Raw genomic sequence first — 42296 nt, 5'->3', positions numbered from 1 at the left:
CCAGGCACTAAATTACCCTTGAGTTCGCTCAAGGCTGTGAAAACCCCGAGCACTTCGTGTTCGGGGTTTTTGCTATGGAGAAAATTTTATGAAGTTTATCAATCGCTGTGTAGTAACACTTAGACCAAAGCCAGCCTTTATCGAATGGATAAAGAGCATTGATGTAGAAATTCCAGAAATCTGGGACTTTGAAGGTGGAGCATACCTTTTTGATGAGCAGGAAACTGATGAAAGTTTATTAGCTGAGCTGGAAAAAAAGGCAGAAGAAATTCTGGAAAATGAGTTTTCAGTTTGGACTGAAGACTCAAGTCAGTGGCCTGTATCAAGAGATTTTGCTTATTTGAAACAGCATTTTACGTTTCACATTGCTATCGCAGCTTTTGATTTAGGGCGAGAGCAATTACTGCGAGCCGATGTTGCTGGGTTGTTGTAATAAGCTCTGCTTTCTCTGCCTTGCTTACTCCGTAATTTAACAGTCAGATATTAGAGACATGACTCTGTAACTATCAATAGAAAGATAAGTTAGTCTAGCGTAGTTTTTTGCAGGGGGAGGATAGAAAGAAGGCGGGAGAAATGAACCAAGGCTAATAAAAAGCCTTGGTTTATATAGAAAGAGTTTACATCTCTCTTAATTCTTCAAGCATTTCAAGACGGGCTTGACGCTTTTCGTACATAGTAGGCTCATATTCTGACTTCATAGTGGCACGACCTGTATAAAAGTTCAGATTCAGCATTTTTACTGATTTTTCAAGACCATGTCTTTCTCTGGCTTGCTCTGCATAGTCAGTCTGACTTTCGGAAGAAAAGGCTACTGAGCTAAGCAGCAAGGCAGAAGCAGTTGTTAGAGCAAGAAATACTTTTTTCATTGTTCATCTCCACGGGAGTAATTAAGTTGATATGAAAGCACTTTCAATAAAGCTTATGTATCAGTGAAGACGTTGGATTTTTGATTAACAAGTAATGAGTAGATTGAATGCATTAAAAGTGATTATTTTCTATTAAAATCAATAGATCTGACTGATAAGTACCAACATTGTGAGTGCTTTTGGCATAAAAATACTAAATCGTCATAAATCAAACAGATTACTTTGGCTTCAGATTTCCAAAAAAACTTATGTTAAATTACAACACTTTTAGTTGTTATCGATCAGAGTGTCATATGGCTCAGACTCACCACGCCCTAGTTAAACTCCACATTGCGGTGATTCTATTTGGCATATCGGGTCTTTTTGGTAAGTTGATACCGATAGACCCAAGCCTGATTGTATTTGGTAGAACTCTGATTGGCAGTATCGTTCTTCTTCTGGTTATGACTGTTACTGGAAAACTAAAGTCGTTATCGATGACTCGACAGACCTTGGGTGATATGGCTTTAGGTTCTATCCTGTCGTTTCATTGGATTACGTTCTTTCACTCCATACAAGTGTCTTCAGTTGCCATTGGTCTTTTGGCCTTTTCCTCCTCTCCTGTATTCGTAACCCTCCTTGAGCCATTCTTTTACCGTGAAAAGCTTCGCAAGCTGGATCTTGCCACTGCAATGGGTGTGGTTGCAGGCATCTCCATCATATTTCCATTTAGCTCTATAGCGAGTGAGTCAGGCATTGTACAAGGCATTATCTGGGGAGTAATGAGCGCGCTTTTACTGGCGCTGTTATCACTGGCAAATCGAAGTCGAGTACAGAAGTCGGATCCAATGGAGCTCACGTGCCTTCAAAATATTGGAGCAATGGTAACGACCCTTCTTATCATCCCAACATCAGAGTGGCGTTTATTGGCAGACTTCAGTGTTGAAGTTATAGCTCTTGGGTTGATCTGTACAACCTTGCCATTAATGCTTTTTCTCATCAGTTTGCGTCATATCAAAGCACAATTGGTGAGTTTGGTGCTCTGTCTTGAGCCGGTTTACGGTATCATTCTGGCGGCAGTTGTACTGTCTGAAATACCATCGTTAAGAACGCTACTTGGTGGCGCCGTCATTCTTATCGCCATCACCGTTGGGACTTTGAGCAGTCGCTCGACAACCGCCCATTAATCTATTGGATTTGGATGGGGGCAGCTTATATTCTGCAGCAATTTGTTGGGATGTTGGACATTATGAGCAGTGTCACTGAAGAAACGTTGGATATCATCTATCAGGATGAGTGGCTCGTTGCCATCAACAAACCCTCCGGGCTTCTGGTGCACCGTTCTATGATTGATCGCCATGAGACCCGGTTTGCCATTCAACTGCTGCGTGACCAGATAGGACAAAAGGTTTACCCGCTTCACAGGCTGGATAAACCCACTTCCGGCGTATTGGTGTTTGCGTTGTCATCGGAAGTAGCCAGTTTGGCTGGGGAGCAGTTTCAGCAAGGAAGCATCAGTAAAACCTACCTTGCAGTTGTGAGAGGTTTTGCGCCGGAATCGGGTACCATCGACCATCCCTTAAAAGAGAAGCTGGACAAGATCGCGGATAAAAAAGCGCGGAAAGACAAACCCGCTCAAGAAGCTGTGACAGAATTTGAACGACTGGCAATCACTGAAATGCCTGTGGCCATTGATCGATACCCCTGCAGCCGCTACTCGCTGGTAGAGTTACACCCAAAAACCGGGCGTAAACACCAGATTCGACGTCATATGAAGCACATCGCGCACCCCATTATTGGCGATGCTAAACACGGCAAAGGTAACCATAATCGATATTTTGCAACTCACCTTGGAGCCGACCGGCTGTTGCTTCATTGCACCAATATGACCATGACTCACCCGATGACGAATAAAACGATTAAACTCTCCGCACCACTGGATACCGTCCTGGATCAACTCTTTGATCGATTTGGCTGGACAAGCTTTAAGACCAGTGACTAAATAACGCCTTTTCCGGTTTGGGATAGATTAATGAAAACAATTGTTTCCGCAGTGCTGGTCTCTTTTGCGCTTTTGCTGACAGGTTGTGCAGCGACTCAGGAAAGTGCCCAATCCAGTACAGAGGTTACCCGTCAGTTCTACGGAAGCACGCAGAACCCTGATACGGTTTCCAGGCAAACTCTGGAACTCAGTAAAGCTGGCGTGCTGAAAAATGTTAGAATGACGCGCTCTATCCCTGCTCAGATTACCGCAACCGGCCCGGAAAATGTGCTCTCCTGTATATCGGTTGAGGGAAACAAATGGGTTGCTGAGCATCAGGAATGTGAGTACATGGATGAGAACACCTGCACGGATCTGGGTGGTGAGTTTAATGCTTGTGCTTCTGCCTGTCGCAATGACCCGAAAGCTGAAATCTGCATCATGATGTGTGTTCCCGTCTGTAGTTTTGCTAAGTAATACCTCGCTTTACAGCCCCGTGAAGTCCTACTTTGCGGGTTTCTTTGTTAAACCCTCCCTTACTCTCGCATGTTGTAATGATGTTAGGTGTTATTACGAGTTTGATTAAAAAGTATCCAATGAATATCCTATTATGAATTAGGTTTTAAATAATTGAATTTATTTAATGATTTTTCGACTCATATTTAGCGATCCATAAATTACCCGATAAATAACCAATTATTATTTATCGCTTTGGCCTATGAAGACACTGCAAAATTTATCCAATTACACCTTTGGCAGTCACCAGCTAGGCCTGTTCCGTCAGCTGGGAGAATTCAGGGGACGTCAGCTGGTGACGGTACGTCAGCAGCCAGAAGTGTTGGACACCCTTCGGCAGATTGCAGTGCTGGAATCCGTAGAATACAGCAGCCGCCTTGATGGCATCACGGTCAGTCGAGAGTTGGTGCGTAGGTTGGTTCATAAGGAATTTCAGCCGGTTCTGGCTATTGAAAGCCAGATTGCAGGCTATCGTGACAGTCTGGACATGGTAGTAGAGCCGGGTGAGCATATGACCCTTTCGGTCAGCTTGATCCGCCAACTGCATACTATGCTTTACTATCATCTTCCCCATGAAGGCGGTCGCTGGCGAGTCACTAATAAAGAAATTGTCGAGCGAGACTCTCGTGGGCAAAAAGTCGGTATTTTCTATCGAACGATCCCTGCATCCTCTATCGCTGGCGCTATGGAAGAGCTGATTGCCCTTTATCACGAAGGATTACAGCAACAAGTAGAACCTCTGTTATTAATTCCAGCCGTGGTATTGGACTTTCTCTGCATTCATCCGTTCAGTGATGGCAACTCGCGCATCGCATGGCTCATAATGTCGATGATGCTGGCGTTGAGTGGTTATCGAGTGGCTGAATTGATCAGCCTTGAGAGACTGTTTGTCCGGCACGAACAATCTTATAAAAGAGCGTTGCAGTTGAGTGTAAAAGGTTGGCATGAGGGAACCCACAACCCAATGCCCTGGTGTGACTTCTTTTTGAATACCTTGATCCGTGCTTATGATGAAATGGAAGACAAAATCCATACGCTGCAATGGGAAGGTAGCCGAGCGCCAAAATCCCAATTGATCAGGGTGGCTATTGAACAAACCCGCCGTGCATTTTCCATTGCCGATATCTGTTTGCAAATACCTACGGTCAGTCGAGAATTGGTGAAAAAAGTTGTGCAGCAAATGCGCTCAGAAGGGATTTTAGAACCGGTTGGTAAGGGTCGCGGGGCTCAGTGGCACAAGAGTCAGTCAGGCTGACTCTTTTAGGTTCTGTTGACACAAGGTTCCTTTCTCAGAACAAGCCAGAATGCTTCCTGGTATTGAAGGTTTTTTCTGGCAGCACGATTCTGGCAGCACGAGAATGGATTACATCATTCTTTTAAGTACATCGTGCTCTGGTTTATCAAAGAAGCGATGCTTTAAAGCGCCCAGTATATGAAGAGCAATGATACCGAGCATAATGTAAGGAATCAGTACGTGGATCTCATGAAATACCCCTGCCAGCTCTTCATTTTTGTCCATCAGGCTGGGCATCACCAGATTGAACAGTGGCACATCACGACCTCCGGCACTGGACATCAAGTAGCCACTCAGAGGAACAGCCAGCATCAAAAGATAAAGCAGTACATGTATTAAACTGCCCAGCTTTTTCTCATGACTCGGCATGGTTGCCGGAAGTTCGGGTACTTTACTGAGGTGACGCATAACAAGACGGGCCACAAATAAAAACAGTACCAGAACCCCAAAAGACTTATGCCAGTGATAAAGGTCAAACTTGTAGCTGACGGATCGATCAAGCCCGGTCATATACCAACCGACACCGATCAATGTAAGAATCATCAAGCTAGCAACCCAGTGCATAAGGCGCATGGGTACCGTATATTTCTCTGAACTGCTCATCAGATAACCCTATTGTTTTTTATCCGTAATATCGTAATTTATTCTGTGGATTTTAGGCTATATATTTTTATATCGAGCGATTAAATATCTGGGGTTCACAAAGCGGAGAGCTGACAGTTCTGCCTTGAAATCCTATTAATGGATTGGTCCAGATCTTTTTTAGATGAAGGTACAAACATCATTAATTGACCTTCGGTATCCATCAGTTTTATGCGATCGGCCTCTCTGGTTAAAATAAATACATTACTATGATCGTTCTGACTTTTAAGCTCCCAGTTGTTTTGTTTTTCTCGCACACTTCCGGTGACTTGATAAAGCTCGCAGTTGCTGTCAGAGACCAGTAAGGCAAACTGATTGGGTTTATCCAGCTTCAGGCTGCCAAAAGGCTTTTCATCATCACTATTTTCCAGCAACCAATAGCCCGAAGGCTGCGCTACATCTGCGGCAACAATGCTGGACAACAGTAAGCCGGAAATTAGAAGGGAGGATGTTTGAAAAGAAAAGCGCATTAAAATACTTCCATCAATATCAATTGGTGGAAGTATAGAGCTAGAAATAAATGACTTTAGTGCTAACTATTAGGACTAAGCAGAAAGCGCTCCCAGGGCCGCCGGGTATTTGGCATCGATATCGTCATTAGAAGTGACTGTCAGCCCAAGGTCACTGACCAGACCATCTTTCAAACCGTAGATCCAACTGTGCACCGCCAGCTTTTGCCCTCTATCCCAGGCATCTTGAACAATTGATGTCTGGCAAACGTTCAATACTTGTTCCAACACATTCAGCTCACACATTCTCTGGAACTGATCATCATCGGTGCCGGCGTTGTTCAGTAGTTCGATATGTTTCTTCTTAACGTCCTGAACGTGTCTCAACCAGTTATCAATCAAGCCAAGCTTGGAGTTGTTCATGGCTTCACGCACACCACCACAACCGTAATGACCAGTGACAATAATGTGTTCAACTTTCAGATAATCCACGGCGTATTGCAGAACGGACAGGCAGTTCAGATCCGTATGGACAACCACATTGGCAACATTACGGTGTACAAACAATTCGCCAGGCAACAGGTCAACAATCTCATTGGCGGGAACCCGACTGTCGGAGCAACCAATCCAGAGGTATTTTGGTGCCTGCTGCTTTGAGAGATTTTCGAAAAAATCGGGCTTTTGCTCACGAATAGACTTGGACCATTGTTTATTCTTTTCAAGCAGGTTTTCCAGACTTGGCATAGGCTTTCCTGATCCACATTTCCTGATTTTTACTTAGAGGACGTTATAGCAACTCCCCTGAAACAACACCAGAAGAGTAGTGTAATTGGATTGTAACCATGGAGGCGATCTGATTTGGTGCGTCAGGTGTGTGCAGTCGTTTAGAAACGCACTTTCATCTTCTCTCTCATAGGCTAGCGGGGTAAGGTCGGTTGGGTGGCAAGGCTCTTTGTCTCTCTTTTTATCAATAATTCAATGGGTTATCAGTTTTCTTCCAGTTTGGCACGCTAGCTGCATTACCCACTTCAAGCATTCCTTTCTTACTCATGCGAAACATGAAAGCACGGCATGAGCTAAGAGTCAGCACTTCCAGGAGGGGATAATGAAGTGGCTTAAGCCGTTACGAGAAAAATCAAAAAGAACCGTCACCCAGTTGGGTAAAGCTGTCGCCATGACAGCGATGGTCGGCGCCACAACCTATTCCAGCGCAGAAGAGCTGGGCTATCCGGAAAAAGAAGAGCTAACCATCGGTTTTATTAAACTCACGGATATGGCGCCTATCGCCATTGCTTATGAAAAAGGCTTTTTTGAAGACGAAGGTCTCTACGTCACTATTGAAGCTCAGGCCAACTGGAAGGTGCTGCTGGATGGCGTTATTGATGGTCGGCTGGATGGCGCTCATATGCTGGCCGGCCAACCACTGGCAGCTACCATGGGTTTTGGCACAAAGGCTAATATCATCACGCCATTTTCCATGGATTTAAACGGCAACGGTATTACGGTTTCCAATGAGATCTGGGCGCAGATGAAGCCAAACATTCCAAAAATGGCGGATGGACGACCACAGCATCCTATTAAAGCGGATGCGTTAAAACCGGTGGTTGAAAAATACCTATCCGAAGGTAAACCATTCAACATGGGTATGGTGTTCCCGGTATCGACCCATAACTACGAACTTCGCTATTGGCTGGCTGCTGGTGGTATTCACCCAGGCTTTTATGCGCCCCATAAGGGTGATACTTCCGGGCATATAGACGCCGATGCACTGTTATCAGTAACCCCGCCACCTCAAATGCCGTCCACTATGGAGGCTGGAACCATCTACGGCTACTGTGTCGGTGAGCCTTGGAATCAGCAAGCTGTCTTCAAGAATATTGGGGTGCCGGTGGTTACTGATTATGAAATCTGGAAAAACAACCCTGAGAAAGTCTTTGGTGTTACCGAAGCGTTTTATGAGAAGTACCCAAATACCACCATTCGCCTGACCCGCGCATTGATTCGTGCCGCACAATGGCTGGATGCCAATGAAAATGGCAACCGCCCTGAAGCGGTGGAAATTCTCTCCCAGTCGAACTATGTGGGTGCGGACTATGAAGTGATTGCCAACAGCATGACGGGAACGTTTGAGTATGAGAAAGGCGACAAGCGTCCAGTAGAAGATTTCAACGTCTTTTTCCGCTACTTCGCAACCTATCCTTACTACTCAGACGCCATCTGGTACCTGACACAGATGCGTCGCTGGGGACAAATCTCAGAAGACAAAAGTGATGATTGGTATAAAGAGCTGGCTGCCAAGGTTTATCGCCCAGATATCTACGCCAAAGCAGCGCTTTCCCTGATCGAAGAAGATCTGACCATGTCTGAATTCTTCCCGGACTTTGAGACAGAAGATGGGTTCCGTGAGCCACAGACCCACTTTATCGATAACCTGGTCTACAACGGTAAAAAACCAAACGACTATATCAACCAGTTCAACATCGGGCTGAAGGAAGGTGACAGGATTTAATCCTGTCAGCATTAAGGAGTCCAGACTATGTCAGAAGCCAGTACAGTGGGTCAGGTTGAATCCAGTAAACAACCGTTGTTGTCTTTGTTGAACGATTTGGTTGGCAAAACAGGGTTTACGCCCAAGTCTGTATTCCAAACCTTTGTTTTGCCGTTGATTGGTGTGTGTGCTTTCCTGCTGATCTGGTCAGCTGCTGCTCAAAAAATTGATACGTCGCTGGGGAAATTCCCGGGGCCTGCGGTGGTTTGGGAGCAGTTTGGTTCGCTTTACGATGAGCATGTAACGGAGCGTGAAAAGGCAGAAGCATTCTATGAGCGGCAGGAAAAACGCAATGCGGCTCGTATGGAGAAAGACCCCGACTACATTCCTAAAACCCGTGCGTATACCGGCAAAGAAACCTTCCTTGATCAGATTGGTACCAGCCTCGTTACTGTCATGAGTGGGTTTCTCTTGGCGGCGATGGTTGCGATTCCTCTGGGTATTGCCATCGGTCTTAATAAAACGCTGAGTGCCGCAGTCAACCCGGTGATTCAGATATTTAAACCTGTGTCTCCTCTGGCCTGGTTGCCGTTGGTCACGATGGTAGTCAGTGCGGTGTATGTCAGCCCAGACCCATTGGTGGCCAAGTCGTTTTTAAACTCCATGATTACCGTCATGCTCTGCTGCTTATGGCCCATGGTGATTAATACGTCGGTCGGCGTGTCATCTCTGGATAATGATTTAGTAAACGTTAGTCGTGTATTGAAATTGTCTGCCATCAAGCATGTACAGAAAATTGTATTACCGGCCTCTGTTCCTATGATTTTCACCGGCATGCGGCTGTCTCTTGGTGTGGCTTGGATGGTGTTGATCGCTGCAGAAATGCTGGCTCAGAACCCGGGGCTTGGTAAGTTCGTGTGGGATGAATTTCAGAATGGCAGTTCAAACTCTCTGGCTCGGATTATGGTGGCAGTGATTGTGATTGGTGTGATTGGTTTTGGTCTTGATCGAACCATGTTGAGCATCCAGCGTTATGCGTCCTGGGATAAATCAAAGAGCAGTCATTAATAGAAAGGCCAGCCATTAGAAGGAGCGGACGATGAGTACATTACTGGATATCAGCCACATCGACATGGTGTTTGAAACACCGAAAGGGCCATTTACTGCGTTGCAGGGCGTAGATCTTAAAATCGCCGAAGGTGAGTTTGTGTCCCTGATCGGCCACTCCGGTTGTGGCAAGTCCACCGTTTTGAATATTGTTGCCGGTTTGCTGCAGGCAACCAGTGGCGGGGTGATTCTCAATGGTAAAGAGGTTTCTGAACCCGGACCTGAACGGGCGGTCGTTTTTCAAAATCATTCTTTATTACCATGGCTTACGGCGTATCAAAATGTTGAGCTGGCGGTGAAGCAAGTATTTGGTCGTACAAAAAGCAAATCAGAAATTAAGGAGTGGATCGAATACAACCTGCAACTGGTGCATATGGATCACGCCATGCATAAACGCCCAGATGAAATCAGTGGCGGAATGAAACAGAGAGTGGGCATTGCTCGCGCTCTTGCCATGCAGCCCGAAATCTTGTTGATGGATGAACCCTTTGGTGCTCTGGATGCGCTGACCCGTGCGCATATGCAGGACTCGTTGATGGAGATCCAGCAGGAATTAAACAACACAGTGATTATGATTACCCACGATGTGGATGAAGCGGTGTTGTTGTCTGACCGTATTGTGATGATGAGCAATGGGCCAGCAGCAACGGTAGGCGAGATTCTGGAAATCAACCTTGAGCGCCCAAGGGGTAGGCTGGAGCTGGCTCAAGATCCAGAGTACACAAGGTTACGCTCAGAGGTTTTGAAATTTCTCTATGAAAAACAGAGGAAAGTTGAGAGCCTTATCAAGAATAAAGACTCAACAGTAAGTAAAAGATCGCAACAGAACGTTGCTGCCTAGAGTTCGGTTTCTGACCCAGACGCCGGATTAGGTTTTTTCTTCGACTGCTTTCTCGAGCTCGCTTATGGCTCTGTCCAGATCGGCTGAATATTCCTCTAAGCCAAACTTGCTGAAAGTATCTGATACTTCCTGGTCGAGCTTAGCTCTCGGTAATGTTGATTCATTGGGAGGGTTTCCTGTTGCTGTACTGGTCATTGATCGCAGTACCTGAGAGTTCTGATCAGATACAATACGAAATTTTTTTGCCTCACCTTCTGACAAGGTGCCATCGTTAGCACGCTGAAAAAACTCGTCAAGTTCTCTTTTATCGCTTTTGGAATTGCTGTGCGGGTCTTTCATCCATGCGGGGAATTCGTTTTTGTGCATTACTGAAGTGAGTATTGGTGCATCCTGATGAGGCTTGGCTTTTTCTGCAACCGCTCCAGCTGCTTTAAAATCTTCTTTTACAAGGCTAAAGTTTTTTGGGTCGGTGGGTTTCAGGGTGTGAAACTGGGTTGCTCTGGAAGTGTATGAAGACGACCCTTTACCATCCTCAGTGAATGAGTTCTTCTCGCAAATTACTCTATGTCTAGTGAACAAAGGGTGTTTTAAAAGTTCAGTATCTCTGGAAGACGTTCGGTCAACTTTTGAAAGCACTCTATTTGCAAGTCTAACGGATTGGCTTGGATTAGACGTGTCCTCTTTGGGCTCTATTTTATTTTCAGTGTCAGAGGTGCTTAGAGTGCGTCTGAACGCAGTTGTGTCACTGCTATTTTTCTTTGTTTCCGGCGCAACAGAGGAATCTGTCGTCGCAGTATTGAGGGGATGTTGGCTTATTTCTGAATAATTAATGGACATGGCGTTTCGATTTGAACCTCGGAAGTTATGACGTCATAAACAAGACTTTTCTGACTAGGGAAAGTTCAGATTATTAAGAAGTAAGAGGTTTTACTGATGAGGTAGGTGTAAATGCAGGCAGACTGCAAGCATCGAAGTGACAATAATTCCTGCTCAAACAACAGCGAAAGATCCTGCGCAATGGCTCATCGGAATGATGAGGTAAGTTGCTTTAAGACCATGCATTATAAACCCGTCTTATACGTCATCGGATTACTATTGATGACACTCGCCGCACTTATGTGCATACCATTTCTGACGAATGTCATTCTTGAGACGCCCAGTCATCGGATGGCCTTTACGGCTTCACCGCTGATCACCCTTGGTGTTGGATTATCCCTATGGCGAACGTGCCGAACCGAGTTATTTGGCCTTCGCTCTCGGGAGATTTTTCTACTTACGAACCTTAGCTGGATCATGGTGTGCGTTTTTGGCGCACTGCCTTTTATTTTTGAAACTGAAATCAGTTTTACGGATGCTTTTTTTGAAGCCATGTCTGGCATAACAACGACCGGCTCAACGGTGTTGGTGGGTTTGGACAGCATGAATCCTGGCATTCTGATGTGGCGATCTGTTCTGCAATGGCTTGGCGGTATTGGTTTTATCGTAATGGCCGTTGCGGTTTTGCCCTTTCTAAAGGTCGGTGGGATGAGGCTGTTTCAGAGCGAATCTTCGGATTGGTCGGAGAAGGTGATGCCCCGCTCTGGCGTCATCGCAAAACGAATTGTGCAGGTTTATATCGGGCTGACTTTTCTCTGTGGCTGGGCTTATCACCTGGGCGGCATGACGATATTCGAAGCGATCAATCACAGCATGACCACCCTATCCACTGGTGGTTACTCCACCTCAGATGCATCCATGGGCAATTTTGCTAATCCGACAGTGCACTGGACGGGTACGTTATTCATGCTGTTAGGGAGCTTACCTTTTGTTCTGTTGGTGCGGTTTTTCTCCGGCAGTGCAGAGCCGTTGTGGAAAGATTGTCAGGTTCGAGGTTTTTTAAAGCTGCTGGTGTTTGTCTGGTTAACCATGACAATGTGGCTGATCTGGAATTCAGAATATTCTGCTTTTGAGGCCTTAACGCTGGTGGCTTTCAATACGACATCTGTCATCAGTACCACAGGTTTCGCTCTGACCGACTATTCCTTGTGGGGCGGTTTTGCAGGCGCCTCTTTCTTCTTGTTGTCGTTTATTGGTGGCTGCTCTGGTTCTACCAGTGGTGGCGTAAAAATCTTCCGGTTCCAGTTGGGGCTGAAGCTTTTGGATGTTCAGCTGAAACTCATGAGCCACCCAAGAGCCTGCTTTAGTATTCAATACAATGGTCAGCCAATCACTTCCGAGATTACCCGATCGTTTGTTGGTTTCACTTTCTTCTTTCTGATGCTGACGGGCATTATGACCCTTTTGCTCAGCTTGATGGGTTTGGATTTCATTACCAGTCTAACCGGTGCCGTGACGGCCATTGCCAATGTTGGCCCGGGGCTTGGTGATATTATCGGGCCTGCTGGCAACTTTTCATCGTTACCGGATATGGCTAAGTGGGTTCTGTCTATTGGTATGCTGATGGGGCGTCTCGAAATTATTACCGTTCTGGTGATGTTCACTAAAGCGTACTGGCAGAGATAGGCTTACATTGGCGGCGGAGATGTGAAAGCACAGCCAATGCTCAATTGTGAATGGTTAGAATGCAGGCTTATATACTGACCAACCACTGCACGACAAGACTATGAAACCAAAGCAAGCATCAGACTGGCCAGAAAAATAGAGTTGGAGACGACCCGAACATAAGTAATTGTCTCTTCACTGTATAAGCACCCAACCATATGAAATCATATTTTCTGACTCATTGATCAGACCCTCTGACTGCGTTGCAACTCTAGTCACATAGCTCGCTATTCTCCCGCCGTTGCGCCTTGCAGAGAATCTGATCAACAAGCCAGAAAAATTCGATTCCATATGGCCGGGTACTTAGGAGAAAACTGCTTGAATTTAGTCGATGTTCGGGAGGGCGATGAAAAATAAAAATCAGAGTATTAACATCACTCATATTACGCATTTTTAACGAAGGAATAAGGGCTGCAGAGCAATAGTCTCATCTGGAACCCTTGATGACTCTTAGGGGGTGCGTATCATCAGTTAATTCATTAGAAGTGGATGGATGCCGCTGCGTATACTTGGCGAGACTCAGTTACTTTTAGCTTATGGCCGTTGTCTTTCTTCCACTTATGTTCTGCATCATTACTCTGGTATCTCACGCCTGCTTCAAGGTCAATACTGTCAATATGGAACAAGATGCCGCCTTGCACACCGTAAGCAAAATCCCATTTTTTCTTGTAGTCAGCTGACTCTGTATTTTTCATGCCTTTTGCTTTGATCTCAGTGGCGCCAATTGTACCGCCTATGAATGGCTGAAAATCAGAGCCCTGTAAGAATAGGTAATCTGCAGAGAGTAAAAGATTTAATTGTTCAATACTCTTAACCTTAAGAGTATTTGCTGCTCCAGAATGAAGTGTCACATCATCGGGCTTGTATTGACTGATAGTAAAATAACCGCGAACTTCATCATCCCAAGTGCTTCCCACTCTTAACCCATATGCTGTGGTGTCATCATCTTTCTTTGATCCAAAAGTGCTGGCGTTTACTTTGGATTGGCCGTAACCAGCCTCAAAGCCAATAAAAATATCATCTTCTGTCATCTCTGCCATAGCAGAGGCGGATAGGGTTATCGCAGTGATAGCAGTAAATAGTGTGGTGAGCTTTTTCATGGGGAATTCCAAAAATCTTCCATATCAGGACTCGTAGGATTTATAAACAGCCATTAGGAAAACACCGATTAGTTTGCGTAACCTACTGACTAGATATAGAGAATCCTTATAGTTCAGATGTGTTGAACTCGCCAAGTTTACCGATGTTTTATTATTTTTATTTCTTGCCGGCCCTTACAAACAAAGCCGTAGCAGTATAGTTTTATTAGGAATAAAAAATATTTTTGAAATGATGATAGTTGGATCTATAGAAGACAATGAGCAAATAAAAAAGCCATTAAGAAATTTAATCATTACTTAATGGCTTTTAGAGGTTATGTAAAACTACTTAATATGTTTGTCTGCTTCTTTAAAGAAAAGCGCCATGTCATTCCATGGTGTCGTCTTTCTGGTAATTCGTCTGCAGGCCAAGATGGTTTCCATATAAGGAGTACGTCTTTTAAGCTCGACCCAACCTTCGATGCCACTATTTTTCATGGTATAGCTCGTGATAACTGAAAGCGTTCAGCTTCCGGGGGTGATAATGGGGTGGAGTATAGGAATGCTTGCAGAACTTAAAAAATCAATAAAACTTTGCCACCCTATAAAGTATGCTTATAGCCTGATTTTCAGAATTGAATGGTACTATGTGGCACCATAGCTTTGCATGAAAGAAGGCTGTTTATCAGCAATTTATTAAAGAATTATCAATTCAAATGTTCAAGATTGATTTATATTGTTGATTGATGTGATCGAGTTGTCATCAAATGCATATTACCTTGCGCCAGCTGGAAATATTTCGTGCCGTTGCCCAGTTTGGCCGCGTGACCGGTGCCGCTGAAAGTCTCTATATTTCACAACCCGCCGCCAGCATGGCGCTATCTGAATTGGAAAAGCATTTAGGCCCTCTATTCGATCGAAACCAGGGCGCTGGTCTCAAAATGAATGATGCTGGCAGAGCGTTATTGCCAAAAGCCTGTGAACTGATTGATCGGGCAAAAGAGCTGGAAATGCAATTTGCAGGCACAGGTTCATATAAGTCCGGCTTGCTGGTCATGAATGCAAGCTCAACGATTGGTAATAATCTATTGCCAAAAATGTTGTCTAAATTCAGCAAAGAGAATCAGGGGATCAGAGTCGAAATGGATATCGATAACACTCGTGTTATCGAGCAGAGGATTCTGGATTTCAAAATTGATCTGGCGGTGGTTGAGGGCACTTGCGTTCATCCGGATATTGCCGTTACTACCTGGCTGGCGGATGAGTTAGTCATCATTTGCAGACCAGGCCACCCTCTGGCAAACAAAAGCAATATTCCGCTTACCGCGTTGTCCGATGAGTTCTGGGTGCTGAGAGAGCAAGGGTCAGGTACACGAGAACTGTTCGATGAAATGATAGCGCCTCAATTGAACTCACCGAAAGTAGCTATGATTTTAAATCGCTCCGAAGCGGTCAAACAGGCGGTCAGTGATGGTGTTGGTATCGCTTGTATATCCAGCCTTGCGGCAAAGTCTGCACTGGATAGTGGACATATGGCGACTATCGGAGTCATCGGATTAAATCTCAAACGTCACTTTTATCTAATCACGCATAAAAAAAAGTACCGAAGTGCGGTTTTTGAGCAGCTCTGTGATTTTATTGTTGGTTGGAGTCCTCTTTAGAATGCATTGATCGCTTGTTGATTTGTAAAAAATTCAACAAGTTTACATTGCATAAATTCTATCTTGCGCTAAGCGGTGTGATGGTTTGAGCCCGGTTAACCGGTATTTTCAGAATTAAATTTCACAGGTACAAGTGCTGTTGCAGTTGAATGTAGGTAGTAATACCAATATACTGCAGCCCGCTGGGATGTCGGAATTCATCACACTAATAACAGATGCTGACACATTCCAACATTGTTTGTAAAAGACAGTTGTGCGATGTGTAAGCGGTAATCATTTACTCCCGGTTCTCTTGAGAGACAAGAGTTCGAGCTGTAGTAACGGAAGTATGTCAGAAGCAAAAGCCTGGAAGCACCAAATGGCAATGCGTAGTGATGAGTGGGCAGGTTTTGGGAAAAACAAAACAGCTCATACTGATCGCCGCCAATACTCATGGCTTCAGTCACCACCGGTTTACCGAGTTGTCGTGGCTCAGTTTGCTGTCTGTACAGTGCTCACTCTTGCACTGCTCCCCCTGGGAACTTATTTTGCGCTGTCATCCTTATTGGGTGGTTTATGCTGTGCATTGCCAAATGCGTACTTTGTTGGCAAAGCATTTCGGTATCGCGGAGCTCGCTCTGCAAAACAAATTGTCAGCTCATTCTATCGTGGAGAAGCAGGCAAGTTGGTGTTGACCACCGTCGGTTTTATTCTGATTTTCACACAGGTAAAACCGATAGAGCCGCTGGCACTGTTTGGCGCGTTTGTCGCAGTGCAGTCGGTCAGTTGGTTTGCACCATTGCTGGTGGTTCGCCGGCAAAGTTGAACCAATAAAAGTGTGGATAAAAAAACAGTCTGAACTGTTGTACTGAGTTAGCTGGAAAGTTAGGTGGAAGAGTTACTTCAAGTTATGACAGGATGCCTCTTAGAGGCGGAATTGAGTGCTTGAAATAGCTTTGAAAGTAAGAAGTATGATGGACGGTTTACAGGAATAACCATGGCAAATACTGCTACTGAATACATACAGCACCACTTGCAGAATTTGACGTATGGTCAGCTGCCTGCTGGTTATGAGCGTATCGACAACTATGGAAATCCTCAGGGAGTTCTGACTGAGCCAACCTGGACATTCGCCATCACATCGGCGGAAGCCAAAGAGATGGGTTTTTGGGCGATTCATGTAGACAGCATGCTTTGGTCCGTATTTCTTGGGTTCGCCTTTGTATTGCTGTTTCGCTATGTAGCTAAGCGTGCGACTACTGGCGTCCCCGGTGGCCTGCAGAACGCTATTGAATCCATTATTGAGTTCATTGATACCAGCGTTCGCGAATCGTTCCACGGCAAAAATCCGATGATAGCGCCACTGGCGTTGACCATCTTCGTCTGGATTTTCTTCATGAACTTGATGGATCTGATTCCGGTTGACTGGATTCCGGGGCTTGCCACGCTGGCGGGTATTCCATACATGAAGATCGTGCCATCCACTGATCCGAACATCACCATGTCGATGTCCATCAGTGTGTTCTTCATCATGATTTTCTTCTGGATTAAGGTAAAAGGCATCGGTGGTTTATTTGCCGATCTGGCTTTGCACCCGTTCTCCAGTAAGAACCCGGTAGCCAAGGTTGTCCTGATTCCAATCAACCTGCTGCTGGAAACTGTCTCTCTATTAGCGAAACCCGTTTCTCTGGGTCTTCGACTGTTCGGCAACATGTATGCCGGTGAACTGATATTTATCCTGATCGCCATGATTGGTTATGCACAGCTGCCACTGCACTTTGGCTGGGCCGTGCTGCACATCCTGGTTATTACCCTTCAGGCTTACATCTTCATGACACTGACTATTGTTTATCTGAGCAGCGTTCATGAAGATCACTGAGTGATAGAAAGGTAGGCGGGCAAGGTGTGAAAGCAATTTGCCCGCTGGATAAATGAATAACTATTACCATTGGCGCTTTCAAATTATGGAGCGAGCAAGTCAGGTTGGGCGATTGGGCAAGGCGAAGTGACGAGTCATAGCCAAAGCTATGGCGAGGAGCTTCAACGCAGATCCAATCGGCCAAGATGTCTGCACAGCCCATGATTTGAAAGCAGAAATGGTAAGACCGCTAAATCTCACAACACACGACCTGAAAAGTCGGGAGGAAATATGGAACTGGTAGTTGGACTGACTGTAATCAGTGTTGCAATTATGTTGGGTGTGGCTGCACTGGCAACAGGTATTGGCTTTGCACTTCTGGGTGGCAAGTTTCTGGAAGGGTGTGCCCGTCAGCCTGAAACTGCACCAATGCTGCAAACCAAAATGTTCATCGTAGCGGGTCTGCTTGATGCGATCCCAATGATTGCTGTTGGTATCGCCCTGTTCTTCACCTTTGCTAACCCGTTCGTTGGACTGCTGTAAGCAAAGACGTTAATGCCCGACTGGCCTGACGCGTTATGAGTAGCCCTAAGCTTATATAAAGTTTTAGCGAAAATGACGCCAGGAAGGTACCCAGTGCTTTTCGATAGGCGGGCTTACTGTGAAAACAATAGTCCGCAGTCGTATAAAGTGTTGGTATCAAAAGTCGGAAGGCAAGGCTCTGAAAAGAGCCAACGACATTAACAAGAAGCAAGAGGTGGTGGCGTGAATTTAAATGCAACTCTGATCGGCCAATCCATCGCTTTTATGTTCTTTGTGTGGTTCTGCATGAAATATGTATGGCCACCGCTGACACAGATACTGAGCGACCGACAGAAAAAAATAGCCGATGGTCTGGCTGCTGCTGATAAAGCAGAAAATGACTTGGCTCAGGCCAATGAAAAAGTCGCTGAACTGCTGAAAGAAGCCAGAGTAGAAGCTCAGGGCATCATTGAGCTGGCGAACAAACGTGCTAGTCAGATTGTAGACGAAGCGAAAGAACAGGCTCGTGCCGAAGGCGATCGCCTCAAGGCTGCGGCAGCTGCTGAAATTGAGCAGGATGCCAACCGTGCCCGTGAAGCACTTCGTGCCCAGGTGGCCTCACTGGCGGTTGCCGGTGCCGAACGTATTCTGGGCGAACGTCTGGATGAAGCGGCAAATGGCAAGCTGGTTGATGATCTGGCGTCTGAACTTTAAGAGGGCAGGAGATCATGGAATTAACCACATGTGCTCGCCCTTACGCCAAAGCGGCGTTTGAGTATGCCCGTAATGAGTCGCTGCTGGCGCGCTGGTCTGAAATGCTGTCACTGAGTGCCAGCGTGACCGCGTATCAGAAAGTGGTTGATATGCTGAGCAATCCTCAACTGAGTGGCGCACAGCAGGCAGATATTATTATCGGGCTTTGCCAGGACAGTCTGGATAAGTCATTTGAAAACTACCTTCGGGTGTTGTCAGAACATCGTCGTTTAGAGCTATTGCCTGAAATCGTCGTTCTGTACGCCCAGTTGAGAGCAGAAGAAGAACGCTCTCAGAAGGTATTTGTGACTTCAGCTTATCCGTTGAGTCAGGCACAGCAAGATAAGCTGGCCGAGAAAATGGCGGCCCGCCTAGGGCGTTCTGTCCAATTGGAGACAGAGATCGACAGTAAAATTATAGGTGGCGTTATCGTCAAAGCGGGTGACATGGTCATTGATGGCAGTCTCCGCGCCCGGCTGAACAAGCTGGCCGATGCGATGATTTCCTGAGTATTGAACCTTTCATGGAGCCACGGCGCTCATGAACCGTAAAGGTACAGTTTTACTCATCATGTGCATCAGCAATAAAGTTCATGGCCATTGGCAGCAGGCGATAGCGTCGGTTTAGAGAATTTAAGCCCAAAGGATTTGGAGTTGATACGCGGCGGCAAGGGAGCGAATCCCAGGAGCTTAGATAGCTAAGTGACTGGGGTGAGTGAGAGCAGCCAACAAAGTAGCAACTTCAAAGGCGACGGGCATAAGACTGTATTTTTTGCGGTAGAGTGAGGCAGGTAAGCTATGCAGCAACTGAATCCTTCCGAGATCAGTGACATCATCAAGAGCCGAATTGAGCAGCTTGATGTGTCCAGTGAAGCCCAGAATGAGGGCACGATTGTCAGCGTAACTGACGGTATTGTACGTATTCATGGTCTGGCTGATGCCATGTACGGGGAGATGATTAAATTCCCGGGCAATGTTTACGGCATGGCACTGAACCTTGAGCGTGACTCAGTCGGCGCCGTTGTTCTGGGTGATTACGGCGATCTGGCTGAAGGTCAGAAAGTGCAGTGCACCGGTCGAATCCTTGAAGTACCAGTAGGTAATGAACTGCTGGGTCGAGTGGTCGACGCACTGGGTAACCCGATTGATGGAAAAGGTGCACTCAACACCACGCAGACTTCTCCAATCGAAAAAGTAGCTCCAGGCGTAATCGCCCGTCAATCCGTTGATGAGCCAGTTCAGACTGGTTATAAAGCGGTAGACGCCATGGTGCCAATCGGTCGTGGTCAGCGTGAGCTGGTAATCGGTGACCGTCAGACCGGTAAAACTGCACTGGCTATCGATGCCATCATCAACCAGAAAGGCACCGGCGTTAAGTGTGTCTACGTTGCTGTTGGTCAGAAGCAGTCCACCATTGCCAACGTAGTACGTAAGCTCGAAGAGCACGGTGCGATGGATCACACCATCGTCGTTGCAGCCGGCGCTGCAGACCCAGCGGCCATGCAGTTCCTGGCACCGTTTGGTGGTTGCTCCATGGGTGAATACTTCCGTGACCGCGGTGAAGACGCTCTGATTGTTTATGATGATCTGACCAAACAAGCCTGGGCTTATCGTCAAATCTCCCTGCTGCTTCGTCGTCCACCGGGTCGTGAAGCGTATCCAGGTGACGTTTTCTATCTTCACTCCCGTCTTCTGGAACGGGCAGCACGGGTTAACGCCGACTACGTTGAGAAGTTCACCAACGGTGAAGTGAAAGGCAAAACCGGTTCTTTGACCGCACTGCCAATCATCGAAACTCAGGCCGGTGACGTATCTGCTTTCGTACCGACCAACGTAATTTCTATTACTGACGGTCAGATCTTCCTGGAAACTGACCTGTTCAACGCCGGTATCCGTCCTGCGATGAACGCCGGCGTGTCGGTATCCCGGGTAGGTGGTGCAGCGCAAACCAAGATCATCAAGAAGCTCGGTGGTGGTATCCGTCTGGCTCTGGCTCAGTATCGTGAACTTCAGGCATTTGCCCAGTTCGCTTCTGATCTGGACGAAGCAACCCGTAAGCAGCTGGAACACGGTCAGCGTGTTACTGAACTGATGAAGCAGACTCAGTATGCACCCATGTCGGTTGCAGCCATGGGTCTGGTGATCTTCGCTGCAGAAAAAGGCTACCTTGCAGATGTTGCCCTGAACAAAATTGGCGCCTTCGAAGGCTCATTGATCAGCTACGCCAATGCTGAGCACGCTGCTCTGATGGCGAAGATCAATGAATCCGGTGACTACAACGGCGAGATCGAAGCTGGCCTGAAAGAAGTCATTGAGAAGTTCAAGGCTACTCAGACCTGGTAAGCGGTTATCAGTAGGCAGTTGTCAGTGGTCGGTTTAAATGCTGACCCTGAAAAACTGCCCGGCGGTTAACACTGACAACTGATCACTGACAACTGGAAACTGATTATGGCCGGTGCAAAAGAGATAAGGACGCAGATATCGTCCATTAAAAGTACGCAGAAAATCACCAGCGCCATGGAAATGGTGGCGGCGAGTAAAATGCGTAGAGCCCAGGAGCGGATGCAGACCAGCCGCCCCTATGCGGATCGTATTCGCCAGGTAGTAGGACACATTGCCAACGCCAATGCCGAGTATGAACACAGCTTCATGATCGAGCGTGACGTTAAGCGGGTTGGCTACATTATTGTCTCTACCGATCGTGGCCTGTGCGGTGGCTTGAACATCAACCTGTTCAAGAAAACCGTCGAGGACATGAAAGCCTGGAATGATAAAGACGTTGAGATTGACCTCTGTCTGATTGGCAGTAAAGCCGTTTCCTTTTTCCGCAGTTATGGCGGAAATGTTGTCGCAGCGCTGACCCACATTGGTGATGCACCGAATATTGGTGACCTCATCGGTGGTGTGAAAGTCATGCTGGACAGCTATGAAGAAGGACGGATCGATCGCTTGTTCGTGGTGCAGAATGAATTTGTTAACACCATGACTCAGAAGCCTGAGATTCAGCAGCTGCTGCCACTGGTGCCTGATGATGATGAGTCTCTGAAAAGACCATGGGACTATCTGTATGAGCCCGATGCCAAAGAGTTGTTGGATGGTCTTTTGGTTCGTTATATCGAATCTCAGGTATTCCAGGCAGTTGTGGAAAACAACGCCTGTGAGCAGGCAGCGCGGATGGTTGCGATGAAGAGCGCCACCGACAACGCCGGCAACCTGATTGATGACTTGCAGCTGGTGTACAACAAAGCTCGACAGTCGGCGATTACACAGGAATTGTCTGAAATTGTTAGCGGCGCCGCTGCGGTATAAAGCGCCCGCAGCCGCATAAAAAGCGCGGTCGGAAAATAGAAGGTGAGGAAAGGCTATGAGTAGCGGTCGTATCGTACAAATTATCGGCGCCGTCATCGACGTCGAATTCCCAAGGGACAGTGTCCCGAAAGTGTATGACGCACTGAATGTAGATGGTAAAGAACTGACTCTGGAAGTTCAGCAGCAGCTGGGTGACGGTGTGGTTCGTGCTATCGCCATGGGTTCCACCGAAGGTGTTTCCCGTGGGCTGAACGTTGCCAACACTGGCGCACCCATTCAGGTGCCGGTTGGTATGAAGACCCTCGGACGTATCATGGACGTTCTGGGTAACCCAATTGATGAAAAAGGCCCGATCGGCGAAGAAGAGCGTGCCTCTATTCACCGTAAAGCGCCAAGTTATGCGGATCAGGCGTCCAGCAACGAACTGCTGGAAACCGGCATCAAGGTTATCGACCTGGTTTGCCCGTTTGCTAAAGGCGGTAAGGTTGGTCTGTTCGGTGGTGCCGGTGTTGGTAAAACCGTAAACATGATGGAGCTGATCCGTAACATTGCGATCGAGCACTCCGGATTCTCGGTATTTGCAGGTGTAGGTGAGCGTACCCGTGAAGGTAACGACTTCTACCACGAAATGACCGATTCCAACGTAATCGACAAAGTATCCCTTGTGTACGGCCAGATGAACGAGCCACCCGGAAACCGTCTCCGTGTAGCCCTGACCGGTTTGACCATGGCTGAGAAGTTCCGTGACGAAGGTCGTGACGTACTGTTGTTCATCGACAACATCTACCGTTACACCCTGGCGGGAACCGAAGTATCTGCATTGTTGGGTCGTATGCCTTCTGCGGTAGGTTACCAGCCAACACTGGCGGAAGAGATGGGTGTTCTGCAGGAGCGTATTACTTCTACGAAGACCGGTTCCATCACCTCTATCCAGGCGGTATACGTACCAGCGGATGACTTGACTGACCCGTCTCCTGCAACCACGTTCTCTCACTTGGACGCAACCGTAGTACTGAGTCGTGACATCGCTTCCAAGGGTATTTACCCTGCGATCGACCCTCTGGATTCCACCTCACGTCAGCTGGATCCTCTGGTCATTGGTCAGGAACATTACGATGTGGCTCGTGGCGTTCAGACCGTACTGCAGCGTTACAAAGAACTGAAAGACATCATCGCGATTCTGGGTATGGACGAACTGTCTGAAGAAGACAAACAGACTGTATCCCGTGCTCGTAAGATTGAGCGCTTCTTGTCTCAGCCATTCTTCGTAGCGGAAGTATTCACTGGTTCTCCAGGTAAATACGTGTCTCTGAAAGACACCATCCGTGCATTCAAAGGCATTCTGGAAGGTGAGTATGACGCACTGCCAGAGCAGGCCTTCTACATGGTTGGTTCCATTGACGAAGCGGTTGAGAAAGCCAAGTCCATGTAACCGCTACCCGTTGTCCGATGGCCGTTATCCGCAAGAGCGCTGCTTTTTACGGATAACGGAATGCGGTCAACGGATAACGACCCGAAGGGGGAACACATTATGGCTTTAACCGTAGATTGCGATATCGTAAGCGCCGAAGAAGAGATCTTCAAAGGTCAGGTAGAGATGCTCATCGCTACCGGCATTATGGGTGATCTGGGTATTTCTCCAGGCCACGCGCCATTGCTGACTGAACTGAGCCCAGGCCCGGTTCGACTGGTCAGAGACGGTGGTGAAGAAGAAGTCTTCTACGTTTCCGGTGGTTTTCTGGAAGTGCAGCCGAATCAGATCAAGATTCTGGCAGACACAGCGCTGCGTGCTGATGACATGAATGAAGCTGCAGCTGAAGAAGCTAAGCGTCAGGCTGAAAAAGCACTTGAGAAGCAAAGCGGTGACTTTGACTACTCCAGAGCTGCAACTCAGTTGGCGGAAGCCGCTGCCCAACTTAGAACGCTTCAGGCGATTCGTAAAAAGCTGGGTAAATGAGCGAGCTGATTTCATAAAAAACCCTGCAGCTGCAGGGTTTTTTTTATGCCTGATTTTTTATTACTGAAATAGTTGATCACAAAACTCAAGAAACCTCGTTCCCATGCTCCAGCGTGGGAATGCATACCCCAAATATCAGGCTTTCCGACTCCCACGTATACTCAAAGGGCATAAAAGCATGGGAACGAAACTTGAAAATCTTTCGATAGCCGCTTAAGGCTGCTGTCGTGTAGCTGCCACCACCACTTCCCGCACGCAAACATTCTGTGGCATGTTGTAAGCAAAGCTCACACAATCGGCAATATCATTGGCATGGATTGCACCGCCAATACTGTCCTTCCAGCCTTCATAACCTTCTTTAATTTCATCGCTGGTGGTATGACTCAGTAGTTCTGTTTCAACAGCGCCTGGTGCAACAACAATTATACGAACATTATCGTTAGCAACTTCTTCGCGCAGGGTTTCGGTGATGCCATGAACTGCGTACTTGGTTCCACAGTAAGCCACATGATTCGGGAAGCCTTTAATACCAGCTACAGAGCTGATGTTAATGATGGTTCCCGCTCTACGTTCTTGCATGGATTTCACAACACAGTGAATACCATTCAGTAAACCTTTGACGTTTACATCCAACATAGCATCCCATTCGGCTGGATCTTGTGTTGCTGCTGATCCTAATTGCATTAATCCAGCATTGTTTACCAGACAGTCTACTGGCCCGAAGGTTTCTTCTGCTTCAGCAATAGCGGCTTTCACCGCGTCACGATCGGTGACATCGACCTTTCGGTTAAGTGTGTTCGGTAAATTTAGAGCATCCAGCCGATCAACACGACGCGCCAACAGAAGCAATGGATGGCCTTGGCCACTCAACTGTCTGGCAATCGATTCACCAATACCAGAGCTTGCACCTGTAATGACCACCAGTGGCTTTGACATGTAACACACCTTTCATTTATTACGGATAACCGGTTAACCGGAAAGAACGGTTGCCACTCTACGGGTTATAACCCATACACAGAAATACCGTTTAGTTAGATCATCCATAACCTTTAATTATCTCTGGATTATAAGTACCCGATTGATATTCGCCTGCCCAATTAGTTTGTTGCTATTTATGAAGAGCAAAGTATCTCAAAAGCCGCTGTTCGTACCTTTTTCTCTTAGCCGACGTTATCGAATGCCATCCGGCATGTTGAAAAGGGGTTAGAAAGTATATTATTTCATTGCGGTCTGACCCTGCGAAGCACACCAGAGAACATTAGGTTCACTGATTCATCACGGTCTTGATGTGAATATCATTGCCCGCGTGGACAGCAAGATCAGGTAGTTATGTTGCTACTGGCGAACCAAGGTGTGTCGTTCTTACAGAGAGGCATGGCAGAAACATGGCTTGAACTGTGTATCAAGCCATACATTGGACCCACGGGTTCAAGATAAGTCGGCATAGCCTGAACAAGCACTTAATCTGCGGGTTGAAAAGTCGCACGATAGTGGTCTTAAGGGTAAGGGATAGGTTTCCCTGTCAATTAATTCTGAGTCTTTTGCTGTTCGTCCTTCATGATGGCGAGCTGCATTTGCATATTCTCGGTCAACATGGTGGTGAACTGGCCATTTATCCACTCTTCGAGCTTTTCTCTGTCCTGTTCAAGATTTGGACTGCCGACAGCTGATTCATGGGAGCTGTAGCGGGCTGCAGCAAAGCGAAAAGCAGTGCCAATCTTCCATAACTCCTTCTTTTCTCTCATATTCATGTTGTTAGCAAGGGCTATGAATTTATCAGCTAGCTTGAAAATTTCCTGCTGATTTTCTTTATCTTCTTCGGTCATTTCTTGTTGGTTTTGGTCTGCCATAGGTCTGTCCCTCAATGTTATTAGTGGTCATAAAATAAGACCTTTTCAAAGTGCTTTAGTTCAATTCCTTTTATCATAATTTTAGAGGGTTGAGGCTGTGCCGGAGACTACTCACTGGAGTCTACTGGCGGCATTCGCTATATTGCGCGGCGATACACCTGTTTACTCGCCGGATATTGAAACATGCCCCTGAATCAGCCTTTACTGCCATCCATGCACTACGATGCCGTTGTTATCGGCGCCGGAGCCTCGGGATTGATGTGTGCATTGACCGCTGGTGAGCGTGGCAGAAAGGTTCTGGTGATTGATCATGCCAACAAAATCGGCAAGAAAATCCTGATTTCCGGTGGTGGTCGCTGCAACTACACCAATATGTATGCAGAACCTGCCAATTACCTCTCGAACAATCCGCATTTCTGCAAATCAGCACTGGCTCGCTATACCCAGTGGGACTTTCAGGCGTTGGTGGATAAATACAATATCCCCTGGCATGAGAAAACCCTCGGACAATTATTCTGTAACGAGCAATCCAGCGATATTGTTGAGATGTTGGTGGAGGAATGCAGAAAGGTCGGTGTGACCATTCGCCTGAAAGCGGTACTGAACCATGTAAAGGTAAAGGGAGCGAGTACAGGGTTTCAGTTGGATACCACCTTGGGAAATATTTCCTGTGAATCACTGGTGGTCGCTACTGGCGGTTTATCATTTCCAACCATGGGCGCTTCCGGTCTTGGATATGAATTGGCAGAGCAGTTTGGGCATCACCTTATTGAGCGCACTCCCGGCCTGGTACCGTTCACTATGGATAAACAATGGATGTCTCATTTTATAGAGCTGTCCGGCGTGAGCGCAGATGTGTTAGTCAGCTGCAACGGCCAAAGCTTCCGTGAAAACCTGCTGTTCACCCATAAAGGTTTAAGTGGGCCAGCGATTCTGCAAATTTCCTCTTACTGGAAAGCCGGTCAGAAAGTCATGGTGAACTGGCTTCCCGGCATTTCCATTGCAGACTGGCTTGCTGAACAGAAAGACGTAAGGCCGAAGGCAGAATTTAGAACCATTCTGTCCGATAAGTTAACACGACGCCTGACAACTGCACTTTGTACTTTCGGCGAGTTCAAAACACTCACTGATGATGGTCGTAAAATAATAGGGCAATTGAATACCAGCCAGCTGCAAGAGATCTCCGAATACCTTGAATCTTGGGTGCTTATGCCTGCAGGCACTGAAGGTTATAAAAAAGCTGAAGTGACCCTTGGCGGCGTCGCTACCGATAATATCTCTTCCAAAACTTTCGAGAGTCAGAATCAAAAAGGTTTGTACTTTATTGGAGAGGTTTTAGACGTCACTGGACACTTAGGTGGATTCAACTTTCAATGGGCGTGGGCTTCGGGGTATTGTTCTGGGCAATACGTCTAACTGTTGTCAATGAACAATAAATCGTGCACATTTGTGCGATATACTTCATATGCTTGAATTATGTGATCACCAGCACTAATACGACAGATGTTCATTGTTTTTATTTTTACTGAAAAGTATCATCCTCTCACGGATAATGATGTAAATCCTTTATGAATATATGGTTTTAGCGCAAGCCTGAACCAGTCCTAATAAAAGATCAGGGATGCTTATCGATGTTGAAATTTCCAGTAATTGCTACTGCTCTTCTGTGTGTTGCTACCTCTGTAAGTGCCGCCAAGCCGACAGGATCAGGGCCAAACCCATTTTCTGACTGCGGTATTGGTGCAGCACTGTTTGCTGATGGCCCTAAGTGGGCTGCCGTGACCTCAAATATTATTTGGGATGTTGGTACTACAGCTGTCACTTCGGCAACCATGAGCCCAGAAACCTGCAATGGTAAGAGTGTAAAAACGGCGCAGTTTATTATCGACAACTACGATAACCTTGCTGAAGAAACAGCTCTGGGTCAGGGAGAGCATTTGACTGCAATGTTGACGGTTCGTGGCTGTCAGGCATCTACTCACCAGACCATCGTCTCTTCCATTCGTGAAGATATGGCAGGTAATGTGATGGCTATTGATTATTCAGCACTGTCTGACGTTGAGAAAGCTGCTCAGTACTATCAGGCTATGGATGCTGGTGTTGCAAGCGCTGCAGACAGCTGTTCTGCGTAAGCTCTGTTATAAGACGTTGCCTGTTTAATCAGGCGGCGTCTCAAAACATGTTAGTCAGCCTTCAGGCATATCTCTAACTCCAGATTTGTAAGCCGTGATCAAAAAACTTCTACTATGCTGGCTATCACTTTTCTTCCCGTTTTTTGCTTTTTCAAGTGTAATATCGACGCACTCATCTTCTATTGATTCTGCCATTATCCAAAGGCTGTCTCATAGCAACACATGGAAAAAGTTGCTGGTTTATGAGCCTGACTCATGGACGGAATCAGGTGTTGAAAGTGCCATTTTAACCGATGACTTTTTTCTGGCAGCTGATGGACGAACAGACCCAAAGTCTGAGTTGTTAGCAACGATAAATGCATTTTCTTTGCCCGTTAGTAGTGATGATAATTTACATGCTCAGTGTCGTTTTCCTGCCAGATATCAATGGTTGAAATCAGAACTGAAACTGACTGACGAAACTGTAATCCCTGTGCGTTGTCCTGAGTATTTGAAATGGACTGAAGAGGGGGCGGCAGAGTCCATTAGTGTTGTTTTTGCCTCCGGATATCTTGGGAATCCAGCGTCCTATTATGGCCACACGCTACTCAAACTGAATTCAAAAGATAAAACTCGAACACGCTTGCTGGATACCAGTATCAACTTTGGAGCCATTGTGAACGATGGCGATGATCCGCTCAGCTATATTCTCAAAGGCTTATTTGGGGGCTACAACGGTGGCTTCAGCCATGCTGAATACTATTTCCATAACCAGAATTATGGAGAGTTGGAGCTGCGGGATCTCTGGGAGTATGAGCTGGATCTGACAGCAGATCAGGTCGATTTTGTGCTTGCCCATATCTGGGAGGTGATGGGCAAAGAGTATCAATACTTTTTCTTAAATAAGAATTGTTCATTTCGACTAGGGGAGTTGCTGGAACTGATTGAAGGTGTGAAAGCGAATCCGGACAACAATCTTTGGGTTATCCCTCAGTCTCAGATTCTTGAGTTGGATCGTACGACGCTGGATGAACGCTCTTTGGTGAAGGAGGTTTCATTTCACCCCTCCAGACAATCTCGACTTTATGAAGGTTTTGCTTCGTTGAACGCTCAACAGAAAGAATATGTGACAGAAGCGATTGAGAACCCACCTATTCTTAATTCTGCATCATTTCATTCCGAGCCTCTAGACGACAGGTATTCTGTGTTGGATACCTTGTTGGATTATTACCAGTTTGTAGGAAAAGCCGGAGAGGAAGATGATGAACTGGCTGTGAAGCAATCGTATCAGAGTGTATTGGCTCATCGTTATCGTCTTCCACCTGGGGTGAAAATGCCGGTGACGCAAGAGCTTGCTTATCCCCACGAAGGACGTGACCCAAGTTTCATTCAATTCGGGTGGGTGCACACTGAAGGGGCAGGTAGTGGCGCCAGACTGAACATTCGGCCTGCATACTACGATAGTCTTGATGCTGGTTTAGAGCATTCAGAATATGGCGAACTGATTATGGGTCAGGTTCAGCTTTCTGCAATTAATGACAAAGTAATGTTCAACTCGGTAGATCTCGTCAGCATTAAAAGCCTTTCAACGAAGGTAACAGGGCTTCCTGGGGATGAGAGAACAGCGTGGCGCTTAAAAGCAGGCTTGCAGTCTGTTCGATTTGATTGCACGGAAACCTGTCTGACTCTACAACTTGAAGGTGATAAAGGGTATACGACGACTTTAGGTGATGATGTCATCGTGTCAGGCTTTATTGGTGGGGCTGTGAGAGATAACAGGCAAGGATCGGGAAATATTGAAGGGCGCGTGACTCTGAACGTGGTGACACGCATGACTGAAAACCTTAATACTCAGTTTGAATATCAGCACAAGAAGCAACTGGATGAATCCAGATCAAGCTTCAACAGTTATCGTTTTGAGACTCGATATCAGCTGGCAAAAAACTGGGATTTGAGGGGTTCCTACCAATATGAACAACAGGGGCAGTATACTTTGCTTCTGGGGCATTATTGGTAAGGCTTTGTCTAACAAAGCTTGTGCTAATTGATGGTGGAGAGTGAAGTTCATTGCGCTGCGTAGCGTAGCTTTTCAAGATCGTTGTACTGAGCGTAAAAATGCCTGAGCTCTTGCTCTATTCGATTGCGTAACCATTGGTGAGCCGAGTTGCATTCCCAGTGCTGTGGCCAGATCAGTTTTAATGTGGCGGGCGGAAACTCTACTGGGAGCGGGATCACCTGAAAGTCAGGGCTATTTGCCAACTCAGGCTGCATAAGCAATGTGACCAAGGTGAATGCATCTGTACTGCGTAAGATATCCAGTATTGCCGAGAAGTTCGCGATAGTCAGCCAGGGGGAGGCGATGGAGTCGGAGTTTTCTTTTAACTTTCTAGCGGCTTTTTCTGTCACCATGGGTGCATCGGAGCCTATAAAAGGGTAGTCATCCAGTTGTGCCATCCGCAAGTTTTCATACTTGCTTAATGGATGATTTTTCTTAACAAGAATACAAACGGTGCCGTCGGCGATTGGGGTTTCAGTCAATTCATCATCACTGACACTGGTTTGAAATATTCCTAAATCATGCACGCCATCTTTCAAGTCTTTGATTGAGTCTTTATCTGAAATGTTAATGATAAATGACATGCCCGGAGCACAGGATCGTATATTGGTTAGTGCACTGGATAAAAAACGTTGTTGGAAATTCATGCCAGTGACAAAACTGAATTTCTTTGTACAGGTTTCAGGGTTAAATGCTGATGCTTCAAAAATATTATTTGCTTGATTCAGTATTTTATCAACTTCTGGTTGAATACGTTTTGCTTTTGCCGAGAGGGAAATTCTGTTGCCATTGCGAACCAGAATAGGGTCGTTAAGAGCATCCCGGAGTTGAGAAAGTGTTCGACTCATGGTGGATTGCGTGACATGCATTAGCTCGGCGGCCTTTGTTACGCTGGTGGTATCAAGTAGAGCCTGCAAGGCAGGTAGCAAGCTCATTTTCAGCCTTCCGGTCACCATGTATTTATTCTTCCCATAAAAATGCCGGCACTGCTGAATTAACAATGCCGGCTATAACACAAACACACACATTTTAATCAAGAGCAATGAATGATTCATGTGTAGATTATTTCAGCGTGAATGATAATTCCAATGGATATTCTTCATGACCTCATCGAAATGACCAATAAGTATTTTGGCTTATCTGTTGTAGAAGTATCGATTAGGTCAATAGGGAGATTGAAACAATCAACGTGCCAAATTCTACTCTCTGTCAGAGAATTAAGTCGCAACAATTCAACACGGCAAGGGATTTAACCTAATCAGAATTTATAAATGATGTCTGATTGTTTGATTCCAACAATAACATGAGGCAGGAGTATTTCTCATGCAGAAAACACTGATTGCAGCCGCTCTTACATCTTTAATCGCCAATCAGGCAATGGCCATTACGTTACATGATGATGGCACAAACAAAGCAACTCTGGGTGGGTATCTCGACCTTCGATACACGGATCAGGATGACGGAAAACATGAAGGTGACAGCAGCCGAATCAACTTTGGATTTGAATCTATCTTAAGCGACGATCTTACTGCGTTTGCCATGGCGGAATGGGGGATCGATACCGGCAGCTCCGGCGATACGCGTGATGTGAATGGTAATGAGGGCGATTTGATGTGGCAGCGTCTTGGTTATGTTGGTGTGGAAAGTGAACAGTGGGGTTCACTGGCATTTGGTAAACAGTGGTCGTCTTATAGCCAAGTGGCAGGCTGGACGGATATGTTCGCCACAGTGGGTGGTGATGCCTCTGGTTTTTATGGCAAAGATGCGGAAGTGCTGGGTACATCTCGTGCTGATGATGCACTGCAATATAACGGCAGTTTTGGTGGGTTGAGTTTTTCGGCTCAATATCAGATGGGTGACAGAGATGTTGTTGATTTAGATCGTGATTATACCAATCGCGACAGCGCATATGGTTTTGCTGCCAGCTACGATTTACCAATGGGGCTGAGTTTTGGTGTCGCTTACAATGAAGCCAAGCTGGATGACCTAACTGAAAATACAGTTTCTGATCAAAGTAAAAAGGCAAAGTCTGCGATAGTGGGTGCCAAATATGAGGCGGATAAACTCTACGCCGCTCTGACGTACGCCGAACTGAAAGATCGTAATGCCCATGATTACCTGGGGCAAGTGGATAAGGCGGAAGGTTATGAGCTTTATGTGAGTTATCAGTTTCAGGACAACCTGAAAATAGAAACGGGTTATAACCAATTAAAGGATAAGGGCAGTGCTGCGGGTGAAGGTGAAGTAGAGTACTACCCGGTTGGGCTGGTATATACGACGGGGCCACTGCAACTTTCAGGTACTTATGTGTTTGAAAACAGTACTGACATGGATGGTGACGATGTTGATGACCGAGCTGTTTTGCAGGCACGGTATTATTTTTAGATCGAAATAGCGTGGTTTTGCTCTCTTGTGCAGAGTTATGCACAAGAGAGCATAGGAAAATCAGTTGGAACTGTTCAAATCTAATTGCTCATCAGTCATATTTTCGAACCACTTTAACCGGTAGGAAGGAGATGGGTTTCCTGTCATGACTGATGCGTAATTCTTGTCTCGGTAGCCTAAAATATTCCAATGGGCATTGTGCATAAAGTCGATCAGCATACGATTGATTGCTTCTATCTCTATTGATGGGTAGTTCGTTTGCTGGATCAGCTCTTTTAAGTAGTTACCCTGAAAGCGGATTTTCTCTTCATCTGTTTCCAGTCGTTTTTCTTTTTCTAGCCACAAGAGAGTATGCCTTTGCATCTCTTCGAGAGAGGGAAGAGACCGTTTACCTGATATGACGTCGCGGACGAACCAGGCCTGAGCGTCGAACATGGTGAATGAATAACTCTGATCTTGCATGCCCAGATACATCAACTGAGGGTTCCAGTGACAACAGACACCCCAGTATAAATTGGGAATCCATAGCCGGTTTCTGGTTTTCAGACGAAGACTTTCTTCAAGAAAAGGAAAGTGGTGGCGGTAGCCTGTGCACAGGATGATTGAATCAATATTTGCAGTAGTGCCATCCTGGAATTGAACAGTGTCGTCTGACAGTTTTGTCAGTATGGGTTTAAGTTGCCAGTGATCCGGCCTATTGGCCTGCATTAGTTTTTTGTGGGAGCTGGTGATGATTTGTTCCGCGCCAAATTTGCAGCATTGTGAACCAATGTCTTCTGCAGAATAACTGCCGCCAACAATCAGTACTCGCTGTCCCTGGTAATGACGGGCATCCCTGAAATCGTGCGCATGTATAACGCTACCCGAAAAGTCATCCATGCCCTCAACGTCAGGAATAGACGGCGTAGAAAAGTGCCCTGTCGCTACCACTAAATAATCATAATGCTCACAGGTTTGGTGATCATTAACCAAATCGTGATAGCTGACTGCAAACGTTTTCTCATCAGGTAGATACTCGACCCAACGCACCACGTGATTGAATCGAATCCACTCATCAATATGCCCTTTGGTGGCTCTGGAACAGAGGTAATCCGTAATAACCTGTCGTGGCGGGAAGCTGGGGGTGGCGTGACCAAAATGGTCTTCAAAGGTGTAGTCAGGATATTCCAAACACTCTTTAGGCCCGTTGGACCAGATGTGTTTATACATGGAACTGTGGACGGGTTCTCCGAACGGATCTACTCCGGTTCTCCAGCTGAAGTTCCATTGTCCGCCAATGGCTTCCTGCTTTTCGAAGCATACAATATCGGGAATAGAGTCACCGTTTTGCTGTGCAGCACGGAATGCCAACATAAGCGATAAACCGCTAGGGCCGGCACCGATAATGGCAACTTTTGTCATTGATTCAGGATCTGTTTCTATAGAGTCGCTGAAGTGTAGATCAATGGAAGTGATCTGAGAGTGAGTTTATGACTGTCCTTTTCCTTCTAAATATTATTTTATTACCGCCGAAAGAAGTTTTTATTTTGAAACTCATTAGATTGGAGTTTGGTGTGGAGGGAGTTGGAAAAACAGGGGGCGGGCATGGTGTTGGTGTAAGTGGAGAAGAGTCCAAAATAACAGAAACCCAAAGACAATCGAAACTTAATGGACGTGAACTGCATGCCACTGATAGCCAGAAACAATTGCCAACATCTGGTGGTCAAAGTGTTACTGAAAAACGTTTGTCAGCAAGAGATTCGATTGCTCTGAACCCTGAAAGTGCGGATGCAAATATTTCAGCCTGTGAGCAAATCGACGCACTGATAGAACGTTTGAGTGTTGATGATCAGCGAATTACGACTCGGTTTGAGCAGCCTACAAAAACCATTGAGAGATTGAAGGGCTTGCCTTTGGGAGCGGGTGGCCGTTTTCAAATACAGACTGCTGATAGTGAGGCGCATGATTTAACTCGGTTTGAGAAGTCTATCAATACATATCTGAAATTACTGTCAAAAGTGTTTACATTATCTAATACCCAAAATGAAGGGCGTGAAATCTTGGTTGCTCTTAATGAGGTAATCAATGACCTGAATGCTATTGCAGACAATGTTTCTCCAAAGTGGGCTGCAAGTGAGGACAATAAAAAATGGTTAAATAACTGCCGTGACCAGCTAAATAATGAGAGAAAACTTGTCCTTCAGGTTATGCAAGATAAAGATATTGATCTGCCTGATGGCAGTGTCATTGACTGGCAGGCCATGATAGAACTTAAGCGAACAGGCTATGAAATAACACCTGAAACCATAAGCCTGTTTGGTGGTTTTAGTGATCTGGATGTTGTTAAGGGAAGTGAAAAGTGCTTCGGGAATGGTTCATTTCATACTGTTTACAAGCTGACATACCAGTCAGCAGAAGGTGAAGTTAGTCGGATTTTTAAGGCAGAGGATGCTGTTGATATAAGCAATTATTATAAAGAAAATCATGTTGCTCTGGATAACTATCTTGATACCCAGAGGCCGAAGTTTGCAGCAAGGAATATAGCCACTTTGAAGGTTCAGGAACATCTCGGGCTTGACCTTTTACCCGGAATGACTTTATCAACACATGATGGGAAGTTAGGCTTGTTGATGGAAGAGGCAGAAGGGTATCGGCTGGTTGGTTACGCTGTTGAAGATGAAGGGGATGAAAAATATACACCTGAAATCCCTCTAAATGACTCTTCAAAGCCTGATGTGTCTGCCACTATTCGTAAAAACCTTATTCGGGCTGAATGGTTAGATGGCGTCTGTGGGCAGTACGATAGGCATTTTGGAAATCTATTTATAGACCCTGATTCGGGCAGAGTGACCTTGATTGATAATGATCTGTCGTTTTTTCCGGGGCTTCTCAATGTTAAATATAAAATGCATCCTGATCCGTCGCTTCGACGTTCAGGTAGTCGAGCAGGGTGGCCACCTGTTATAGATGATGACCTGTTTACACGACTTATGAATCTGGATGAAAAAGCACTGGCTCAGGATTTGAAAGGTCTTCTTACTGAGAGGGAAATTAACGCCACGTTAAGTAGAATTCATGACTTGCAAGAACATGCAAATGGTCTTGCAGAAAAAGGCCTGATTATTTCTGATTGGGGGCTGGATAATACCTATGGTATCCCTCCTAAAAATACCCTTTTGTTACTGAAAAGAGCCCCGAATGATCGAAGTTACTACCGCAATATGCTGCAGCATTTGAATCATATGGAAGATATTGATGGTACTAAACCCGTATCTTTTTTTAGGGAGAGGTTAATATGAATAATACTGTGGCTGGCATTGAGGAGCTCTTATTATCTCAGGAAATGCCCTTGCCTCCAATTCCTCGAGAAATGAGTGATAAGTTGTGCTGTATAAGCAACTCTCAATATTACTCTAACCGTACTGATATTCCTTCTCCTTGGCGCATTCAATGGTTCATGGAGGAGTTCATGAGTAAGCCCGTAGAGGATTATCTGGTAGTAGGGTATGCAGGGCATGGTGTGGAATCTTATGCTCTTCATTATTATTTGGTGACATCCAACCTTGCAGTTTTTTTTCAAATAGCTGCTGAAACCCCATATAGAGGAATACCTGCTGAAAATTCTGATATTCTTGAAAAGCAGTATCGCTTAATTTCTTCTCTGGAAATAGCAATAGAGCAAGCAAAATTGTCTGGTTTGTTTGACGAAACCAGCCGACTTGTTATTTCTAAACCGTTATTCATGATGCCTAGGTGGGGCGTTCAAAACAAAGAAAAAAATACGGTCGATAATTGGGAGTTTGCTAATGCCCCATTAGTAGGCGCAGCGACATGGTTGGCAGACCAAATTAATAATTAAAAATTTCGGGCACCCATAAATTTGACCACTACATAGGGTAAAAGTTCAGAAGAGTTGGTGGAGGTGAAACATCAGTAAAGCCTGCTATTCTGCTAGTTTTGTTTTGTACTTTCATGACTTTTGTTGAAGTTAAACGTATTCATTGTCGTACAACTGATGATATTGTCAGAAACAGGAAAGCCAGATCAGGGCTACAACGATTTATTTGCCGCTGTTGCAATAAAACCTTTCAGCTGGACTACCCCTACAACGCTAACCAGCCAGGAACTCACGAGCAGATTGTGCAGCTCACGCATAGTTTCAGGACAACCTGAAAATAGAAACGGGTTATAACCAATTAAAGGATAAGAGCAGTGCTGCGGGTGAAGGTGAAGTAGAGTACTACCCGGTTGGGCTGGTATATACGACGGGGCCACTACAACTTTCAGGTACTTATGTGTTTGAAAACAGTACTGACATGGATGGTGACGATGTTGATGACCGAGCTGTTTTGCAGGCACGGTATTATTTTTAGATCGAAATAGCGTGGTTTTGCTCTCTTGTGCAGAGTTATGCACAAGAGAGCAGAGGGTGTTGGAAGGTAGTTATCCTTATTTCAGATGGAGATAAGGTAAAGTAGTTTGTTGGGGAACCTTTCACTGCTTGCAGAGATAAACAACGAATGGCAGATAGCTCCCGTATTAAACTGATTGCTGTCGATATGGATGGCACGTTTCTTTGTGACAACAAAACCTACAATCGCCAACGGTTTATACAACAATACCAAGCGTTAAAAGAAAAAGGCATACGCTTTGTTGTGGCCAGTGGTAATCAATACACCAAGCTGAAATCCTACTTTGACGACGACTTCAATGATATCGCCTATGTCGCCGACAATGGCGGTTATGTTCACGATGGACAACGGGAGTTGTATGTTGGAGAAATCCCCAACAGCATCATGACAAGGGCTTATCAGTTTCTGGAACGTCTGGAACAGGTGAGTGCGGTTATCTGTGGTCGCAATGGCGCTTATATTCTGAACACCGCCAGTGCTGAAGATCTGTCGAATGCTAACAAGTATTATCAGCACCATGAAGCCATCAACAGCTACGGGGATATAAACGACACGGCTATTAAAATAGCCTTGCGAATGCCGGCTGACATTCACGATGCGGTATTGGCTCAAGCCAATGAGCAACTGGGTGATGTTCTTGTGCCTGTTACCAGTGGTCACGAATGGATGGATCTGATTATGCCCGGCATCCATAAAGCCCATGGCATTCAGTTGCTTCAGGAACAATGGGGCATTGCTGATCATGAAATTGCCGCTTTTGGCGACAGTGGCAATGATATGGAGATGTTGGAAAAGGCCGCCTTTAGTTTTGCCATGGACAATGCGAACCACCACGTTCAATCCGTTGCCCGATATAAAGCGCCGGGCAATAATCACGAAGGCGTATTGCACGTTATTGACTATATTCTTACAGATGAGTTGGATAATGCCGGGTTTCAGCAAGAGTTTGGAAAGTCCGACTGATGAATAAGGACTGCTTCGAAACTGAAGTTGGTTGATAACCGATAAGCTAGGCTCGCTTGCTGGATACTTTCGGCAAGCGAGCCTTTTCAATGCTGGTTATCGGTATTGATTCACTTCGTCACGAAGCTCAATGGCTGCCTGTCTTGCTGCCTCTGCAAAATCGTCTCCGCTGCTGGCGTAAATGATGCCCCGGGAGGAGTTGACGATAATACCTTTTCCTTCGCTGTTCAGCCCGCTTTTCACCGTGGCCTCTACATCACCACCCTGAGCCCCTAAACCGGGAACCAAGAACGTCATATCACCGGTCAGTTCACGTATACACTTAAGTTCTGCAGGATTGGTGGCACCGACAACGAGTAGGACATTGTTATTTTGGTTCCAGTCCTGCTGGCACATTTTGGCGATGACTTCGTAAAGCAGTGCTGAATTACCGTCGTCCTTCTGAATCTTTAGATTCTGGATTGCCGCTGCACCCGGATTCGAAGTTCGGCAGAGCACAACAACGCCCTTATCAGCGTAAGTTGTGAAGGGCTCAATGGTATCGATGCCCATATAAGGGTTCACAGTAACCGCATCCGCCTGATAACGATCAAAAGCTTCAATGGCATATTGACTGGCGGTGCTGCCGATATCCCCCCGCTTGGAGTCCAGAATCACTGGGATGCCAGGATACTCTGAGTGGATATAAGCGATGGTTTTGGCCAGCTGATCTTCCGCGCCACAGGCATGGTAATAGGCCGCTTGCGGCTTATAAGAACAGACCAGATCCGCAGTGGCATCAATAATGGCTTTGTTGAATTCAAAAATAGACTGCTCACCGCCAGCAATGGCTGATGGGAAACGTTCTGGAGAAGGGTCGAGGCCTACACACAGCAGAGAGTTGTTTTTCTCCATGGCAGCATGAATCTGATCAAGAAACCCCATTTGTAACCTCAGCGTAATGACTGTATTTGCTGAGCGGGAAGTGTAACAGCATCCGGCGCCTTTACCTACACCGCAGGCTGTTACGGGGAATCAAGAAGCCAATTGTGATGGCTAATGGATTGATTTAGCCCATTTTTACGTGCTTCGGATGCTCACGGACCCGCTTCAGCCATGCCACAATAAATGGAAAATCGGTAAGACCGAAGCCACCTTCTGGCGCTACATGGGTATAACCGTAGAGACATATATCAGCAATAGTTATATGTTCGCCAACCAGCCAATCATTGTGTTCCAGATGGGTTTCCATCACCTGTAATGCTGTGTATCCACTGGCCTTTTTCGCCTGCAAGGCAGCTTCGTGCTTCTTGGGGCGGCCAAGATACTTCACGATGAAACGGGCTGTGGCGATGTAAGGCTCATGGCTGTACTGCTCAAAGAACTGCCATTCGAGAACTTTTGCCCGCAGGAAAGGGTCAGATGGTAGATAGTCAGTACCGTCGGCCAGGTAATTGAGAATGGCGTTGGATTCCCAAAGATATCTGCCATCAGGCAACTGGATGACCGGGATTTTGCCATTGGGGTTCATGGCCAGAAACTCATCGGTATGAGTGCCACCACCAAGTATATTAACGTGCTCCCATTCACTCTCAACACCAAGGTGGTTCATGAGGAGCTTGATTTTGTAACAGTTACCGGATTGGGCATCTCCGTAGACTTTGTACACAGGCGGCCTCCTGTTTGCCTGAACGAAAAATGTTATTCGTACTCTCATTCTACTGAAGTCGCAAGGGAAATCTGTCAGTAATAACCTTCCAGTAATAAGAAGTGAGACAAAGATAGAAAACGTCTGTTGTTTATCGATAAAATGCCGGTTTTTATAGGCTTTGGCATAGTTTCTGGAGTGTTGTGATGGCTGAGAACGATGATGTAATGGGTGGTGAAGAGGTCACTGAGATTGTTGAAAATCAGTTGGCAGAAAATAATCCACCACGAGTGAAAGAGACGCTAATGCGCTTAATGCTGGAAGGTATTGAGCGAGAAGAGGCGATTGAGTATATCGCCTGTGCATTGTGCGTTGAGCTGGATGATGTTGTGAATAATGGTTCAGCGTTCAACTTGGAGCGCTATGAGAGGCATCTGGGCTTACTGCCTGAGATGCCGTGGTCAGAGTAGCCAGAAAGCCCATAACGACCTGTTTTATATGCAAACGCTGTTGAACTCTTTGCGAATTGCTTTGGCTTCTTGCATACGTTCTTCAGCACTGAGCTCCTGATAATTGCCCCCGACATTCTTAACTTCAACTAACATCTCTAACTCACCGTTCATGACCTTCATGAAGTTACTTAGGGTCTTACAATAAGAGTCTTGATCATTCAGCCTGGTTAATGACACAGGAATCTGTTTCTGATCCTTTGGGCTAAGGAAGGTGCGAATAAGTCCTGACTCAACTTCAGAAGCCATTGGTATCACTGAAGCTGGTTTTGGGAAAGAGGACTTATTCGCATATTCCCTAGCCTGGGTAATGATAAATATAGTGTTATCTATGAGTCCTGTGCAGCAGGAGGCTTCTATTGTCATGAAGGTAAAGCATTAACCGCACATTCTGCCGGTGTAGCATTTATGCCAGAGCAGCTTTTACAAGGTCGCTCCATAATTAAGTGGAATGATTTCTCTGTTGTTCGAAATATTGAGCTTAAATTGGACGAGAAGTCTGAAATAGAATCTAAGAATTCTCTTGAATTTTATTGGAGGGGGAGAGTATTTCAGGTCAAATATAAAGACTTTTATGGAGTTGGGGATTAAAAAAGTCGTTATTTAAAGACATAGGGTTATCAAAATATATTTTGGTACCCCTATTTATATCTGATGAGGTTGAATGCATTTTTCTTTAGATTCTTTAGAAATACTTTTGATGGCAGATTCTCTTTCTTCAGGATTTATTATTTGATATTGCCCATCAGGGTTTTTTATTTCAATAGCCAAATCTACTTCCCCACGTAAAACAGAAATGAAAATGTCTAATGAATCGCAGTAAGAAGATTTATCCTTTACTCTATTTATCTGGTTTATAGGTTGCTTGCTGTATGCGTCAAAATTTTGACCAGCACTGTGTGTTTGTTTTTGTTTTTGTTTTTGTTTTTGTTCTTGTTTGTACTTTGGCTGGCTAGAAAAATTAGTGACACCTCTTTTATCTTTCCACTTGTAAACAGTGTCGGCTATCCCTGACAATGGGATGATAAGCATTGTGATCATGAGGAATCTATTCATTTGGTCGTATCTTTTCTGAAATAAGAAATTTAAGCTTATTGTATGGTTTTAATTAATGCCCGTGCCATAATAATTATATTTCATGCATTTGTTGAATGCTCGGTAATTGATTTTTCCTACCCTGGTAAATGATTAAGGGTTCCCTATGATAAATAAATTAATATTGTTAATGCTTGTTTTTGTTGGAGCTGTTTCGATTAGTGCTTCTGGGTGTGAGGAAGACCATGGAGCAAAAGTGTATGAAAGAGATATTGCCGGTAGAAGTTATTATTTTTTTGAAGAAGGTTATATTTGTAGAGCATTTGCACCGGGTGCACCCTATATAAAATCATGGAGAGATCGGATTGAGTTTCTCGATGGTAAAGTATTAGTCTGGCAATCACTGTGTAATGATAACCCCATTCAGAAAGAGTTTGACTCATCAGAATTCAAATTCTCCGATGATCTAGAATCTTTTATCTATAAAGGCAATGAATATCAGTACCACCAAATTCCTCCAGACCTTTGTGTAAATGGTCAGTGGTGCCCTGTCGATGAGGAATAAGTCGCAATGAACCAATGGAAGGTTTCTTTTTTTTCGGTATTACTTTTTTTCATCTGTAGCCCTACCAATGCAATTGAGAGCAGAATTTTTGGCTTAACATCTGCAATGTGGGAAATCACTGAAATCCCGGTATGTTGGGAAAATCCAAATGCTGATCCAAAAAATACAGATAAAACCGAAAGGGCCTGGGTAAAAGAAGCGATTGATACGACTTGGGGGCGTCATTCCGGACTTACTTTTACCGGTTGGGGGACTTGTGAAGCTGGCAGTCTGGGTATCAGAATTAAAATTGAAGATACTGGTCCTCATGTTAAAGGGTTGGGGAGTGACCTCGACGGCCTAAAAAATGGAATGGTGCTGAACCTCACCTTCGAGGAATGGAGCACTGCGTGTCAGAGTCGTCGTCAATACTGTATCAATGCAATCACTGTACATGAGTTTGGACATGCCATCGGTTTTGCGCATGAGCAGAACCGTGGTGATACCCCGCCGGAGTGCGATGCTGAGCCCCAAGGTGGCGATGGTGATGTGTACTTAACAGAGTATGATCCCAACTCCGTTATGAACTATTGTACTCCTGGGTATACCGGTGATGGCAAGCTGAGTCGACTTGATATTGACGGTGTACAAAAATGGTATCCACTGCCTGAACCTGAACCTCAGTCAGAGCCTACGCCATTACCACTGCCTGTGGATGATCCAGAGCCTACGCTATTACCACTGCCTGTGGATGATCCAGAGCCTACGCTATTACCACTGCCTGTGGATGATCCAGAGCCTACGCCATTACCACTGCCTGTGGATGATCCAGAGCCTACGCTATTACCACTGCCTGTGGATGATCCAGAGCCTATGCCATTACCACTGCCTGTGGATGATCCAGAGCCTATGCCATTACCACTGCCTGTGGATGATCCAGAGCCTACGCTATTACCACTGCCTGTGGATGATCCAGAGCCTATGCCATTACCACTGCCTGTGGA

The 42296-nt window shown here is 45.8% G+C and carries 42 protein-coding genes and 1 pseudogene; 29 read left to right on the top strand and 14 right to left on the bottom strand.

Features of this window, described 5'->3' with window-relative positions:
- Positions 1-88 precede the first annotated feature (88 nt).
- Positions 89-433, top strand: coding sequence for a hypothetical protein (locus Q1B11_RS17940; protein ID WP_299734944.1), 345 nt, complete (start codon positions 89-91; stop codon positions 431-433).
- A 184-nt stretch (positions 434-617) separates the two neighbouring features.
- Here Q1B11_RS17940 and Q1B11_RS17935 read toward each other — a convergent pair whose 3' ends face one another.
- A complete protein-coding gene (locus Q1B11_RS17935; protein WP_299734941.1) occupies positions 618-866 on the bottom strand; it encodes a hypothetical protein in 249 nt (82 codons plus the stop codon).
- A 293-nt stretch (positions 867-1159) separates the two neighbouring features.
- Between Q1B11_RS17935 and Q1B11_RS17930 the strand changes: the two genes are divergently transcribed.
- From Q1B11_RS17930 to Q1B11_RS17915, 4 genes are all read left to right on the top strand, one after another.
- Entirely contained in the window at positions 1160-2032 is an 873-nt protein-coding gene (locus Q1B11_RS17930) for a DMT family transporter (protein WP_299734939.1), read from the top strand.
- 14 nt (positions 2033-2046) lie between these two features.
- Positions 2047-2847 (top strand): tRNA pseudouridine(65) synthase TruC, encoded by an 801-nt coding sequence (gene truC, locus Q1B11_RS17925; protein WP_299734937.1) that lies wholly within the window; start codon positions 2047-2049, stop codon positions 2845-2847.
- A gap of 30 nt (positions 2848-2877) precedes the next feature.
- On the top strand, positions 2878-3303 hold the full coding sequence (locus Q1B11_RS17920) for a hypothetical protein (RefSeq protein ID WP_299734935.1): 426 nt from the start codon (positions 2878-2880) through the stop codon (positions 3301-3303).
- Between the two features lie 241 nt (positions 3304-3544).
- A complete protein-coding gene (locus tag Q1B11_RS17915) occupies positions 3545-4597 on the top strand; it encodes a Fic family protein (protein WP_299734933.1) in 1053 nt (350 codons plus the stop codon).
- A 108-nt stretch (positions 4598-4705) separates the two neighbouring features.
- Here the strand turns inward: Q1B11_RS17915 and Q1B11_RS17910 are convergent, their stop codons facing one another.
- The 3 genes from Q1B11_RS17910 to can all read right to left on the bottom strand — a co-directional run bounded on the left by Q1B11_RS17910 (position 4706) and on the right by can (position 6471).
- Entirely contained in the window at positions 4706-5239 is a 534-nt protein-coding gene (locus Q1B11_RS17910; RefSeq protein ID WP_299734931.1) for a cytochrome b, read from the bottom strand.
- 95 nt (positions 5240-5334) lie between these two features.
- Complete coding sequence (locus Q1B11_RS17905) at positions 5335-5748, bottom strand: hypothetical protein (protein ID WP_299734929.1); 414 nt, start codon at positions 5746-5748, stop codon at positions 5335-5337.
- Between the two features lie 75 nt (positions 5749-5823).
- On the bottom strand, positions 5824-6471 hold the full coding sequence (can, locus tag Q1B11_RS17900; RefSeq protein WP_299734927.1) for a carbonate dehydratase: 648 nt from the start codon (positions 6469-6471) through the stop codon (positions 5824-5826).
- A gap of 430 nt (positions 6472-6901) precedes the next feature.
- Here can and Q1B11_RS17895 point away from each other — a divergent pair, with 430 nt between their 5' ends.
- The 3 genes from Q1B11_RS17895 to Q1B11_RS17885 are packed head-to-tail and all read left to right on the top strand — an operon-like array spanning position 6902 to position 10163.
- A complete protein-coding gene (locus Q1B11_RS17895) occupies positions 6902-8236 on the top strand; it encodes a CmpA/NrtA family ABC transporter substrate-binding protein (RefSeq protein ID WP_299734948.1) in 1335 nt (444 codons plus the stop codon).
- 27 nt (positions 8237-8263) lie between these two features.
- The gene (locus Q1B11_RS17890; RefSeq protein WP_299734925.1) at positions 8264-9283 is read left to right on the top strand and encodes an ABC transporter permease; all 1020 of its coding nucleotides are present in this window, start codon (positions 8264-8266) and stop codon (positions 9281-9283) included.
- A 31-nt stretch (positions 9284-9314) separates the two neighbouring features.
- Positions 9315-10163: an ABC transporter ATP-binding protein gene (locus tag Q1B11_RS17885; RefSeq protein WP_299734924.1), complete on the top strand. Its 849-nt coding sequence runs from the start codon at positions 9315-9317 to the stop codon at positions 10161-10163.
- Between the two features lie 27 nt (positions 10164-10190).
- On the opposite strand, the gene Q1B11_RS17880 is transcribed toward Q1B11_RS17885, so the two are convergent.
- A complete protein-coding gene (locus Q1B11_RS17880) occupies positions 10191-11000 on the bottom strand; it encodes a hypothetical protein (RefSeq protein ID WP_299734922.1) in 810 nt (269 codons plus the stop codon).
- Positions 11001-11261: 261 nt separating this feature from the next.
- Between Q1B11_RS17880 and Q1B11_RS17875 the strand changes: the two genes are divergently transcribed.
- Entirely contained in the window at positions 11262-12665 is a 1404-nt protein-coding gene (locus tag Q1B11_RS17875; protein WP_299734920.1) for a TrkH family potassium uptake protein, read from the top strand.
- A 518-nt stretch (positions 12666-13183) separates the two neighbouring features.
- Here the strand turns inward: Q1B11_RS17875 and Q1B11_RS17870 are convergent.
- Positions 13184-13804: an outer membrane beta-barrel protein gene (locus tag Q1B11_RS17870; RefSeq protein WP_299734918.1), complete on the bottom strand. Its 621-nt coding sequence runs from the start codon at positions 13802-13804 to the stop codon at positions 13184-13186.
- 746 nt (positions 13805-14550) lie between these two features.
- Between Q1B11_RS17870 and Q1B11_RS17865 the strand changes: the two genes are divergently transcribed.
- The 10 genes from Q1B11_RS17865 (at position 14551) to Q1B11_RS17820 (ending at position 23821) form a co-directional block, all read left to right on the top strand.
- Positions 14551-15444, top strand: a complete 894-nt coding sequence (locus tag Q1B11_RS17865) for a LysR substrate-binding domain-containing protein (RefSeq protein WP_299734916.1) — start codon at positions 14551-14553, stop codon at positions 15442-15444.
- A 328-nt stretch (positions 15445-15772) separates the two neighbouring features.
- Positions 15773-16249 carry a F0F1 ATP synthase subunit I gene (locus Q1B11_RS17860; RefSeq protein ID WP_299734915.1) on the top strand — a complete coding sequence of 159 codons (477 nt, stop codon included), beginning with the start codon at positions 15773-15775 and terminating at the stop codon, positions 16247-16249.
- 171 nt (positions 16250-16420) lie between these two features.
- Positions 16421-17302 (top strand): F0F1 ATP synthase subunit A, encoded by an 882-nt coding sequence (gene atpB / locus Q1B11_RS17855; protein ID WP_299734903.1) that lies wholly within the window; start codon positions 16421-16423, stop codon positions 17300-17302.
- 270 nt (positions 17303-17572) lie between these two features.
- Positions 17573-17824: a F0F1 ATP synthase subunit C gene (gene atpE, locus Q1B11_RS17850; RefSeq protein WP_067515877.1), complete on the top strand. Its 252-nt coding sequence runs from the start codon at positions 17573-17575 to the stop codon at positions 17822-17824.
- Between the two features lie 222 nt (positions 17825-18046).
- Positions 18047-18517, top strand: coding sequence for a F0F1 ATP synthase subunit B (locus tag Q1B11_RS17845; RefSeq protein WP_299734901.1), 471 nt, complete (start codon positions 18047-18049; stop codon positions 18515-18517).
- A gap of 14 nt (positions 18518-18531) precedes the next feature.
- The gene (locus tag Q1B11_RS17840; RefSeq protein WP_299734899.1) at positions 18532-19065 is read left to right on the top strand and encodes a F0F1 ATP synthase subunit delta; all 534 of its coding nucleotides are present in this window, start codon (positions 18532-18534) and stop codon (positions 19063-19065) included.
- 288 nt (positions 19066-19353) lie between these two features.
- On the top strand, positions 19354-20898 hold the full coding sequence (gene atpA, locus Q1B11_RS17835; RefSeq protein ID WP_299734897.1) for a F0F1 ATP synthase subunit alpha: 1545 nt from the start codon (positions 19354-19356) through the stop codon (positions 20896-20898).
- Positions 20899-21003: 105 nt separating this feature from the next.
- Positions 21004-21864 carry a F0F1 ATP synthase subunit gamma gene (gene atpG, locus Q1B11_RS17830; protein ID WP_299734896.1) on the top strand — a complete coding sequence of 287 codons (861 nt, stop codon included), beginning with the start codon at positions 21004-21006 and terminating at the stop codon, positions 21862-21864.
- Between the two features lie 55 nt (positions 21865-21919).
- Entirely contained in the window at positions 21920-23296 is a 1377-nt protein-coding gene (gene atpD / locus Q1B11_RS17825) for a F0F1 ATP synthase subunit beta (protein WP_299734894.1), read from the top strand.
- Positions 23297-23395: 99 nt separating this feature from the next.
- Positions 23396-23821, top strand: coding sequence for a F0F1 ATP synthase subunit epsilon (locus Q1B11_RS17820; protein ID WP_299734946.1), 426 nt, complete (start codon positions 23396-23398; stop codon positions 23819-23821).
- A 213-nt stretch (positions 23822-24034) separates the two neighbouring features.
- Here Q1B11_RS17820 and Q1B11_RS17815 read toward each other — a convergent pair whose 3' ends face one another.
- Together Q1B11_RS17815 and Q1B11_RS17810 are read right to left on the bottom strand one after the other, a co-directional pair.
- Complete coding sequence (locus tag Q1B11_RS17815) at positions 24035-24757, bottom strand: SDR family oxidoreductase (protein WP_299734893.1); 723 nt, start codon at positions 24755-24757, stop codon at positions 24035-24037.
- Positions 24758-25347: 590 nt separating this feature from the next.
- Positions 25348-25671, bottom strand: coding sequence for a DUF3144 domain-containing protein (locus Q1B11_RS17810; protein WP_299734891.1), 324 nt, complete (start codon positions 25669-25671; stop codon positions 25348-25350).
- 183 nt (positions 25672-25854) lie between these two features.
- Here Q1B11_RS17810 and Q1B11_RS17805 point away from each other — a divergent pair, with 183 nt between their 5' ends.
- The 3 genes from Q1B11_RS17805 to Q1B11_RS17795 all read left to right on the top strand — a co-directional run bounded on the left by Q1B11_RS17805 (position 25855) and on the right by Q1B11_RS17795 (position 29799).
- The gene (locus tag Q1B11_RS17805; protein WP_299734890.1) at positions 25855-27087 is read left to right on the top strand and encodes an NAD(P)/FAD-dependent oxidoreductase; all 1233 of its coding nucleotides are present in this window, start codon (positions 25855-25857) and stop codon (positions 27085-27087) included.
- Between the two features lie 215 nt (positions 27088-27302).
- Entirely contained in the window at positions 27303-27803 is a 501-nt protein-coding gene (locus Q1B11_RS17800) for a DUF3015 family protein (RefSeq protein ID WP_299734888.1), read from the top strand.
- Between the two features lie 94 nt (positions 27804-27897).
- The gene (locus Q1B11_RS17795) at positions 27898-29799 is read left to right on the top strand and encodes a DUF4105 domain-containing protein (protein ID WP_299734886.1); all 1902 of its coding nucleotides are present in this window, start codon (positions 27898-27900) and stop codon (positions 29797-29799) included.
- Positions 29800-29846: 47 nt separating this feature from the next.
- Here Q1B11_RS17795 and Q1B11_RS17790 read toward each other — a convergent pair whose 3' ends face one another.
- On the bottom strand, positions 29847-30773 hold the full coding sequence (locus tag Q1B11_RS17790) for a LysR family transcriptional regulator (protein ID WP_299734885.1): 927 nt from the start codon (positions 30771-30773) through the stop codon (positions 29847-29849).
- Between the two features lie 388 nt (positions 30774-31161).
- Between Q1B11_RS17790 and Q1B11_RS17785 the strand changes: the two genes are divergently transcribed.
- Positions 31162-32223 (top strand): porin, encoded by a 1062-nt coding sequence (locus tag Q1B11_RS17785; protein WP_299734883.1) that lies wholly within the window; start codon positions 31162-31164, stop codon positions 32221-32223.
- A 60-nt stretch (positions 32224-32283) separates the two neighbouring features.
- On the opposite strand, the gene Q1B11_RS17780 is transcribed toward Q1B11_RS17785, so the two are convergent.
- On the bottom strand, positions 32284-33624 hold the full coding sequence (locus tag Q1B11_RS17780) for an NAD(P)/FAD-dependent oxidoreductase (protein WP_299734882.1): 1341 nt from the start codon (positions 33622-33624) through the stop codon (positions 32284-32286).
- Between the two features lie 68 nt (positions 33625-33692).
- On the opposite strand from Q1B11_RS17780, the gene Q1B11_RS17775 reads away from it, so the two are divergent.
- The 3 genes from Q1B11_RS17775 to Q1B11_RS17765 all read left to right on the top strand — a co-directional run bounded on the left by Q1B11_RS17775 (position 33693) and on the right by Q1B11_RS17765 (position 37577).
- Positions 33693-35501: a hypothetical protein gene (locus Q1B11_RS17775; protein ID WP_299734881.1), complete on the top strand. Its 1809-nt coding sequence runs from the start codon at positions 33693-33695 to the stop codon at positions 35499-35501.
- Positions 35498-36061, top strand: a complete 564-nt coding sequence (locus Q1B11_RS17770; protein ID WP_299734880.1) for a hypothetical protein — start codon at positions 35498-35500, stop codon at positions 36059-36061. The genes Q1B11_RS17775 and Q1B11_RS17770 overlap by 4 nt, the downstream gene beginning before the upstream one ends.
- Before the next feature lie 661 nt (positions 36062-36722).
- On the top strand, positions 36723-37577 hold the full coding sequence (locus Q1B11_RS17765; RefSeq protein ID WP_299734878.1) for a Cof-type HAD-IIB family hydrolase: 855 nt from the start codon (positions 36723-36725) through the stop codon (positions 37575-37577).
- 96 nt (positions 37578-37673) lie between these two features.
- On the opposite strand, the gene pyrF is transcribed toward Q1B11_RS17765, so the two are convergent.
- A complete protein-coding gene (gene pyrF, locus Q1B11_RS17760; RefSeq protein ID WP_299734877.1) occupies positions 37674-38501 on the bottom strand; it encodes an orotidine-5'-phosphate decarboxylase in 828 nt (275 codons plus the stop codon).
- A 124-nt stretch (positions 38502-38625) separates the two neighbouring features.
- Positions 38626-39225: a glutathione S-transferase family protein gene (locus Q1B11_RS17755; RefSeq protein ID WP_299734875.1), complete on the bottom strand. Its 600-nt coding sequence runs from the start codon at positions 39223-39225 to the stop codon at positions 38626-38628.
- Between the two features lie 185 nt (positions 39226-39410).
- On the opposite strand from Q1B11_RS17755, the gene Q1B11_RS17750 reads away from it, so the two are divergent.
- Positions 39411-39674: a hypothetical protein gene (locus Q1B11_RS17750; RefSeq protein WP_299734873.1), complete on the top strand. Its 264-nt coding sequence runs from the start codon at positions 39411-39413 to the stop codon at positions 39672-39674.
- Positions 39675-39698: 24 nt separating this feature from the next.
- Here the strand turns inward: Q1B11_RS17750 and Q1B11_RS17745 are convergent, their stop codons facing one another.
- Together Q1B11_RS17745 and Q1B11_RS17740 are read right to left on the bottom strand one after the other, a co-directional pair.
- A complete protein-coding gene (locus Q1B11_RS17745; protein WP_299734872.1) occupies positions 39699-39962 on the bottom strand; it encodes a hypothetical protein in 264 nt (87 codons plus the stop codon).
- A 396-nt stretch (positions 39963-40358) separates the two neighbouring features.
- Entirely contained in the window at positions 40359-40754 is a 396-nt protein-coding gene (locus tag Q1B11_RS17740; protein WP_299734870.1) for a DUF4124 domain-containing protein, read from the bottom strand.
- Positions 40755-40914: 160 nt separating this feature from the next.
- On the opposite strand from Q1B11_RS17740, the gene Q1B11_RS17735 reads away from it, so the two are divergent.
- Together Q1B11_RS17735 and Q1B11_RS17730 are read left to right on the top strand one after the other, a co-directional pair.
- Positions 40915-41313, top strand: a complete 399-nt coding sequence (locus Q1B11_RS17735) for a hypothetical protein (RefSeq protein ID WP_299734868.1) — start codon at positions 40915-40917, stop codon at positions 41311-41313.
- Positions 41314-41418: 105 nt separating this feature from the next.
- A pseudogene (locus tag Q1B11_RS17730) lies at positions 41419-42296 on the top strand (hypothetical protein); the annotation flags it as partial.

The sequence above is a fragment of the uncultured Endozoicomonas sp. genome (assembly GCF_947495845.1).
In the GTDB taxonomy this organism is placed as follows: domain Bacteria; phylum Pseudomonadota; class Gammaproteobacteria; order Pseudomonadales; family Endozoicomonadaceae; genus Endozoicomonas.
Note: the sequence above shows the minus strand (reverse complement) of the source record. Positions and strands in the feature narration are given on the sequence as shown.

Bases quoted from the DNA above. Each gene is read 5' to 3' on its own strand.
- Q1B11_RS17940 (WP_299734944.1), top strand. From the start codon at position 89: ATGAAGTTTATCAATCGCTGTGTAGTAACACTTAGACCAAAGCCAGCC.
- Q1B11_RS17935 (WP_299734941.1), bottom strand. From the start codon at position 866: ATGAAAAAAGTATTTCTTGCTCTAACAACTGCTTCTGCCTTGCTGCTT.
- Q1B11_RS17930 (WP_299734939.1), top strand. From the start codon at position 1,160: ATGGCTCAGACTCACCACGCCCTAGTTAAACTCCACATTGCGGTGATT.
- truC (WP_299734937.1), top strand. From the start codon at position 2,047: ATGGGGGCAGCTTATATTCTGCAGCAATTTGTTGGGATGTTGGACATT.
- Q1B11_RS17920 (WP_299734935.1), top strand. From the start codon at position 2,878: ATGAAAACAATTGTTTCCGCAGTGCTGGTCTCTTTTGCGCTTTTGCTG.
- Q1B11_RS17915 (WP_299734933.1), top strand. From the start codon at position 3,545: ATGAAGACACTGCAAAATTTATCCAATTACACCTTTGGCAGTCACCAG.
- Q1B11_RS17910 (WP_299734931.1), bottom strand. From the start codon at position 5,239: ATGAGCAGTTCAGAGAAATATACGGTACCCATGCGCCTTATGCACTGG.
- Q1B11_RS17905 (WP_299734929.1), bottom strand. From the start codon at position 5,748: ATGCGCTTTTCTTTTCAAACATCCTCCCTTCTAATTTCCGGCTTACTG.
- can (WP_299734927.1), bottom strand. From the start codon at position 6,471: ATGCCAAGTCTGGAAAACCTGCTTGAAAAGAATAAACAATGGTCCAAG.
- Q1B11_RS17895 (WP_299734948.1), top strand. From the start codon at position 6,902: ATGACAGCGATGGTCGGCGCCACAACCTATTCCAGCGCAGAAGAGCTG.
- Q1B11_RS17890 (WP_299734925.1), top strand. From the start codon at position 8,264: ATGTCAGAAGCCAGTACAGTGGGTCAGGTTGAATCCAGTAAACAACCG.
- Q1B11_RS17885 (WP_299734924.1), top strand. From the start codon at position 9,315: ATGAGTACATTACTGGATATCAGCCACATCGACATGGTGTTTGAAACA.
- Q1B11_RS17880 (WP_299734922.1), bottom strand. From the start codon at position 11,000: ATGTCCATTAATTATTCAGAAATAAGCCAACATCCCCTCAATACTGCG.
- Q1B11_RS17875 (WP_299734920.1), top strand. From the start codon at position 11,262: ATGACACTCGCCGCACTTATGTGCATACCATTTCTGACGAATGTCATT.
- Q1B11_RS17870 (WP_299734918.1), bottom strand. From the start codon at position 13,804: ATGAAAAAGCTCACCACACTATTTACTGCTATCACTGCGATAACCCTA.
- Q1B11_RS17865 (WP_299734916.1), top strand. From the start codon at position 14,551: ATGCATATTACCTTGCGCCAGCTGGAAATATTTCGTGCCGTTGCCCAG.
- Q1B11_RS17860 (WP_299734915.1), top strand. From the start codon at position 15,773: ATGTCAGAAGCAAAAGCCTGGAAGCACCAAATGGCAATGCGTAGTGAT.
- atpB (WP_299734903.1), top strand. From the start codon at position 16,421: ATGGCAAATACTGCTACTGAATACATACAGCACCACTTGCAGAATTTG.
- atpE (WP_067515877.1), top strand. From the start codon at position 17,573: ATGGAACTGGTAGTTGGACTGACTGTAATCAGTGTTGCAATTATGTTG.
- Q1B11_RS17840 (WP_299734899.1), top strand. From the start codon at position 18,532: ATGGAATTAACCACATGTGCTCGCCCTTACGCCAAAGCGGCGTTTGAG.
- atpA (WP_299734897.1), top strand. From the start codon at position 19,354: ATGCAGCAACTGAATCCTTCCGAGATCAGTGACATCATCAAGAGCCGA.
- atpG (WP_299734896.1), top strand. From the start codon at position 21,004: ATGGCCGGTGCAAAAGAGATAAGGACGCAGATATCGTCCATTAAAAGT.
- atpD (WP_299734894.1), top strand. From the start codon at position 21,920: ATGAGTAGCGGTCGTATCGTACAAATTATCGGCGCCGTCATCGACGTC.
- Q1B11_RS17820 (WP_299734946.1), top strand. From the start codon at position 23,396: ATGGCTTTAACCGTAGATTGCGATATCGTAAGCGCCGAAGAAGAGATC.
- Q1B11_RS17815 (WP_299734893.1), bottom strand. From the start codon at position 24,757: ATGTCAAAGCCACTGGTGGTCATTACAGGTGCAAGCTCTGGTATTGGT.
- Q1B11_RS17810 (WP_299734891.1), bottom strand. From the start codon at position 25,671: ATGGCAGACCAAAACCAACAAGAAATGACCGAAGAAGATAAAGAAAAT.
- Q1B11_RS17805 (WP_299734890.1), top strand. From the start codon at position 25,855: ATGCCCCTGAATCAGCCTTTACTGCCATCCATGCACTACGATGCCGTT.
- Q1B11_RS17800 (WP_299734888.1), top strand. From the start codon at position 27,303: ATGTTGAAATTTCCAGTAATTGCTACTGCTCTTCTGTGTGTTGCTACC.
- Q1B11_RS17790 (WP_299734885.1), bottom strand. From the start codon at position 30,773: ATGAGCTTGCTACCTGCCTTGCAGGCTCTACTTGATACCACCAGCGTA.
- Q1B11_RS17785 (WP_299734883.1), top strand. From the start codon at position 31,162: ATGCAGAAAACACTGATTGCAGCCGCTCTTACATCTTTAATCGCCAAT.
- Q1B11_RS17780 (WP_299734882.1), bottom strand. From the start codon at position 33,624: ATGACAAAAGTTGCCATTATCGGTGCCGGCCCTAGCGGTTTATCGCTT.
- Q1B11_RS17775 (WP_299734881.1), top strand. From the start codon at position 33,693: ATGACTGTCCTTTTCCTTCTAAATATTATTTTATTACCGCCGAAAGAA.
- Q1B11_RS17770 (WP_299734880.1), top strand. From the start codon at position 35,498: ATGAATAATACTGTGGCTGGCATTGAGGAGCTCTTATTATCTCAGGAA.
- Q1B11_RS17765 (WP_299734878.1), top strand. From the start codon at position 36,723: ATGGCAGATAGCTCCCGTATTAAACTGATTGCTGTCGATATGGATGGC.
- pyrF (WP_299734877.1), bottom strand. From the start codon at position 38,501: ATGGGGTTTCTTGATCAGATTCATGCTGCCATGGAGAAAAACAACTCT.
- Q1B11_RS17750 (WP_299734873.1), top strand. From the start codon at position 39,411: ATGGCTGAGAACGATGATGTAATGGGTGGTGAAGAGGTCACTGAGATT.
- Q1B11_RS17745 (WP_299734872.1), bottom strand. From the start codon at position 39,962: ATGGCTTCTGAAGTTGAGTCAGGACTTATTCGCACCTTCCTTAGCCCA.
- Q1B11_RS17740 (WP_299734870.1), bottom strand. From the start codon at position 40,754: ATGATCACAATGCTTATCATCCCATTGTCAGGGATAGCCGACACTGTT.
- Q1B11_RS17735 (WP_299734868.1), top strand. From the start codon at position 40,915: ATGATAAATAAATTAATATTGTTAATGCTTGTTTTTGTTGGAGCTGTT.